The 41,172-nt window shown below is 60.9% G+C and carries 40 protein-coding genes, 3 tRNA genes, 2 rRNA genes and 1 pseudogene (1 of these 46 only partly in view); 24 read left to right on the top strand and 22 right to left on the bottom strand.

The window, feature by feature from the left end; all coding sequences use genetic code 11:
* Positions 1-69 precede the first annotated feature (69 nt).
* Positions 70-330 carry a 30S ribosomal protein S20 gene (gene rpsT, locus ACRANW_RS15010; protein WP_479432546.1) on the bottom strand — a complete coding sequence of 87 codons (261 nt, stop codon included), beginning with the start codon at positions 328-330 and terminating at the stop codon, positions 70-72.
* Positions 331-480: 150 nt separating this feature from the next.
* Positions 481-1,296, bottom strand: coding sequence for a bifunctional DNA-formamidopyrimidine glycosylase/DNA-(apurinic or apyrimidinic site) lyase (mutM, locus tag ACRANW_RS15005; RefSeq protein ID WP_479432545.1), 816 nt, complete (start codon positions 1,294-1,296; stop codon positions 481-483).
* A gap of 71 nt (positions 1,297-1,367) precedes the next feature.
* Between mutM and ACRANW_RS15000 the strand changes: the two genes are divergently transcribed.
* From ACRANW_RS15000 to dut, 4 genes are all read left to right on the top strand, one after another.
* A complete protein-coding gene (locus ACRANW_RS15000; RefSeq protein ID WP_479432544.1) occupies positions 1,368-2,123 on the top strand; it encodes a class I SAM-dependent methyltransferase in 756 nt (251 codons plus the stop codon).
* Positions 2,124-2,127: 4 nt separating this feature from the next.
* A complete protein-coding gene (gene ubiB / locus ACRANW_RS14995) occupies positions 2,128-3,684 on the top strand; it encodes a 2-polyprenylphenol 6-hydroxylase (RefSeq protein ID WP_479432543.1) in 1,557 nt (518 codons plus the stop codon).
* A 149-nt stretch (positions 3,685-3,833) separates the two neighbouring features.
* Positions 3,834-5,540, top strand: coding sequence for a bifunctional phosphopantothenoylcysteine decarboxylase/phosphopantothenate synthase (locus ACRANW_RS14990; RefSeq protein WP_479432542.1), 1,707 nt, complete (start codon positions 3,834-3,836; stop codon positions 5,538-5,540).
* Positions 5,537-5,989: a dUTP diphosphatase gene (dut, locus tag ACRANW_RS14985; RefSeq protein ID WP_479432541.1), complete on the top strand. Its 453-nt coding sequence runs from the start codon at positions 5,537-5,539 to the stop codon at positions 5,987-5,989. Before ACRANW_RS14990 ends, dut begins: the two co-directional genes overlap by 4 nt.
* A 95-nt stretch (positions 5,990-6,084) precedes the next feature.
* Here the strand turns inward: dut and ACRANW_RS14980 are convergent, their stop codons facing one another.
* The 6 genes and pseudogenes from ACRANW_RS14980 to ACRANW_RS14955 form a co-directional block, all read right to left on the bottom strand.
* Positions 6,085-6,720, bottom strand: a complete 636-nt coding sequence (locus ACRANW_RS14980) for a DUF4136 domain-containing protein (protein WP_479432540.1) — start codon at positions 6,718-6,720, stop codon at positions 6,085-6,087.
* A 179-nt stretch (positions 6,721-6,899) separates the two neighbouring features.
* Positions 6,900-7,919, bottom strand: a complete 1,020-nt coding sequence (gene trpS, locus ACRANW_RS14975) for a tryptophan--tRNA ligase (protein WP_479432539.1) — start codon at positions 7,917-7,919, stop codon at positions 6,900-6,902.
* 22 nt (positions 7,920-7,941) lie between these two features.
* On the bottom strand, positions 7,942-9,513 hold the full coding sequence (gene murJ, locus ACRANW_RS14970; RefSeq protein WP_479432538.1) for a murein biosynthesis integral membrane protein MurJ: 1,572 nt from the start codon (positions 9,511-9,513) through the stop codon (positions 7,942-7,944).
* Positions 9,514-9,541: 28 nt separating this feature from the next.
* On the bottom strand, positions 9,542-10,087 hold the full coding sequence (gene secB, locus ACRANW_RS14965; protein WP_479432537.1) for a protein-export chaperone SecB: 546 nt from the start codon (positions 10,085-10,087) through the stop codon (positions 9,542-9,544).
* A gap of 187 nt (positions 10,088-10,274) precedes the next feature.
* A pseudogene (locus ACRANW_RS14960) lies at positions 10,275-11,054 on the bottom strand (IS5 family transposase).
* 215 nt (positions 11,055-11,269) lie between these two features.
* Entirely contained in the window at positions 11,270-11,698 is a 429-nt protein-coding gene (locus tag ACRANW_RS14955; protein WP_479432536.1) for a hypothetical protein, read from the bottom strand.
* 431 nt (positions 11,699-12,129) lie between these two features.
* Between ACRANW_RS14955 and ACRANW_RS14950 the strand changes: the two genes are divergently transcribed.
* The 4 genes from ACRANW_RS14950 to ACRANW_RS14935 all read left to right on the top strand — a co-directional run bounded on the left by ACRANW_RS14950 (position 12,130) and on the right by ACRANW_RS14935 (position 17,532).
* A complete protein-coding gene (locus ACRANW_RS14950; protein ID WP_479432535.1) occupies positions 12,130-12,852 on the top strand; it encodes a polysaccharide biosynthesis/export family protein in 723 nt (240 codons plus the stop codon).
* Between the two features lie 12 nt (positions 12,853-12,864).
* Positions 12,865-15,069, top strand: coding sequence for a GumC family protein (locus ACRANW_RS14945; RefSeq protein ID WP_479432534.1), 2,205 nt, complete (start codon positions 12,865-12,867; stop codon positions 15,067-15,069).
* A 349-nt stretch (positions 15,070-15,418) separates the two neighbouring features.
* A complete protein-coding gene (locus ACRANW_RS14940) occupies positions 15,419-16,564 on the top strand; it encodes a glycosyltransferase family 2 protein (protein ID WP_479432533.1) in 1,146 nt (381 codons plus the stop codon).
* A gap of 83 nt (positions 16,565-16,647) precedes the next feature.
* On the top strand, positions 16,648-17,532 hold the full coding sequence (locus tag ACRANW_RS14935; RefSeq protein ID WP_479432532.1) for a glycosyltransferase: 885 nt from the start codon (positions 16,648-16,650) through the stop codon (positions 17,530-17,532).
* A gap of 22 nt (positions 17,533-17,554) precedes the next feature.
* Here the strand turns inward: ACRANW_RS14935 and ACRANW_RS14930 are convergent, their stop codons facing one another.
* Both ACRANW_RS14930 and ACRANW_RS14925 read right to left on the bottom strand, forming a co-directional pair.
* A complete protein-coding gene (locus tag ACRANW_RS14930) occupies positions 17,555-18,145 on the bottom strand; it encodes an acyltransferase (RefSeq protein ID WP_479432531.1) in 591 nt (196 codons plus the stop codon).
* 92 nt (positions 18,146-18,237) lie between these two features.
* Positions 18,238-18,328: transfer RNA gene (locus tag ACRANW_RS14925), tRNA-Ser, on the bottom strand.
* Positions 18,329-18,600: 272 nt separating this feature from the next.
* Here ACRANW_RS14925 and ACRANW_RS14920 point away from each other — a divergent pair.
* Together ACRANW_RS14920 and ACRANW_RS14915 are read left to right on the top strand one after the other, a co-directional pair.
* Complete coding sequence (locus tag ACRANW_RS14920) at positions 18,601-19,419, top strand: DUF1134 domain-containing protein (RefSeq protein WP_479433966.1); 819 nt, start codon at positions 18,601-18,603, stop codon at positions 19,417-19,419.
* 60 nt (positions 19,420-19,479) lie between these two features.
* Entirely contained in the window at positions 19,480-20,655 is a 1,176-nt protein-coding gene (locus ACRANW_RS14915) for an amino acid aminotransferase (protein WP_479433965.1), read from the top strand.
* 57 nt (positions 20,656-20,712) lie between these two features.
* Here ACRANW_RS14915 and ACRANW_RS14910 read toward each other — a convergent pair whose 3' ends face one another.
* Positions 20,713-21,723, bottom strand: coding sequence for a sensor histidine kinase (locus ACRANW_RS14910; protein ID WP_479432530.1), 1,011 nt, complete (start codon positions 21,721-21,723; stop codon positions 20,713-20,715).
* A gap of 278 nt (positions 21,724-22,001) precedes the next feature.
* Here ACRANW_RS14910 and ACRANW_RS14905 point away from each other — a divergent pair, with 278 nt between their 5' ends.
* Complete coding sequence (locus ACRANW_RS14905; protein ID WP_479432529.1) at positions 22,002-22,427, top strand: BLUF domain-containing protein; 426 nt, start codon at positions 22,002-22,004, stop codon at positions 22,425-22,427.
* A gap of 13 nt (positions 22,428-22,440) precedes the next feature.
* On the opposite strand, the gene ACRANW_RS14900 is transcribed toward ACRANW_RS14905, so the two are convergent.
* Genes ACRANW_RS14900 through ACRANW_RS14875 form a run of 6 tightly spaced genes read right to left on the bottom strand, consistent with a single transcriptional unit; the run spans position 22,441 to position 26,387 of the window.
* Complete coding sequence (locus tag ACRANW_RS14900; RefSeq protein WP_479432528.1) at positions 22,441-23,064, bottom strand: riboflavin synthase; 624 nt, start codon at positions 23,062-23,064, stop codon at positions 22,441-22,443.
* A gap of 17 nt (positions 23,065-23,081) precedes the next feature.
* The gene (ribD, locus tag ACRANW_RS14895) at positions 23,082-24,035 is read right to left on the bottom strand and encodes a bifunctional diaminohydroxyphosphoribosylaminopyrimidine deaminase/5-amino-6-(5-phosphoribosylamino)uracil reductase RibD (protein WP_479432527.1); all 954 of its coding nucleotides are present in this window, start codon (positions 24,033-24,035) and stop codon (positions 23,082-23,084) included.
* Between the two features lie 32 nt (positions 24,036-24,067).
* The gene (locus ACRANW_RS14890) at positions 24,068-24,529 is read right to left on the bottom strand and encodes a hypothetical protein (protein WP_479432526.1); all 462 of its coding nucleotides are present in this window, start codon (positions 24,527-24,529) and stop codon (positions 24,068-24,070) included.
* Between the two features lie 45 nt (positions 24,530-24,574).
* On the bottom strand, positions 24,575-25,309 hold the full coding sequence (locus tag ACRANW_RS14885) for a M48 family metallopeptidase (RefSeq protein ID WP_479432525.1): 735 nt from the start codon (positions 25,307-25,309) through the stop codon (positions 24,575-24,577).
* Positions 25,306-25,794, bottom strand: coding sequence for a YcgN family cysteine cluster protein (locus tag ACRANW_RS14880; protein WP_479432524.1), 489 nt, complete (start codon positions 25,792-25,794; stop codon positions 25,306-25,308). The genes ACRANW_RS14885 and ACRANW_RS14880 overlap by 4 nt, the downstream gene beginning before the upstream one ends.
* Complete coding sequence (locus ACRANW_RS14875; RefSeq protein ID WP_479432523.1) at positions 25,782-26,387, bottom strand: SCO family protein; 606 nt, start codon at positions 26,385-26,387, stop codon at positions 25,782-25,784. Before ACRANW_RS14875 ends, ACRANW_RS14880 begins: the two co-directional genes overlap by 13 nt.
* 107 nt (positions 26,388-26,494) lie before the next feature.
* On the opposite strand from ACRANW_RS14875, the gene ACRANW_RS14870 reads away from it, so the two are divergent.
* From ACRANW_RS14870 to ACRANW_RS14850, 5 genes are all read left to right on the top strand, one after another.
* Entirely contained in the window at positions 26,495-27,136 is a 642-nt protein-coding gene (locus ACRANW_RS14870; protein WP_479432522.1) for an ankyrin repeat domain-containing protein, read from the top strand.
* A gap of 1 nt (position 27,137) precedes the next feature.
* A complete protein-coding gene (locus tag ACRANW_RS14865; protein ID WP_479432521.1) occupies positions 27,138-27,809 on the top strand; it encodes a COQ9 family protein in 672 nt (223 codons plus the stop codon).
* A gap of 132 nt (positions 27,810-27,941) precedes the next feature.
* Entirely contained in the window at positions 27,942-28,508 is a 567-nt protein-coding gene (gene ssb / locus ACRANW_RS14860; RefSeq protein ID WP_479432520.1) for a single-stranded DNA-binding protein, read from the top strand.
* Positions 28,509-28,654: 146 nt separating this feature from the next.
* Entirely contained in the window at positions 28,655-29,050 is a 396-nt protein-coding gene (locus ACRANW_RS14855) for a hypothetical protein (RefSeq protein ID WP_479432519.1), read from the top strand.
* A complete protein-coding gene (locus ACRANW_RS14850) occupies positions 29,047-29,259 on the top strand; it encodes a helix-turn-helix transcriptional regulator (RefSeq protein ID WP_479432518.1) in 213 nt (70 codons plus the stop codon). Before ACRANW_RS14855 ends, ACRANW_RS14850 begins: the two co-directional genes overlap by 4 nt.
* 4 nt (positions 29,260-29,263) lie before the next feature.
* On the opposite strand, the gene ACRANW_RS14845 is transcribed toward ACRANW_RS14850, so the two are convergent.
* A complete protein-coding gene (locus ACRANW_RS14845) occupies positions 29,264-29,797 on the bottom strand; it encodes a YceD family protein (RefSeq protein WP_479432517.1) in 534 nt (177 codons plus the stop codon).
* Positions 29,794-30,321: a ubiquinol-cytochrome C chaperone family protein gene (locus ACRANW_RS14840; RefSeq protein ID WP_479432516.1), complete on the bottom strand. Its 528-nt coding sequence runs from the start codon at positions 30,319-30,321 to the stop codon at positions 29,794-29,796. The genes ACRANW_RS14845 and ACRANW_RS14840 overlap by 4 nt, the downstream gene beginning before the upstream one ends.
* Positions 30,322-30,586: 265 nt before the next feature.
* Between ACRANW_RS14840 and ACRANW_RS14835 the strand changes: the two genes are divergently transcribed.
* The 4 genes from ACRANW_RS14835 to ACRANW_RS14820 all read left to right on the top strand — a co-directional run bounded on the left by ACRANW_RS14835 (position 30,587) and on the right by ACRANW_RS14820 (position 33,394).
* Complete coding sequence (locus ACRANW_RS14835) at positions 30,587-31,066, top strand: outer membrane protein assembly factor BamE (protein WP_479433964.1); 480 nt, start codon at positions 30,587-30,589, stop codon at positions 31,064-31,066.
* A 69-nt stretch (positions 31,067-31,135) separates the two neighbouring features.
* Complete coding sequence (hslV, locus tag ACRANW_RS14830) at positions 31,136-31,693, top strand: ATP-dependent protease subunit HslV (RefSeq protein WP_479432515.1); 558 nt, start codon at positions 31,136-31,138, stop codon at positions 31,691-31,693.
* A 25-nt stretch (positions 31,694-31,718) separates the two neighbouring features.
* Positions 31,719-33,020 (top strand): ATP-dependent protease ATPase subunit HslU, encoded by a 1,302-nt coding sequence (gene hslU / locus ACRANW_RS14825; protein ID WP_479432514.1) that lies wholly within the window; start codon positions 31,719-31,721, stop codon positions 33,018-33,020.
* Entirely contained in the window at positions 33,020-33,394 is a 375-nt protein-coding gene (locus tag ACRANW_RS14820) for an ACT domain-containing protein (protein ID WP_479432513.1), read from the top strand. The genes hslU and ACRANW_RS14820 overlap by 1 nt, the downstream gene beginning before the upstream one ends.
* A 155-nt stretch (positions 33,395-33,549) precedes the next feature.
* Here the strand turns inward: ACRANW_RS14820 and ACRANW_RS14815 are convergent, their stop codons facing one another.
* Positions 33,550-35,490: a S9 family peptidase gene (locus tag ACRANW_RS14815; RefSeq protein WP_479432512.1), complete on the bottom strand. Its 1,941-nt coding sequence runs from the start codon at positions 35,488-35,490 to the stop codon at positions 33,550-33,552.
* Positions 35,491-35,593: 103 nt separating this feature from the next.
* Positions 35,594-37,462 carry an ABCB family ABC transporter ATP-binding protein/permease gene (locus tag ACRANW_RS14810; protein WP_479432511.1) on the bottom strand — a complete coding sequence of 623 codons (1,869 nt, stop codon included), beginning with the start codon at positions 37,460-37,462 and terminating at the stop codon, positions 35,594-35,596.
* Between the two features lie 663 nt (positions 37,463-38,125).
* Between ACRANW_RS14810 and ACRANW_RS14805 the strand changes: the two genes are divergently transcribed.
* The 3 genes from ACRANW_RS14805 to ACRANW_RS14795 all read left to right on the top strand — a co-directional run bounded on the left by ACRANW_RS14805 (position 38,126) and on the right by ACRANW_RS14795 (position 39,979).
* Positions 38,126-39,612, top strand: a 16S ribosomal RNA gene (locus ACRANW_RS14805).
* A 204-nt stretch (positions 39,613-39,816) separates the two neighbouring features.
* Positions 39,817-39,893: transfer RNA gene (locus ACRANW_RS14800), tRNA-Ile, on the top strand.
* 10 nt (positions 39,894-39,903) lie between these two features.
* A tRNA-Ala gene (locus tag ACRANW_RS14795) sits at positions 39,904-39,979 on the top strand.
* A 108-nt stretch (positions 39,980-40,087) separates the two neighbouring features.
* On the opposite strand, the gene ACRANW_RS14790 is transcribed toward ACRANW_RS14795, so the two are convergent.
* The gene (locus ACRANW_RS14790; RefSeq protein ID WP_479432510.1) at positions 40,088-40,279 is read right to left on the bottom strand and encodes a hypothetical protein; all 192 of its coding nucleotides are present in this window, start codon (positions 40,277-40,279) and stop codon (positions 40,088-40,090) included.
* Positions 40,280-40,315: 36 nt separating this feature from the next.
* On the opposite strand from ACRANW_RS14790, the gene ACRANW_RS14785 reads away from it, so the two are divergent.
* A 23S ribosomal RNA gene (locus tag ACRANW_RS14785) occupies positions 40,316-41,172 on the top strand (it continues 1,935 nt past the right edge of the window).
* Together the 16S and 23S rRNA genes with 2 tRNA genes alongside form the textbook arrangement of a ribosomal RNA operon.

Raw genomic sequence — 41,172 nt, 5'->3', positions numbered from 1 at the left:
CTGGAAACCCCTGCCTCGATTATCCGGATTATCCGCAAAACGCGGCCCGGCATTGCGTGGCGATTCGGCTTAAAGCGTTGAGACCCGGCGGGTAAGGCGCGACAGTTTACGCGCTACGGTGTTCTTGTGCATCACACCGCGCGCCACGCCGCGGGCCAGTTCCGGCTGGGCTGCCTTGAGCGCTGCGGCTGCGGCATCCTTGTCGCCCGCTTCACAGGCCGATTCGACCTTCTTGATGAAGCTGCGGATGCGGCTCATGCGGGCACCGTTAATTTCGGCGCGGGCGGTGTTGCGACGGATGCGCTTCTTGGCTTGCGGCGTATTGGCCATAATTCGTGTCTGTCTCGCGTTTGCTTCGGGCTGCTTGCGGCAGCCGGGAAAGGGATGACGGTTTGCTCGAAAACGGACGAGCGGACACAAGGCCCTACCGCCGGAAAGCAGCGCGCATAGAAGGGACAGCGCGCAAGGTCAATGATTCCCTCACTTCTGGCAGACCGGGCAATACCATGTGCTGCGGCCACCCTGAGCGATCCGGGTGATCGTGCCACCATCATCGCGGCGGCAGGGCTCGCCCGTTCGGCCATAGACATCGAAGGAACTGGCGAAATAGCCCAATTCGCCGTCGGGCCGGGCGTAATCACGTAAGGTAGAACCACCATCGCGGATCGAGGCTTCGAGCACATCGCGGATCGCCGGCACCAATCGGGCGAGCTGTGGCCCCGTAACCTTGCCGGCCTGTTTCGTGGGACGGATACCGGAACGCCACAGTGCTTCGCATACATAGATGTTGCCCAGACCCGCTACGATCCTCTGGTCGAGCAGGGTGAGCTTGATCGATTGCGTCTTGCCCTTCAATGCCGCCTTCAAATGTGCAGCGCTCAGTCCTGGGCCCAGAGGCTCAGGCCCAAGCGCAGCAAATTGGGGCCAGGTGTCCAGCGCGTGCGTTTCCACCAGATCGACCGAGCCAAAGCGGCGCGGATCGCACAGCGCAAAGCGATGCTGCGCGGTTTCCAGCACAAGGTGATCGTGGGGTTCGGCCGTTTCCGGGTCGATCCGCCAACGCCCGCTCATGCCGAGATGGAAAATCATCGTCGCCCCGCGGTCGAGTTGCATCAGGCCATACTTGGCCCGGCGCGACAGCGCCGTCACCGTCGCTCCGGTCATCACCTGAACGAGATCTGCCGGGAACGGGCGCCGCAAATCGGCCCGGTTCAGCGCCACGCGCACGATCCGCTCCCCTTCGAGGAACTTTGCAAGACCGCGAACGGTTGTCTCAACTTCAGGTAACTCAGGCATTGCAAACTTCGCACATGGGAAGCCCTGTAACACTCTTTGCGCCCGGCTCAATTGCCTCTAGGGAACCGCCCATGACACAGAGCACCGATGAAACCGTCTCCTTCGGCTACACCGAGGTCACGCCGGCAGAAAAAACCCGCAAGGTGGGCGAGGTTTTCTCCAGCGTCGCCCGCAAATACGACATCATGAACGATGCAATGTCGGGCGGGATGCACCGGCTGTGGAAGGACCGCTTCGTCAAGCGGGTGAAGCCGCAGGCGGGCGAGCAGATACTCGACATGGCGGGAGGCACGGGTGACATCGCCTTCCGCATGGCCGCCCGAGGCGCGCACATCACGGTGGCTGACATCAATCAAGACATGCTGGATGTGGGCGCCGAACGCGCGCTGGAGCGCGGCGCGGACGCAGCTGAGGGCAGCCTGGTCTTTACCTGCCAAAACGCCGAAACCGTAAGCTTCGCGTCCAACACCTTCGATGCCTACACGATCGCTTTTGGTATCCGCAACGTCACGCATATCGACCGCGCGCTCGCCGAGGCGCTGCGCGTGCTGCGGCCGGGTGGCCGGTTCTTCTGTCTGGAGTTCTCGACTGTCGAATGGTCGGGGTTGAAAGAAGTCTACGACATTTACTCCGAACACCTGCTGCCGCGCATGGGCCAGGCGATTGCGGGGGACGCGGATTCCTATCGTTATCTGGCCGAATCGATCCGCAAGTTTCCGCCAATGCCCGCGTTCGAACAGATGATCCGCGCAGCAGGCTTTGCCAACACCAAGGTTGAACCGATCATGGGCGGGCTTGTCGCGATCCATTCGGGGTGGAAGATCTAGCCGCGTGGCATTCTCCGCTGTTCACCTGCTTCGCCTTGCCCGATGGGGCGTAACGCTGGCCCGCCGCCGGGCGCTGGTCGGGATCGAGAATGATCCCAATGCGCCCGCCGCCGTGCGCCAGTTGGTGCGCCTTGCGCGGCTCGCCACGTTGACGGGAAAGAACGGGCCGCGCGATTATGCCGGAGCGTTCCGCGCCATTGGCCCGGCAGCGATCAAGCTGGGACAAAGTCTTGCCACGCGGCCCGATTTGGTGGGCGACGAAGCGGCGAACAACCTTCTCAGCCTGCAAGACAGCCTGCCGCCGGTGCCATTTGTGCAGATCAAGGCTGCGATTGAATCAAGCTTCGGCCAGCCGATCGAAAAGCTGTTTGCCGAGATTGACCCCGATCCGGTCGGTGCGGCCAGCATTGCGCAGGTTCACAAGGGCATCACGACCGAAGGCCGTACTGTCGCGATCAAGGTGCTGCGCCCCGGCATCCGCGAAAAGTTCGCGCGCGACATTACGACCTATGAATGGGCGGCGGCGCATGTCGAGGCGATGGGGGGTGAAGCCAGCCGGTTGCGTCCGCGCCTGACCATTGCGAACTTCAAGCGGTGGACCAATTCCGAGCTCGATCTGCGGCGCGAGGCGGCATCAGCCAGTGAACTGGCCGAGCAGATGGCGGGCGTTCCGGGCTACCGCATCCCCGGCATCGATTGGGACCGCACCAACGGGCGGGTGATGACGATCGAGTGGATCGACGGGGTCAAGATCAGCCGAGTCGATGAACTGGTCCGGCGAGGGCATGACCTTCCGGCGATTTCTGACCGGCTGGTTACCTGCTTCTTGACCCAGGCGATCAGCGCCGGATTTTTCCATGCCGACATGCACCAGGGCAACCTGTTCGTGGAGGATGACGGCACCATTGTCGCGATCGATTTCGGAATCATGGGCCGCATTGACCTGCGCGCACGCCAATGGCTGGCCGAGATCCTTTATGGTCTGACCACCGGCAACTACCAACGCGTTGCCGAGATCCATTTCGAAGCGCAATATGTGCCAAGCTACCATTCGGTCGGCGAATTCGCCACGGCGTTGCGGGCGGTGGGTGAGCCGATGCGCGGCAAGCCGGTTAAGGAACTCAGCGTCGGCCAGATGCTCGACGGGCTGTTCGCGATCACCCGCGATTTCGACATGCAGACCCAGCCGCACCTGCTTCTGCTTCAGAAGACGATGGTGATGGTCGAAGGGATCGCCACACAGCTCAATCCCGATATCAACATGTGGGACACCGCCGCGCCCTATGTGCGCAGTTGGATCCGGGACGAGTTGGGGCCCGAAGCGGCCCTGGCCGAACGGATCAAGCAGGATACCGAAACGCTGTTCCGCCTGCCCGGCCTGATCCGGCGATTGGAAGAAAAGTATCCGCCCAAGGGCGGCGCACCGGAAACCCCGCCGCTGCCGCCGATCGCGCTGATCACAGACAAGCGCGACGGTAGCAGCCGGCTTGGTTACGTGGTGGCCGTGTTGGCGGGCGCGGGCGGCGTTTGGGGCGCAATGGCGCTGGGCTGGATCGGTTGAATTTTCCGACGGATTTCGAGGCCCGCGGCGTCACGTTTATTTGCGGCCGCTGCGGGCATCCATCAAGGCAAACTTAACCAACCTTTGCGAAGGGTCTCGCTTGCATTAAAGCAGGCATTCGACAGCGCGGCGCGAGAGGCGAGAGTTCAATGAGCACACCCCAGGCGAATGCGAGCAGACACCCTCGCATCCTGCTGGTCGTGGGCGGCGGGATCGCGGCCTACAAGGCCTGTGAGCTTGTGCGCCTGATCCGCAAGGGCGGGGGCGAGGTGACTTGTGTGGTCACGAAGGGCGGGCAGCAATTTGTTACTCCGCTGTCACTTGCCGCGCTGAGCGAAAATCAGGTTTATACCAATTTGTTCGACCTCAGGAACGAGGCCGAAATGGGCCATATCCAATTGAGCAGGGAGGCTGATCTGGTGGTGGTGTGCCCGGCCAGTGCCGATCTGCTTGCCAAGATGGCGACCGGCATCGCGGATGATCTGGCCACCACGCTGATCCTTGCCACCGACAAGCCGGTGATGGCGGTGCCCGCCATGAATGTGCGGATGTGGGACCATGACGCCACCCAGCGCAATATCGCGCTTCTGAAGGCCGCCGGCGTGAATGTGCTCCATCCCGACGAGGGTCCGATGGCGTGCGGGGAATTCGGCTATGGCCGGCTGCCCGAACCCGAAGCGATCTGGCACGCTATTGCCGCGCATTTCGGCATGGATGTGCCCGAGCCGCAATTGCTGGAAGCGCCTGCGCGCCGTTTGGCACCGCCGCTGATCGCGGTCGAAGCGCTTGAGCCTGAAGAGGAAGATGATGACGGCAGCGCCATCATGCCCGCAGGCGGTTTGAGCGGATTCTTCTCGCGTATCATCCCGCGTTCCACTGCCAAGCGCACGCATGACGAGATCGAGGCCGAATACGAGGATTTGCCGGTGCCTGAGCCCGAGGCCGAGGACTTCCCCATGTCCGAGGAGCCTGCGCCAGACTTCGCGCCGGATTTTGGCGGACCCTTGCTGGCGAAAAAGGGAAAGGCCAACGCTGCCCCACCAGTGGACGCAGGCGCCATCAATCACGAGGTCGACGCGCGCAAATCCCGGCCCGAAATGCTGGCACCCCAGGTGTTTGCGCAACAGGTGCCTGATGACATCGAAGCCGATCTTGGCGAAGTGATCGAAGGCACCGCGTTCGGCGTGCCGGCAGCGCACCGGCCGCTCGCCGGACGGCACGTGTTGATCACGGCGGGGCCGACCTGGGAAGCGATCGATCCGGTCCGCTATATCGCCAACCGGTCCAGCGGGAAGCAGGGCTTTGCCATTGCTGCAGCGGCGGCGGCGCTGGGCGCGCGGGTGACCTTGGTGGCAGGCCCGGTGGCGCTGAAGACACCGGCAGGCGTCAAGCGCATCGATGTGGAAAGCGCACGCGACATGGCCGAAGCGGTCAAACGCGCGCTGCCCGCTGACGTCGCGGTGATGGTCGCCGCGGTCGCGGATTGGCGGCCAAAGGACTATCGCGGTGAGAAGATCAAGAAGCGCGGCGATGCACCGCCGGCGCTGATGCTGGTCGAGAACCCCGATATCCTCAGCAATGTTGCGAGCAACCCCAATCGTCCCGCACTGGTGATCGGCTTTGCCGCTGAAACGGACAACATGCTCGAAAACGCCAAGCAGAAGCGCAAACGCAAGAGTGCGGACTGGATCGTCGCCAATGATGTTTCGGGTGACGTTATGGGCGGGGATCGCAACCGCGTGACCATCGTGAGCGGTGACGGTATCGAAATGCTTGATGACATGCCCAAAAGCGCGGTGGCGATGGCTTTGGCCGAGCGGATTGCAGCGGTCTTCCGGGCGGAGGCGGCGGAATGAGCATTTCGGTGGAGGTCAAGCGCCTGCCGCATGGCGCAGAGCTGCCGTTGCCCGCCTATGCCACGGCAGGGGCCGCCGGAATGGATGTTGTCAGCGCCGAGGATGTCTCCATCGCGGCGGGTGCGCGCTATGCCGTGGCGACGGGCCTTGCAGTGGCAATTCCTGAAGGCTTCGAGATTCAGGTGCGCCCGCGTTCGGGTCTTGCGCTCAAACACGGCATTACGGTTCCCAACACACCCGGCACGATCGACAGCGATTATCGCGGCGAATTGAAGGTGATTCTGATCAACCTCGGCGCGGAGCCCTTCGCGGTTCAGCGCGGTGACCGCGTGGCGCAACTGGTGCTGGCACCCGTGGTGCAGGCGGCATGGGATGAGGTTGCCGAACTGGACGCGACTGAGCGGGGTGCAGGTAGCTTCGGTTCGACCGGGGGCCACGCCAAGCTCTGAGAGCAAGAATTGCGGGCAACAAAAAAGGCGGCGCGATCCCCTGCGCCGCCTTCTCTTTTCCCGTCCAAGGGTGTCTTGCCCTTGGCTCTACACCATCAATTGGTCTGGCGCACGGTCTTTTCATCGTCACGGATGGTGATCCGCAAGGTCTCGCCTGAATTCCCCGGAAAATCGGTAAATATCGCATCCACCAGATTGGGCACGAGGCGCGGCAAATTGTTCGAGCGCGACACCGCTTCGGCCTTCCCTTCAAACAAGCGCTGGCCATCGGCCGCGCGGTCGATCTTCAGATCGATGCCGCTGGTGTAGATCGTGTAGCTACGAACATTCGGACCGCCGAAGAACGGATCGTTGAAGCCTAGACCCCAACCCGCGCCGCGCCAGCCGCCCCACGGACCCCACGGGCCAAACGCGCCGAAGCCGCCGCCAAAGCCGCCACCGTTGAAATCGGTACGGATGCGTTCGCGTCCATCGTCAATGCGGTAATCGAAGCGCACCAACAAATCTGCGCCTTCGGGTGTTGCCGCGCTAGCGTAGCCTAATTGCTGCATCTCGGCCGCGACCGAATTTGCATAGGTGGCAAATTCAAGTCCGCCTGCGAGCCTGGGATCTTCCGGCACAATCGCGAAAGATTGGCCCTGCGGCGCCGGGAGCGGAACGGCAAAGCGCGATACATCCGCCTTGAACGGGGTGGCGCAAGCCGAAAGGCCGATGACGAGCGCGATAGGCATAGCGAGCCTGCGCAAAGACTTTACTGAAGACATAGGAGACAACATGACACAACCCTTGTCTGATTTCCACTGCCATCACGGCAATGGTGTTTACCTGCGTTGGTATAACGCTTCGGCATGAACGCCGATTGAATATACGCCGCTCGGTCGGGCTTGGTTTTCTCAAATCCTTCGGAAAATCAGTGACGGACCAGCCCCAGCGCGCGATAAGCGGTGTCGAGCGTTGGCTTGCCGCGCATCCGTGCCTTGGCCGCGCCACGGGCGAGAATCGCGTCCAACGCCTCGCTATCGTCCTTCAGCGCCACAAACCGATCCCGGATCGGACCAAGCTTGGCGACCAGCAGATCAGCCAGCGCCGGCTTGAAGCCGCCGAAGCCCTGGCCCCCAAATTCGCGCAGCACATCGGCTGCCGATTGCCCGGACAATGCGGCGTAGATGCCCACAAGATTGCGCGCCTCGGGCCGGCCGGCCAGCCCGGCCTCCTCGGACGGCAGCGGCTCGGGATCGGTCTTTGCCTTCTTGATCTTCTGCGCCATCGTGTCGGCATCGTCGGACAGATTGATGCGGCTCATGTCGCTGGGGTCGGATTTCGACATCTTGGCCGATCCATCACGCAGGGACATGATGCGCGCAGCCTCGGCCGGGATGATCGGTTGAGGCAAGGTGAAGACCGGCGTCTCTTCTGTACCGAAGTCGTTGTTGAATTTTTGTGCGATATCCCGCGCCAGTTCCAGATGCTGCTTCTGATCCTCGCCCACGGGCACATGGGTGGCCTGATACAGCAGCACGTCTGCGGCTTGCAGCACGGGGTAGGTGAACAGTGCGACCGATTGGCCTTCGCGGTTCTTGCCGGCCTTGTCTTTCCACTGCGTCATCCGATTCAGCCAGCCCATGCGCGCCGTGCCGTTGAGCAGCCATTGCAACTCGGTATGCAGCGGCACCTGCGCTTGGTTGAACAGGATCGCCTTGTCCGGATTGAGCCCGCAGGCCACCAGCGTCGCCACCAGTTCAAGGGTGGAAGATCGCAAGTCGGCCGGATCATGCGGCATCGAAAGCGCATGAAGATCGGCGATGAAGATCAGGCATTCGCCCCCCTTGGCGTGGGCATCGTCCTGCAACTTTACATAGTTGCGGATCGCTCCGAGGTAATTGCCAAGATGGGGCTTGCCCGTGGGCTGGATGCCGGAAACGACGCGCATGATGGTCCTGCCTGAAGAAAGTTTAGCTTTGACGGCGCATTAGGCGCTGGATCGTCGCCTTGTCGAGAACTCCGAGCAGCACGCTCGCTCCGCCATAGGTGATGAGGCTTACCGCCATAATGGCGGCAATGGCTAGTAACCGGTCAATCAGCGGCCCATCGAGCCATGGGGTGATGACGATCATCAGCGCCGCAAGAGCAGCGCCCATGATGCCCGAAGCAACCGCGATCCGTGCGACTCGCCCGACCACACGAGCGGGTAGCCGGAAAAGCCCCCGCCGCGCCAGAATGCCGCCGAGCAGCACAATATTGACCCACGCGCCGATTGCGCCCGCCAGTGCTAACCCGACCACGCCGAGGCCGAGACCGAATATGAAAGTCGCATTGAGGCTGACTGTCACCACCAGCGAGGCCGCAGCGGTGTAAACCGGCGTGCGGGTATCTTTGCGCGCAAAGAAATTGGGGGTGAGCACCTTCACCAACACATAGGCAGGCAGGCCGATGACCAGCGCCGACGTGACCATGCCGGTGATGCGTGCGTCCTCTGCGGTGAAGGCCTGTCCTTCCATGAACGCCTTGACGAAAGCGGACCCGGTGAAAAACAGCGCCACCGCGCAAGGCAGGGTCAGCAGCATGGCAAGCTCGATCGCATTGGCTTGCAGGCGCACCGCCTCATCGTCCTGCGACTTGGCGATGTAGCGCGACAGAGCGGGCAGGATCGCCGTGCCCAGTGCAATCCCGATGACACCAAGGGGCAATTGGTTCCAGCGGTCGGCATAGGCCATGTAGCTGATCGAACCGTCGGGCAGGTAACGATAAAACGCGAGGTCGATGAAGCGGCTGATTTGGTACACGCCCGCGCCGAATACAGCGGGCACGATGAGGACGCCCATTTCCTTGACCCGTGCGGTGATCTTTGGAGCCGTGCGGGGGATGCGATACCCGGCACGGCGCATGAACCAGTAAAGCCATGCCAATTGCAGCAGGCCGCTCACGGACACAGCAATCGCCAGGCCCACGCCGGTGGCGGCGCGGGTCGCTTCGCCGCCCGGCTGGAGCGCGCCCCAGATCAGCGCCGTCAGCAGGCAAATGTTGAGCAGGATCGGCGCAGCGGCCGCCGCGGCAAAGCGCGAAAGCGAGTTCAAGATTGCAGCGACCAGTGTCGCGAGGCTCATGAACATCAGATAAGGAAAAGCGATCCGCCCCATCGTTACCGCAAGATCATACGTCGCCGCGTCGCCGCGCAACTTGTCGTTGGCAAAGGCCCAAAGCACCCACGGCATAGCCAGCATCATCAGCGCGCCAAAGACGACCAGGATCGGCAGCAACACGGCCAAAACCTCGCCGGCGAAGCGCCGGGCCGCGTGCTCGTCCTCGGCCATGTGCCGGTTGAACAGCGGGATGAAGGCGCTGGCAAAAGCGCCTTCGGCAAACAGGCGACGGAAGAGGTTGGGCAGCTGGAACGCCAGCTGCCAAGCGTCCGCCACACCGCCTGCGCCCAGCACGCGGGCGAGCAGAATGTCCCGAGCAAAGCCGAACAGCCGGCTCACCAGCGTCAGACCGCCGATGGTCCCGACATTCTTAAGGAGGCTCATCGGCGGGAACCCTTACCCGGAGCGCGGATCAGGCGTTGCCCGTGACCGGGTCAATCGGCTTGCCGCCCGACGCTTCTTCGGCACGGCGCGACGCGAGTTGCTGCGCATAGAGCCCGTTGAAGTCGACCGGATCGACCATCAGCGGCGGGAACCCGGCATCGCGCACGGCATCTGCCACGACACGGCGGGCAAACGGAAACAACAGGCGCGGAGCTTCGGCATAAAGGAAGGCATGGGCCTGTTCCTCTGCCACGTTGCGCATCCCAATGAGGCCACAATAGGCCAGATCGACAATATACATCGTGCCGCGCTGAGAGGTTGCGGTCAGCGTCAGCTTTAGCGTCACTTCGTGCACGTCCGTGCCGATCACTTCGGTGCCGATGTTGAATTGCACGTCGATCTGCGGCGGTTCAGCCAATTGAAAAACGTCCGGCGCGCTCGGGTTTTCGACCGAGAGATCCTTCACATATTGCGTGATGATCCCGATCGCCGGCGATGTGTCAGCACCATTGGGCTGTGGCCCGTTCGCGCCAGTGGTGTCGAGATTGGTGAGGACGCCTTCTTCGTCGGCCATGGTGTCGCTTGTCTTTCAAAAGTGTCGTTGGAAAATGAGTGACGTACAGTGCACCTGGCGCACGGTCTTTGCACCCGGTTCGCTTGGGCGTGCGCCTAGCAGGGGCGTGGCAAGCCCGCAACTGCGGGTGTATTGTCCTAAATGAGGCACTCCGCGATAAACCCTTAGGCCGTGTTGACAAAAGACTTCAGCATAGGGGAATGGCGGCAATGTTGAGGAAGCTTGCGAACGATAGGACGGTCTTGTCGTAGCGGGTGGCGATCCGGCGCTGCTGCTTGAGCTTTCCGAACATGCGCTCGACGCGGTTGCGGTCCCGGTAGCGTCGATAGTCGGGATGCTCGGGCACCTTGCGGTTCGAACGGGGCGGGATGATCGGCAGGATGCCCCGGACCAGCAAGGTCTCCCGGAAGCGATCACCGTCGTATCCCTTGTCCGCCAGCAGCGCTTTGGGTGCAGCGACCGGGATCTCCATCAGCGGTTCGGCTGCGGTGTGATCGGAGGCCTCGCCGCCGGTCAGGATGAAGCCGAGAGGCAATCCCTGATAGTGTGCTTCGCACGCCTACGGCTCCGCAGCGGGCGTGGATTTTGTTTGTAAAGCCGCCGCGTGATCGACCAAGTGCATTCGCACAAGCCCCCCTTTTCCGCCCGCTGCCGAGACGTGGCCGCGAACGCTGGTGCTGTCGATCATGTGCTGCCAGTCGTCGGTCAGACCAAGATCAACCAGCGTTTGCAGCAGCGCATCCCAGACGCCTTGTTCGGCCCAGCGCCGAAACCGGACATAGACCGAGTTCCACTTGCGGTAGCGCTCGTGCATGTCGCGCCAAGGGCAGCCGACCCGCAGCACGTGGAGCATACCATTGAGAAAGCGCCGATTATCCCCGGCGGGACGCGCCCAGCGTCCCCGCTCAGGCGGCAGCAGCGGCCCGATCAGTTCCCACTCCGCATCCGACAAGTCTCCGCGACCCATGACTGCTCCTCAAAAAGCAGTCGTGGAAGCGAAGCTGTGCAAAGCACAATCAGAACAAAGCGGATTTGGGAATGCCTTTTGTCAACACGGCCTGGTCACACGCGCGGCGGTGCAGAGGGTCCAGAGGCAACGCGGTTAGGCTGAGTTGGCCTAGGTAACGATTTCTAGAGCGTTAGCACCGCCGACAACTGTCTGGCGGTCGTGGCAGACCCATTTTAGGGCCGCGCTCGGACCACTTTAATATACTGTATCGCGCCGGCAAGGACGACAGTACTAGCCCCCAGATCAATGATCCAGTTGAGCTTGAGCGGGCCAAAAAGCAGCCCATCTACGGCGTGAAACGAAGTCAGGCGGAGGGCTACCAGAAACAGCATCGCCAGCGCCGCCAACACGCAAATCGCCTGAATGATGTTGCGCCGGCCGCGTAAACCGCGCGCCCGTGTGAAGAGATACCAGGAGGCTGCCGCGACAGCGACGCAGATCATTGCTGCGGCCAACGGTGCCTGGAGGACGCGGCGCTCCCGGTAGCTGCCTGATTCCCTCAACGAGGAACGCAGCAGGTCCCGCAAAAGCTCCTCAACCGCAAACACACGCAAAATGGCGAGAGCCGCGAAAAACGCGGCCAAAAGCAACCAGGTACGCATGTGAGCGGGCGGTTGGCGCAAACGTGCTGCGGTCGCAGCCGCGACGAGGCAAGCGAGCAAAACCACGCCATAAACCCCGCTCGCGCTCAGGCTCAGAACTGAGGGCGCGGGCGGCATTGCATTCCTCTTTCTGATCGACAGTCGCTCGCCATCTGCAAGAATTTCCCGTCAAGAGGTGAAGGCGACCGCAGAATAATCATGTGACCTCTCGGGTAATAGGGCATTAAAAAATTGCATCAAGACTGGCCGAACGCATCTGCACGAGGTGCGCACAAACGGGCTTCTGGGGGCTGGAGTGCCAGCGCAGCTCCGGCTCTAAATGTGACGGAATGGCCAAGAAAGGCGATGAAACGTGCGCCCGCTCGGGGAGCATTTGTGTTGCACTGCGAAATTCCTATGGCTAAGTGAAACCGCCTATTTAGGAGGGCTCCATGACAGCTATCAAATCCCGCGCCCATATTAATGCCCCGGTGCTTGGGTTGGCGTTGGCGTCGCTTGCGGGATGCGCTTCAACCCCCGATCCAATTATCGGCGCGAGCGTTTCCCAGCCGCGGGTAGAGCTTGGTCAGGAGAACTATACCGATCAGCGCCCGACGACTTATATGCTGCGGCCTTCTGACAGTATTTCAATCAGCGTCTTTCGTGAGCCCGAGTTTTCGATCGAGTCCGTCCGCATCGGCGTTGAAGGCAGTGTTTCGCTGCCCATGATCGGCTCAATCCCGGCGGCAGGAATGACTGCCAAGCAGTTCGAGCAAGATGTGACACGTCGGCTCGCAGCAGTAGGCCTTAAGTCTCCGATGGTGAGCGTCAATATCGCGGAATATGCTTCGCATTTGGTGACTGTTGAAGGCGCGGTGGAGGAGCCGGGGGTTTTTACCTTTCAGCCTGGTGCCCGCCTTTCGTCGGCGATTGCCATGGCGAAGGGTCCTGTGCGGACAGCCAACCTCAATCAGGTTGCCGTGTTCCGCGAAAGTCCGCAGGGTATCATGGTCGCCAAATTTGACTACGCCCAGATGAAGCAGGGTACTATGCTTGATCCGGTACTCCAGCCCAATGATCGCGTCATTATTGGCGTAGATGGCAGATCGGTGTTTTATGACGATCTGCTCAAGGCCCTCCCGGCTTTCGGCATATTTGCCGTAGCAGGGCGTTAGGTAATAAAAATTATGAACGACAAATCGATTGTTCAAGCTCCTGGCCCCAGAGGACAGGGGACTTGGCTCGACAGTTATATGCCTGAACCTCAGTTCGGCATGGCTCCGCCACGCCAAACTTTCTTCAATTTTGCGGCCTTGCGGGGGATCATATACCGCCAGCGCTGGCTGGTGGGCGCGGTCATCGTATTGGCGCTCCTTGCAGGTGTCATCGTAACACTTCTCGCTCAGCCGATGTATCAAGCCGACGCAAAGCTTGGCGTGAAGCCAACCGGGCAATACATCGTTGAAGGGCAAGACACCGATCCAGGCTTCAACCCCGTACAAATCTATGACTACCTTGCCACCCAGGTTGAAATTATCAAAAGCCGCAATCTGGCGGCTTCCATCGTTGAACAAGGCAACCTTGCAAACCGCGCTGATCTGCTTGGCAGTGATATCGACAGCCAACGCGCGCCGGGTATGTCCGATGAGCAGTGGCTCCAGGCGAAGAAGGACATGGCGACATCGATCCTGGTATCATCTGTCGTTTCGGAGGTGCCCAAGAATAACTGGGTGTTGACCATCAGCTTCCAGTCCGAGAGCCCGACCTTGGCTGCCGAAATGGCCAATGCTTATGCAGACGCCTTCATGAGGACAGGATCAAACACTTCGGCTGAGGGCAATGCCTATGCCGCCGATTATCTGAAGCAACAGATCGAAGAAACGCGCACTCGCTTGGCTGACGCTGAAAAGGTTGCCAATAGCTATGCTCGCAACAGCCGCATCTTAATCGAGCCAGCCACGGCTGTGGAAGGCACGACACCATCCACTCTGACTGCCAGCAACCTTGCTAACATAAACGCCCGCGTATCGAGCGCGCGGGCGGCGCGGATTGAATTAGAGCAGCGGTGGCGAACAATACAAAACCTGCCAGCATCGCAGCTGCCTGAAGTACAAGGCAATCCCGCATTGCAAGCCGCCTTGACCGAGCGTTCGGGGAAGACGGCGCAACTGGTCGAGCTGCGTCAGCGCTACAATGATGATTTTCCGCAAATCCAGACCCTGCTGGCGCAGGTGAGGCTGATTGACGCGCAGATCGAACGCAACAGCAGCGATGTTAAGGCGACCGTGCGCAATGCGTTTCTGGTGGCACAAAGACAGGAACAAGCTCTCGAAAATGAGTTGGCTTCGCTCACTGGCGACAGATTGGTGGAGCAGGACCAGCAGGTAGAGCTGAGCGTGTTGGAGCGAGAGGCTCAGGCACTGCGTGACCAGCTCAAATCGCTGCTCGATCGATATAACCAGATCAACAGTGCCGCTAACATTGATTCCGGCACCATCACGAAAATCGATTCGGCAATCGTTCCCACCGAGCCGTTCGAGCCCAATCTTGTGAAGAATTTGGGCATTGCCATTGTGCTCGGCATTGCGGCAGCCGCTGGTTTGGCTGTGCTGCGTGAAACCTTGGACGATCGCATCCGCTCGCTAGACGAAGTCGAAGAGAAGCTTGGACTGCCACTGCTTGGCCACACACCTCACGTTGAGGGGCGAGACCTCGAAGCGTTGGGCACTGATCGGTTTAGTGCGCTCATGGAAGCTTATTCCTCCATCCGCGCTGCAATCGACTTCACGATCCCGCGCAATCGGAATGTCATCCAGCTAACGAGTAGTGAGGCTAGTGAAGGAAAAAGCACCACATCCGTCATTCTAGCCGAGCTATTTGCCGGCCTTGGGCGAAAGACGCTACTTATTGATGGCGATCTGCGCCGTCCTTCGGTCGCTGGCCTGCTGGAAATCGAACGACCAAAGGTTGGCCTCGTCGAAGTGCTTTTGGGCCACGTTACGCTGGAAGCTGCTGTGGTCAAAGGTGTCCACGAAAACCTGGAAATCCTGCCCGTGGGCGAAATCCCGCCCAACCCTACCGAGATTCTTTCCTCACCCGAATTGCGTGATTTTATCGAGCGGGTCCGCGGAGAATATTCGTTGGTTATCTTTGATTCCTGCCCGGTCATGGGCCTCGCCGATGCCCCAATTCTCGCCAGTCTCGTTGATGGAACTGTTTTTGTGCTGGAAGCGAACCGCCTTCCCTTCGGACAGGCGCGGTCGGCCATCCGTCGCATTGGAATGGCGGGCGGCAACCTGATCGGCGTTGTCCTGACCAAGTATCGCGCGCTCGAAGCGGGTCAATCCTACAATTACCAATACGGATATTACGAATACGGGCGGGATAAGTAGCGCCTCTGGCTTAACGGATCCCACCCCGATTGCGGCACATGTTGGTCTGACTTTGTTTGGCGAACCTCACAATCGGAAAACAGGCAATGCGCTCGGACAGGAACAGATTGAGAAAGATGGGCGATGCGAGCTCCGTCACGGTCATCGCATCAACGCGGAACGACGTAACGCGTGTTGCGAGTTTCATTAAGACGGCCCAGAGAGGCTTACTCAAGTTCCCGACCCAGCACCACTTCGCCGGTTCTAGCGGTTTCAGGGATGTCTTGGACGCGCCTTTACCATCCTTTGGATTGGCCGCCAGAGACTGCGACAACGGCGATCCTGATGGGTCCCGGCGCCAGCTTCATCAATGGCAACTCTGCAGCCGTCTGCTCGCCACCCAAACGTTGCGCAACGCATCATTGTACTTATCGCTTCTCTTTTTGGTAATTTTCGCTCCATCCCCGCGCAGCAAACTGGCACAATGACAAATCTACCACCCGTCCACATGGTCACACAAACGGAGGGGGAGGCTTCATTAGGCAACTCAAAGTCAATGGAACCATCCCCTACGTCGCCCACTCTCAGCATTCTGATTGTTGCTTACAACTCGGCTGCGGTGATCATCGCCTGCATCGCTTCGATCCCGAAGGCCTGTGCCCGGCATGATTTCGAGGTGCTGCTGATCGACAATGGTGACGGTTCCACCGAAGCGCTCGTGGCTGCCACTTTCCCGGATGTCAAAATCGTGGCGAGTCAGGGTAATATCGGCTTTGCTGGCGCCAACAACCTGCTGGCTGCGGAAGCCTGCGGCCGGTTTGTCTTGCTCCTCAACCCTGATGTGGTGCTGGAGGCGAACGCAGTCGATTACCTGATCGAAGCGGCGGCGACGGCTGATCCGTCGACAGCCGCCTGGGGCGGCGTGACTCTGGACAGCGCAGGAAATCCAGACAACGGAAACACCGTTCACATCCCATCCCTGCGGGAAATGGCAAGCCGTACGTTAGGCCGTTCGATTGCCGCCGGGCACGGCCACCTCGGCATTGACACCGATGCCGAGGTGGCCGTGCTCAGCGGCAGCTTCGTCATGTTCCAGCGACAGGCGTGGGATGAGGTCGAAGGCCTTGACGCGCGATACTTCCTGTATTGCGAAGAAGTTGATCTGTTTTACCGCCTGTCACAACGCGGTTATCGGTTCTGGCGTATTGCCAAGTCCCGCGCCTTTCACGACATCGGGCATGGCCAGCCTATTTCACCAGTGCGGATGCTTTATCGGGCGGCCGGAAATATGCAGTTTGCCCGCCTGCATTGGAACGGGACACGACAGGTGCTTGCATTCGTTCTCACGTGGCTTGGTGCCTGGCAACGGGTCATGGCTGGTCGGCTGCTCGGGCGGTGGTTGCCGCATGTTCGGGCCGCTGGAGCAAGCCACCGCGATATCGCCATGCGCCCGAACTATTGGCGCTATGGATACGATCCCGACCGGGGACTGCTCGCTAAACTCGGCAAGAATTAAGCGAGCGCACTGCTGTCCTGATGCCAATATAAGTCTGATCGAAGCCAGAGGGCATTTCTGGTGACTCTTTGGAGAGACGTCCCATGACTGAGACCGACCCGTCGGCATTCACGGTGATCATCCCGGCCCACAACGAAGAGGCGGTGATTGCGCGCTGCCTCAACGCCTTGTTGGCCGATGTCCCGGACGACAGCATGATGCAGGTCATCGTCGCCGCCAATGGCTGCAATGATGACACCGTGGCGATCGCCCGCAAGACCGCCCCCGGCGCGGTGGTGCTCGATTTGCCGGTTGGGTCGAAAACTGCGGCCATGAATGCGGCCAATCAAGCGGCGCTCCATTTTCCGCGCATCTATCTCGATGCTGACGTCCAGTGCTCTTATGGCTCGCTGCTGGCTGTGGCGCAGGTTCTGCGTGAGCCGGGTGTGATGGCGGCCGCGCCGGCGCTGCGCATGGATCTGTCGCGCTCCAACGGGCTGGTGCGGGCCTATTACCGGATGTGGCTGACCCAGCCTTATGTCAAACGGGCGCTGGTTGGCTCTGGCTGCTTTGGCCTCTCTCTGGCGGCATATGAGCGGATCGGCGATTTTCCGCCGATCACGGGAGACGATATCTGGGTCTATTCACGCTTTACCGAGGCCGAACGCCGCAATATCGCCAGCGATGCCGAAGGCCGCCCCGTGTGGTTTCTGGTTTCACCGCCGCGCCGGGCGGTCGATCAGATCCGGGTCGAGACGCGTCGGCGCCTTGGCAATGAACAGATCCTGCGCGATTACCCCAATCCCCACTACGCCGGATCGAACAATGCCGGCGACCTGCGCGATGCGTTGCACGGCGGGGCTTCGGTGTTCGATGTGCTTATCTACGTTGCAATCAAGGCGCTGATCCGTCTGCGGGTGCAGCGTACCAGACGCGCACGCAAGGACATCGTGTGGGAGCGCGATCTGGCCGCGCGGGAGGCGTCATAACAATTGAGCGAGCCGCGGTGAATCACCGGTTCGTTTCTTCGCCGCTTACCCCGATTTTGCGCTGGCTCACAATTCGAGCCGGTGAACCGGCGATAATGCTCATCGGAGCAAATTCGCCGCGCACCACTGCCCCGGCGGCCACGATGCAGCCGTCGCCGAGGCGGGTGCCCGGGAGCACCAGGGCGCGCGTTGCCAGCCACACATCATTGCCGATCACGATATCGCCTTCGGCCATGGGCTGGTCGGTCACAGGACTGCCGAGATCGTAGCGATAGGTTGCAGCCGTCAGCATCACCTCGGGCCCGAACAGCACATCATCACCAATGACAATGCGACCATCGCGTGGCCCTGCCCACAGGTGGCAGCGCGAACCGATCCGCACCCGGTGCCCGATCTCGATCCGTTCAGGGTTATGAAAGACAGTATCAGGGCTGACATTGCGCGCGCCTGCGAACCGGACAGTGCGCATCGGGCTAACATGCGAATAATTGTAATAGTTCACAATTTTGACAAGGTGTAGCCATGCGCGTGGATCCAACAGCGAGGCAATCAAGCGCACACCGCGCGCGGTCCGGTTGAGCTTCTTCTTGCGGGGCAAGGTGGGGGTCGTCACTGAACAGCGCCTCCAATACTGCAGCAGGCCCTCGCTTAGTAAAGGGCTTGCTAGGCCCTTTGGCTGGGTTTGGACCGGCTTGGAAAGGCCGGTGGCGGAGACGGAGGGATTCGAACCCTCGGTACCCGGATAGAGTACGGTTCCTTAGCAGGGAACTGGTTTCAGCCACTCACCCACGTCTCCGGACCACAGCATCGCTGCGAACGCGGCGCTATAGTCGGCCCTTGCATCAGCGGCAAGGTGGCATTCACAAAAAAGCATCGTGATCGCCTGACAGGCAGATCCGGCGGGCAAGCGGCTGGTTCGGCACGCGTTCAGCCTTGCGGGCCTAGCCCGTCACGGCTCGTCGCAAATCCGATTCGCCCCGGCGACGAGCAGTTGCGCGGATCGGAGGAAGCGATTCTCGTGCTTGCGTGATAATCCGGGGCTGACACGCCGCTGCGAAAGGCTGCATGATGAGCATGATGAACGCCCGCCTCCCCGATCTGGGTCGCCGTATCGCCGGGTTGGCGATGGGCGCGCTTGCCGCGCTTGCGCTCACCGCGCCGGCGGCCGCGCAGGATCTTGAAACCTTTGACCCTGACGCCGCTTACAGCCAGCCAAACAGCGCTGGCGGGGTTGATGGCGATTTAGAGGCGCCGCAGCGGCAACCTGTCCCGGTGCAACCGGCGCAGACCAATGGCACGTTCAGCTCTGAGTTCGATACCTATCCTGCACCGCAGAGCAATCCAGCCACCCCGCTGCCGGACCAGGGCGTTGCCCCCGTTACCACCGCCGCACAGAACAGTGGCCAGACCTATGGCGAGGACGATCTGATCGGCGCGGCCGAGGGCGTGTTTGGCAAAGGCGCCGAAGGACTTGCCAAGCTGATTGAAGACTTGCTGAAGCAACAGGGTGAGCCCAACGGCTACATCGTTGGGCGCGAAGCGGGCGGGGCATTCATCGTAGGCGCACGCTATGGGTCGGGCACATTGCATCACAAGGTCGAAGGCGCGCGCCAGGTTTACTGGACGGGGCCTTCGGTGGGCTTTGATGTGGGCGCCAATGCAGCCAACACCTTCGTGCTGGTCTACAATCTGTATGACACCGAAGAACTCTACAAGCGTTTCCCGGCAGGTGAAGGCCAAGCTTATTTTGTCGGGGGCCTGACGGCGAGCTATCTGCGTCGCGGCGACGTGGTGCTGATCCCGATCCGGGTTGGTGCCGGCCTCAGGCTTGGCATCAATGCAGGCTACATTAAGTTCTCCAATGAACAGAAATGGTCGCCTTTCTGATCCGGTAGAGCGCGATCCCGGTTGCGATGACGCGTGTTGCGCGCCATGGCGCTGGGCATGATGCTTGATCGACTCAGCCCGCAGGCGCCCGACGCCCTTCTCGCCCTGATACGTCTCCACGCAGCTGACGCGCGCGATGACAAGATTGACCTTGGCGTTGGCGTCTATCGCACCGAAGATGGCGCCACGCCGGTGTTCGCCGCGATCAAGGCGGCTGAGCAGGTTCTGGTCGATAAACAGGATTCCAAGTCCTACCTTGGCCCTGAAGGCGACGTGGGTTTCGTCAATGCGTTGATGCCCTACATTTTCGGCCGCGATGCCACGATGGGCGGTCGCATTACCGGGATGCAGACGCCGGGCGGAACGGGCGCGGTGCGCCTCGCGCTGGCGCTGGCATTCAAGGCCGGTGTTCGCCGTGTTCACATGGGCGTGCCCAGCTGGCCCAACCATGCGCAAATCCTGGCCGATCTCGGCATGGAGCTGGCACCTTTCGACCACGCCAACCCCGATGGCACAGCCAACCTTGATGCCGTGCTGGCCGCCATCAACGGTGCGGGCGATGATGAGGCCGTGCTGCTTCATGCTTGCTGCCACAACCCGACGGGTATCGATTACACTGCTGGACACTGGGCGCAGATCGCCGAAGCCTTTGCAACCAGTGGCACCTTCCCGATCATCGACGCCGCTTATCAGGGCCTTGGTCAGGGGCTTGAGGAAGACGCTGCCGGGATGCGCAGCGTTTTGACCGCTGTGCCCGAAGCCTTCATCGCCTACAGCTGCGACAAGAATTTCGGCCAGTATCGTGACCGGGTGGGCGCATTTTATGTGCTCGCCACGGAACAGAGCACGCTGGATACCGCCTTTTCCAATGCCAATGCGCTGGCCCGTGCGGCGTGGTCCATGCCGCCCGATCATGGCGGCGCGGCGGTGCGGATCATCTTGCGCGATCCCGACATGACCAAGCAATGGTTGGCCGAGCTTGACGATATGCGCGCCCGGATGCGCAAGGTGCGTGATGCGCTGGCCAAGGCCGGCACAGCGGGCCGGATCGACCTGACGCCGCTGGGCACGCAAAATGGCCTGTTTGCGATGCTTCCCGTCACAAAGGACGAGGTCGCTGCGCTGCGCGAGGACCATGGTATCTACATGGCCGCATCGGGCCGGATCAATATTGCCGGGCTGACCACCGGCAACCTGCCCAAGTTCATCGCCGCGCTCTCGGCTGTGGCAATCTAGCATTTGGTATGGCCCTCCCACCAGCCGATGCTGGAGGGCGGGCGCAGCGGTTGCAAGCTAGAGGGTGAGGCGCCCGGGATTGATCTTCATCGTTACAACAAGCCCGGTTTCCACCCAGTCATATTCGATGGAACCCTGTAAACTGTCGACGATGCTCTGTTCGATCAGCTTCGTGCCATATCCCGGCTCGTGAATTGGCGGCTTGACCTTCGGCCCGCCACTTTCTGTCCAGACGATCGTCACCGCTTCATCGCGCGCCGTGCTGGACACATCGAGCGTGCCATTGTCCACCGACAGCGCGCCATATTTGAGCGAGTTGGTCGCCAGTTCATGGACGATCAGCGCAAAGATGGTCGTGGCAGCATCGCCGACCCGCATGCGCGGCACGGAGACCCGAATGCGACCGCTGAACGCGCCAAGATCATCATAGGGCGCCAGCAAAACCGATAACAGATCGCCAAGCAACGATGACGGCGCCTTTGTCTGACCAGGAACAGGCCGGACCAGATCATGCGCGCGGCCCAGCGCGGCCAATCGCCGGGTCAGTTCGGATGCCATCTGGCTTGTGTTTTTGGTGGAAAGCGCCGTGATGTGGGCAAGGCCTGACGCGATGGCCAACATGTTCTTGACCCGGTGGCTCATTTCGCCTGCCAGCAATTCACGCCCTTCCTCTGCCTGTTTGCGACCAGTTACATCAAGGAAGATGCCGAACATCACGTCCCGCACGATCCCCTCATCATCGCCCTGACCGCGGCCGGAAATCCAACGCAGTTCGTCGCCCACCATGATGCGAAAATCGATTTCATACGGCCCGATGATCGCGCGGGTCGCATTGAAGGCAGCGCGCACACGGTCACGGTCGGCAGGGTGGATGTGGGCCGACAGATCTTCGAAACTGACTTCCGTGTCTCTGGGGATGCCCCACAGATCATAGGCGTGGTCGTCCATCGCGAGCGCATCGGTTTCGACATTCCAGGACCACAGCGTCACGCCGGCGGCTTGGATCGCACGCACCAGATTGTCGGGCTGCCAGAGCAGGGGTTTGAGTGTTTCAGCTTTGGTCGTCACAAGGTGGTACTCAAGGCGTCATCCACTTTTCTGTTTTCCCGTCTTCCTGCGTTATCAACCTAGGTAGCAATCAGCAAGGAAGGGGCGCCAAAGGGCCATAATGAAGCGATTGGGATTGCGTGCCGATGCGCCGACCCCCTCACAATGTGCTGCATGCGCCCGTCTTCATCGAACGGCTTTGCCCAGTTCTTGGTGAACCTTTGCAAAACACAGTCATCCACTGACACTTACGCAACAGACATCTATCGCTCGCGTCCAGTTTGTCGTAGCATGCCTTGATGATGACCACTGCAGATTCAACAATCGACAAGCGCCTGATTTATCGCTCGCAGCCCTTCGGCTTCGATACAGCCATGCTGGCTGGCATCTTGTCGTCTGCGCGGCGTAACAATCCGCAGCTTGGCATCACCGGCGCGCTTGTTTGTCGACATGATCTCTACCTCCAGATGATCGAAGGCCCAGCGGACTCCATCGACACGCTGTTTGCCCGGATCGTCGAAGATGACCGCCATTTCGACGTGCAACTGCTTCTGACCGAGCCTATGGGCGAGCGGTTGTTTCCCAATTGGGCGATGCTGGATGATACCGCGCCGTCGCAATTCTGGACGGCGAACGAAGTCGCGGCCGGCGTGCTGGAATCGTCAACCCCCGAAGAATTGCGCGCGCCGTTCCTGCGGCTGAGCGCGGCCCATCCGGGCAACTGATCGCCGCTCCCGTTTACCGGGCTGCGACGAGTGTTTGCATCCGCTTGAGATAGCGCGCCAGCACATCAATCTCGAGATTGACGCGGTCGCCTTCGGCTAGCGCGCCCAGCGTAGTCACCGATGCGGTGTGCGGAATGATATTGAGCAGGAAATCGCACGTACCGTCGGGCCGATCGCGCACGTCGTTGACGGTCAACGAGACGCCGTTGACGGTGATCGAGCCTTTCTCCGCGATAAAGGGGGACATCTCGGCCCGCGCCCGGATAGCGATCTGCCAGCTGCCGCCGTCCTGCGTCACCTTGACCACCTCACCAACCGAATCGACATGGCCGGTAACGATGTGACCGCCCAGTTCATCGCCCAGCCGCAAGCTGGGTTCGATATTGAGCTGCGCGCCCGCGTTCCACATGCCCGGAACGGTGCGACTGACGCTTTCGCCCGACAGATCGACATCGAACCAGGCATCACCCGGCGAGCCGCCGCGTTCGACCACGGTGAGGCACACGCCCGAACACGCAATCGAAGCGCCGATGGCGATGCGCGCAGGGTCAAGCGGGGCGGTGATGCGCAGGCGCAGGTCGCCGCGCTGTTCGGCGGCGGCGATGGTGCCGATGGCGGTGACGATGCCGGTGAACATGGGTGGCGGGTTCCTCTCTAGTCTCGGCAGCGCAGATAGGCAGTGAATTGGTCGCTGCCAAGCTGGCAGCGTTCGCTGATGTGCCAGCGCCCGTGCGCGTCCGACAGGCTGGCAAGACCCAGCGCGCCAAGGCTGCGGCGGCCGTCACCGATCAGGATCGGCGCGGTGTAAAGGTGCAGTTCGTCGACCAGATCGGCAGCGATAAAGGCCGCCGCCGTTTCCGCGCCGCCTTCGACATAAAGGTAGAGCACGCCATCGAGGCTGGCGATGGCGTGGGGTGAAGCAATGGCGGTGACATCGGCGGCGGGCGCTTGCCCCTTGGTGAGCACGACCCGCTGCGGGGAACGCACCTCCAGCCCGGGCAGACGCACATCGAGCCGGGGATTGTCCGCCCGCCACGTCGCGCCGCCCACCAGGATCGCGTCATGCCGCGCACGGTGGGCATGGACATGCGCACGCGCCGTCTCGCCGGTGATCCACTGGCTGGTACCATCGGCAAGCGCGATGGAGCCATCCAATGAAGTCGCCAGCTTTAGCGTCACCCACGGTCGGCCAAGGCGCTGGCGCGTCAGAAATCCGGCGAGGCTTGCGGCCGAGGCAGCATCATCCAGCAGCTGCGTTTCGATCCCGGCGGCTTGCAAGCGCGCAAGACCCGCGCCTGCGGTGCGCGGATCGGGATCGTGCTGCCCGATGACAACGCGCGCCGGAGGAGCGTTAGCAAGCAGGTCCGCGCAAGCCGGGCCACGCTGCGATGTGTGCGCGCATGGCTCTAGCGTCACATACAGCGTCGCTTGCGCCAGCGCCTGCGGGGAAAGGCCGGACAATGCCGTGGCCTCGGCATGGGGGCGACCCCCGGCTTGGGTCCAGCCGCGCGCAATCACTTGGCCCTGCGCGACGACAAGCGCGCCAACGCCGGGGTTGGGGCGCGATAGCGGGCGCGCACGTGCGCCCAGCCGCGCAGCGGCGGCCATCCATTCGTGGTCGCCCGGGCACAGGTTGTCGGTTATTGCGGGACGCTTTCATCGGTGCCCTGCGCGACGCGTGCGGCTATCGCCTCGCGCTCTTTTGCGGCAGCGGCTTCCTCGGCCGCACGTTCGGCTGCCGCCTTGCGCTCGATCTCCTTGACATCCATGCCCGCCGCTTCGCCAAGCGCCTTGTATATGTTGCGCTTGGCTTCGGCGATCCGCGCTTCTTCGGCGGCGCGCAGCTCCTTGATTTCCTGATTGGCGCGGTTTTCTGCCGCGATCTGGGCATCAGTGCGGGTTTCATCCAGCGTGGTGATATATTCGATCGTAGGCCGCTCCGGCTGGCCGTAAGATGTGCTGTTCATTCCCCAATACAGCATCCCTGCAACAGGCAGCATCGATAGCCCCAAAATGGGCCAGCGATAGGGCTGGGGGCGGCGCAGCTGTTGCCAAAGATCGGCGAAGCCATTGACGGGGTTGAAGCGTGATTTGGAAAGCATGACAGCAATATAGAGTGCGCGGGCGCGATCGCCAAATGCTTCGCGTCAGCCAAAGCTCACATAAAGCCCGCGGCCGTGCTCCTTCAGCCAGCGATCGGCAGCGCCAATTTCGCCTTCAAAGATGCGGGCAAGCAGCGCGTGGAAGGCGGGGCTGTGATCGAAGTGGACAAGATGCGCGACTTCGTGCGCCACCACCGAACGGCGCACGAAATCGGGCGCCTGCACCAGCCGCCAATTGATGCGGATGCGGCTTTTGTCCGAGCATGATCCCCAGCGGCGCTGAGCACGGGTCAGGCTGATCGGGACGGGATCGAGCCCCGCAGCCGCGCAGTAATCGTGCATGTCTGCTTCGGCGAGGCGCAGGGCCTCCGCTTCGAGCCAGCGCCGAATGCGCCCTTCCAGGCCCGTCTCCGGCCCGCCAATCCGCAACGCCGCGTCGGCCAGCGCCGGGCGGCGCGGCGCCGCCGCGTCCCACGCGACTTTCAGCGTTGCACCGCGATAGCGCACCTCGCCATCGGGCGCTGGCACGGCGCGGGCGGGAAGCTTTGCCAATTGATCGGCAAGCCAGGCTTTGCGGGCATGGGCAAAGGCAATCGCTTCGCGTGCCTGCGCCCAGGCGGGCAGACTGATGCGCACTTCGCTGCCGTCCGGCGCAAGCCGCAAGGTCAGCCGGCGGGCGTTTTGCAGCCGCCGCAGCACAATCGGCAGGCGTTGTCCGCCGAGGTCGATGTCGGTTTCAAGCGCCCGGCTGCTGGCCATGCCCTGCAGCCAGTCGATCACGCGCTGTCCTCGGGCAAAGCGGCTTCGCGTTCGGGCCAATCGCGCGACGTAGGCCATTGCACGATATGATGCTCCATCGGCCCCGCGTCGATTTCGCTGACCACCCGCTCCACTACCGACACCCCGGCGCGGCGCACGGTATCACGGTCGCCCGACAGCAGATAATGCCAGCCCGGCAGCGGCTGATCGTCGGCGCGCAGACGGTAGGCGCAGGTTGCTGGCAACCAACTGACCTGCTCGACGATCCGGAGGGTCAACCGCAGGCAATCGGGGACGAAGGCCTTGCGGTTGCGGTAATCGCTGCACTGGGCGGTGCGCGTGTCCAGCAGGCGGCAGGCGATATTGGTGTCGAAGATCTCGCCGGTGTCCTCATCCTCGATCTTGTGCAGGCAGCAGCGGCCACAGCCGTCGCACAGCGCTTCCCATTCGGGCCGGGTCAACGCGCGCAGTGGCAGCTCCCAGAAGCGGTCTCTCACTTCACCCATCGGTCCAGTTCCGCTGCGACAGCATCGGCGCCCTGATCGACTGGCAGTGTCGCCAGCGGCTCGCCTTCGGGGCCGAACAGATAGACGATGTTCGAATGGTCGACGAGATAGCCGCCGCCTTCCATCTCTTCGCCCTTGGCGAAGAAGATCTTGAAGGTTTTGGCGGTGGCGGCGATCTGTTCGGGTGTGCCGGTCAGGCCGATGATGTCAGGTGAGAAGGCGGTGGCGAATTCGCCGACCACCTTCTGCGTATCGCGTTCAGGGTCAATGGTGATGAAGATCGGCTGGATCTTTGCCGCCGTGGCGGGATCGCTGGCCTTCAGAATCTTCAGCCCTTGCGCCACGCGCTGCATGTCGGTCGGGCAGATGTCGGGGCAATAGGCATAGCCGAAATAGACGATGCGGTACTTGCCCGCAAAATCGTCCCAACGTACGGTTTCGCCCATGCTGTTGCTCAGCGCGAAATCACCACCGATGGATGCGCCCGCCAGCGGGGGGTCTTCGACCGGCGCGGCAGCGCTGCACCCGGCAAGTGCGAACGCGCCTGCGATCAGCAGAGCCATAAATGGGGAAGGGTTGTTGTTGCGGTTCATGCTCTGCTAACTGATCAAGGGTGATGGGGCGTCGGGGGCGACTTCGGTCTTGCCCTGTGTCCCGGCACACACCAGATGTGTGACAGGAAATGCGAAAGGATCAAACCGTGGCCGTCGATGTTTTGCGCAAGTTAGGGCCTCGTGCGAGGATTGCCAGTGCCATCCTGCCGCTTCTTGCGCTGGGGCTGGCCGCGCCGGCGGTCGCGCAGTTCCAATCGGAAGGCTACAAGTTTCTCGAAGCGGTCAAGGATCGCGAAGGCGACGAAGCGACCGAGATGCTCAGCAAGCCCGGTACGCAAATCGTCAATTCGCGCGACATCACCAGCGGCGATACCGGTTTGCACATCGTGGTGGCGCGCAGTGATGCGCTGTGGATCCGCTTTCTGCTGCAGCGCGGCGCCGATCCGAACATCCGCAACAAGAGGGGCATTTCTCCGCTCCAGCTGGCGACCGCGATGGGCTTTACCGAAGGGGTCGAAGCGCTGATCAATGGCGGGGCAAGCGTCAACGTGTCTGATCAGACCGGGGAAACACCGCTGATTGCCGCTGTGCATTCGCGCAACGTGGCGATGGTACGGCTGCTGCTGGAAAAAGGCGCAGACCCGGACCGTAACGACAATTCGGGCCGCTCGGCGCGGGACTACATGGCCTTGATGAACGGCAATACGATGATGGAACAGGAATTCGCCAACGCTGATACGAAGCGCACAGCGGCGGGAACCAAGCGTGATTACGGGCCTTCTTTCTGACATGACCATAACGACCGATTTTGCCGACCTGACGCTTGATGAACTGCGCATCGCGCTTGCGCCCGATATTGCTGCGTCTGCGATTTTTGATGGCTGGAACGAAACCGCGCTGCTCGCCGCAGCCGAAATGGCCGGATGCGATGTTGACGTGGCCCGGCTCGCCTTTCCGGGCGCCAAGCCGATGGACATGGTCGAAGCGTGGATTGCCAGCGTCGATCAGGCGATGGAGGCGGAATGGCCAGCAGAGCGCCTCGCCACCATGAAAATCCGCGCTCGGATCCGAGCACTGGTCGGCTTCCGGCTGGAAGCGGTCGCGCACATCGACGAAGCGGTGCGCCGCGCACTGGCCGTGATGGCGCAGCCGCAGAACGTGCGCCGATCGCTGAAACTGGGCTGGGGTTTGGCCGACATCATGTGGCGGCTGGCAGGCGACACCGCCACTGATTACAATCATTACACCAAACGCGCGATCCTGGCGGGCATCTATTCGGCCACGCTGGCGGTATTCGTGAACGACGAAAGCGAAGGCAAGGCAGAGACCTACGCCTTCCTTGACCGGCGGTTAGACGGCGTGATGAAGTTTGAAAAGGTCAAGGCGCAGCTCACGGGCAAGGACCGTGAATTGCCAAGCCTGACGCGGTTTCTGGGGCGACTGCGTTACCCGGCCCGGTAACTAGGCACGCGCAGCGGTGGGTAAAGGCCAAGGCGTTGGTGCACCCGCGCGCAAGCTGGCCTATTGCCCGACTCGGATTCGCAGGCCATCGTGCGCCAGCGGCATCAAGACATTGACGGGAAGGGTATTTCGATGGCGGGTTCGCTCAACAAGGTCATGCTGATTGGCAATCTCGGGGCTGATCCCGAAATCCGCAGCTTTCAGAACGGCGGCAAGGTTGCAAACCTGCGGATCGCCACGTCCGAACAGTGGAAAGACAAGAACACCGGCGAGCGCAAGGAAAAGACCGAATGGCACACGGTCGCGATCTTTTCTGAAGGGCTGGTCAGCGTGGTCGAACGCTACCTCAAGAAGGGCAGCAAAGTATTCGTCGAAGGCAAGCTCCAGACGCGCAAGTGGCAGGATCAGAACGGGCAAGACCGGTACAGCACCGAAATCGTGATTCAGGGCCTCGGCGGCACGCTCACCATGCTTGATGGCGCATCGGGCGGCGGTATGGGCGGCGGTGGCGGCAGCGGCGGTGGCGGTATGGGCAGCCGGTCGGGTGGCTTTGGCGGCGGCGGTGGCAATGCCGGTGGTGGGAGCAACTGGGATCAAGGCGGCGGCGCGTCGGGCGGATCGGGCGGCAACTTCAGCGGCGGGCCCTCCGGCGGCGCAGGCGGCGGCTATGACGATCTGGACGACGATATTCCGTTTTGATCCCGCCATAAATCGGCATGATCACAGGCAAGCCCCGCAAGCAGTTGCGGGGTTTTTGCGTTGGGCTGATGTAAAAAGTTTTTGACATTTGCGACGAAATGTAAAAACCTCTGGACATCGATCTTGTGAACACGGAGCTTCGGGCCATGTCATACCGAACGAAATATTGGTTGCTCTGCGCGCTGGCCTTTGGCGCGGCAGCGCTGGCGGGGGTCATCATTGGAAAAACCGTTCCTGCGGCTGAGGCTAGCCCCGATGCCGCGCTGCTGTTCCCGCTATTACTCGGGGCGGGCGCATTGGTCATGGCTGCGGGCTGGCTGTGGTGGCGCAAGACCGATGATCTGCAACAGCACGGACAACTCGTCAGCTGGTATTGGGGCGGCACCTGCGGCGCGCTCGCCATGCTGATCTATCTGGCGGTGTTTTTTGGCCGCCACAGCGATATGAGCCTTGGCGCGATCTATTTGTTTGTGTCCCAATTTGCCGGATTCGTGGGCGTCTCGCTGGTGTGGCGCCTGCGCGGCCGAGGGCAATCAGAGTGAAGAACTGCCTTCGCGACCTGCGTAAGGCGCAAGGTCTCAATCAGGCCGACTTGGCCGATCGGCTGGAAATCTCGCGCCAGACGGTGATCGCGATCGAGGCCGACAAATATGATCCCTCGCTGCCGATGGCCTATCGCATGGCGGCCTTTTTCGAAGTGCCGGTTGAGGAGCTGTTCGCAAACCCATGGAAGGCGGGCGAGAACAAGTGACCACTCAATCCCTTTTGAGCCCTGACAGCAGTGCGGCTAGGGGCCCGTCCTGCTCGCCTTCCGCCACAATTCCCGCAGCGGCCCGTGCAGCGTCCGCGTTCGGGCCTTCCGCGTAGGGATCGATAGCAAGGCCCAGCGTTTGTGCGACGGCTTCGCCAAGATCGAACATGTCGCCGTTGTAGGCGATCTCGTCGCAATCATCGGCTTCGAGTTCGATTTCGTCTCCTTCGGCCACAGGGCGCACGGTTTCTTCGACAAATCTGAGGTCGACCGGCTCGTCGATGGTGACGGGGAAGGGCTCGCCGCTGATGGCACACGGTTGCAGGACCGCAGCCCTGAGCCGCCCGGTCACACGGATCGCGCGCGGTTTTTGTCCGAGCGCAATTTCGGCCCGCACGCTTTCAACTGCGTCCAATCCGAACCGTGAGGCAAGGGCAGCACGCTCGGCCGCGGTGGCTTCGATCACTACCGCTTCACCCGACAGCGGGCGCGCCTTGACCATGCGGGTAAGCTCTGACGGAGGCAGGGGGGCGTTCACCAGATTGCGTTCGCTTTCAGCATTTCTTCGTCAGAAAAACGTCCCAGCCGTTCAAACAGTTTCATCACCCGGCTGGCCACGGCACGGGCGCTTTCGCCTTCGTCAGCGCCTTCGACGAAGGTCACATTGCGCTGGATCGCGCCGATCAGCTTTTCCATGTCGCCCGCGTTCAGCGCGCTGCGATAGGCACCGAGGCGTCCGCCCAGCACGCTCATCAGCTTGCCGATACGCTTGCCCACAACCACATCATTAACGCCGAATTCGCGCAACTGGCCGTCCATGTCCTCGACGAACAATTCGGCCAGCAACGCGCTTTCTGTCCGCATTTCCGAGGCTTCGATCCGGACAATTACAGTGCTCAGAACCGCGGTAATCATGTCAAACCGCCCGGCAATCGAATCCGCCACGTTGCATTCGGCATAATAGGCCGAATCGCGCGCCAATTCGATCACGCGGTGCCACAAGGGGCGCACATTTTCGCGCGGGTCAGGTTCGGTACCGAGCAGGCGGGAGAGGAAGGACATGAAAATAGGCCTTTCAGGCAATTGTCTCGTGACGAAAATGTATGATCGCACACCGTTCGTCTTACGCCAACGCACGAAGCGCGGATGCGTTCAACCGCTGTTCAAGCGGGTTGTCTCACCGATGCGTCATATGGTGCGTTGCAAGCTTGCGCCTAGCCCCTTAAAGCACCTGCCCCAAGGGACAAATGCGCGAGTGTGCGCGAATGCAGGACGGGATTGAGACGCTTTGGCGCAGATAAACGCGAATGTGAAATGGGCCAGCGCGATGAATGTGAGCTGGCGCAAGCTCCGAAGCGCGGTGCTGCTGGCAGGCGTGGCGGCGATGCTGCCGGCGTGTTCGGCAATCCGCGAATCACGGGGCTACATTGTCGATCCGCTGCTCAGCAACGCGATTCAGCCACAAATCGACAACCAGCAATCGGTGGAAGGCACCCTTGGGCGTCCGACGTTCATGAGCCAGTACGGCACCCCGACGTGGTATTATGTGTCCAGCATTACAGGTCAGCGCCCCTTCAGCCGTCCGCGCATTCAGGACCATACCGTGCTTTCCGTGACCTTTGACGAAGCCGGGCGTGTGGCAGAGGTCAAGCGCAGCGGCATGGAAAACGTCGTGTTCCTCGATCCGAACGGTAACAAGACCCCAACGCTCGGGCGTGAACGTGGCTTCCTGGAAGACCTGTTCGGCAACATCGGGCAGGTTGGCGGCGGTGGCCTGCCGGGTGGTGGTGGACCGGGCGGCCCATAATCGCCTGACCCCCATAATCGCCTGGCCAGCGCGCTTGATCCTGAGGGAAGGCGCGCCATATTCCCCTGCATGACAAGCGAACACGCCAGCCACGGCCTGATCCAGTGGCACGGAACCACCATTATCGGCGTCCGCCGCGCAGGCACCACCGTGATCGCCGGCGACGGTCAGGTATCGATGGGCAACACAGTGATGAAGCCCAATGCCCGCAAGGTGCGGCGGCTGGGCGACGGTAGCGTGATTGCTGGTTTTGCTGGCGCAACCGCGGATGCCTTCACTCTGTTTGAGCGGCTTGAAAAGAAGCTTGAGCAATATCAGGGCCAACTGATGCGGGCGAGCGTGGAGCTGGCCAAAGATTGGCGCACCGACAAGTTTTTGCGCAACCTTGAAGCGCTGATGATTGTCGCTGATCACGATACGCTGCTGGTGCTGACCGGCAATGGCGACGTGCTGGAGCCGATGGGCGAAATCGCCGCGATCGGATCAGGTGGCAATTTTGCGCTCGCCGCCGCCCGTGCAATTGCCGACTACGAGGCCGACGCCGAAACCATCGCCCGCAAGGCCATGGCGGTCGCCGCGGAGATCTGTGTCTTCACCAACGGCAACCTGACGGTCGAGACCGTCTGATACCCCTCAATTTCCCTGGAACATCATGACTGAAAACCTGACTCCCAAGGCGATTGTCGCCGCGCTCGACGAACACATCATCGGCCAGGCCGATGCCAAGCGCGCGGTCGCGGTGGCGCTGCGCAATCGGTGGAGGCGCCAGCGGCTGGGCGCGGACCTGCGCGACGAAGTGACGCCCAAGAACATTTTGATGATCGGCCCCACGGGCTGCGGCAAAACCGAAATCAGCCGGCGTCTGGCCAAGCTTGCCGAAGCGCCCTTCATCAAGGTGGAGGCGACCAAGTTCACTGAAGTCGGCTATGTCGGGCGCGATGTTGAACAGATCGCGCGTGACTTGGTCGAAGATGCGATCCGGCTGGAGAAAGAACGCCTTCGGGAAAAGGTCCGCGAAGCGGCATCTGAGGCCGCAATGGATCGGCTGCTGACCGCACTTGTGGGCGACAACGCCTCAGAGGCCACCCGCGCCAGTTTCCGTCAGCGGATTACCCAGAACGCGATGAATGATGTCGAGGTCGAGATCGAAGTGCGCGATACGCCAGCGGCGCCGTTCGACATGGGTAACATGGGCGGACAGATGGGGATGATCGACCTCTCCGACATGATGGGCAAGGCGCTGGGCCGCAAGAACACGCGCCGCCAGAAGCTTCGCGTGCCCGATGCGTGGGACCGGCTGGTCGAGGAGGAAGCCGACAAGCGGCTCGATCAGGACGATGTCGCCCGCGCGGCGCTCCATAATGCCGAAACCAACGGGATCGTGTTTCTCGACGAGATCGACAAGATCGCCGTCAGCGACGTGCGCGGCGGCTCGGTGTCGCGCGAAGGCGTGCAACGCGATCTGCTGCCGCTGATCGAGGGCACTACGGTTGCCACCAAATATGGTCCGATGAAGACGGACCATGTGCTGTTCATCGCCAGCGGCGCGTTCCATGTCGCCAAGCCTTCGGATATGCTGCCCGAATTGCAGGGCCGCTTGCCGATCCGGGTCGAGCTGCGCGCGCTGACGGAAGCCGACTTTGTGCGCATCCTGAGTGAAACGCGCGCCAACCTGGTCGCGCAGTACAAGGCGTTGCTGGGCACGGAACAGGTGACGCTGGAATTTGCCGATGATGCGATCCCCGAGATTGCGCGGATCGCAGCGCAAGTGAATGCGACAGTCGAAAACATCGGGGCGCGGCGGCTTCAGACCGTGATGGAACGGCTGCTGGAAGAGATCAGCTTTGAGGCTGAGGATCATACCGGTGAGACGATCACGATTGATGCTGCCTATGTGAATGCGCGGCTGGCAGGGCTGGCGAGCAATACCGATCTGAGCAAGTATATCCTGTAATGGCAGGCGGCCCGGTCAGTGACCTTGCCGGGATGCTGGCGGGCATGGCCCCGGTACTGGATGGGCAGGCCTGGCGCTTTGTTCTGCTTGAAGGCGAGTCGCCTGCCGATGCATTCGCGCTGATCCGCGAGGGTGAAGGGGTAACCGCAATTGTCCCTCACGAAAGCGGCGATTTTGCCCGCATCACCTTGATGGTGCACTCCGCCTTGACGGGTGTGGGGCTGACTGCGGCGGTGGCGTCTGCGCTGGCCGAGCGGGGCATCGCCTGCAACGTGGTTGCAGGCTTTCACCACGATCACCTGCTCGTGCCATGGCAGCGGCGTGACGAGGCGCTTGCCGTTCTGTCCGAACTCTCTGCCTGCGGCGGGGGATAGAGCGCTTTCCTACCGGGCGCGGTGGTGCCAGTCCGGCCTGTATGAATATGCTCGCCCCGCTCCTGCCGCATGGTGTTGCGCGAGGTTTGGGAGCCATCTTTTTTCCGTTTCTGGCCAGTGTCTCATGTGTCTCCAACAGGGGGAGACGCACAGGCTTACTCGCCCAGCAGATGCTTCTTCCAGAACACCAGTTGCGCCAAGAAGGCGTAGTCAGAATTGGCCTTCTTGGCGAAACCGTGGCCTTCATCGGCGGCGACCAGATGCCACGCCTCGCTTCCATTGGCCCGGATCGCGGCGACCATCTGATCGGCTTCGGATTTGGGCACCCGCGGATCATTCGCGCCGGTGATGACGAACATCGGCTTTTCGATCTCGTTCACGCGGGTCAGCGGACTGATTTCGGTCAGCTTGGCGCGCTGCGCCGGATCACGCTCGTCGCCATACTCCACACGGCGCAGGTCTTGCCGGTAGGGGTTGGTGTTTTCGAGGAAGCTGACGAAATTGCTGATGGCGACAGTGCATTGGGTCGCGCTCAGCTTGTCCTTAAGCTGCACGGCTGCGGCATAGCACATATAGCCGCCGTAAGATCCGCCCGACAGGCCGATGCGCGCTGGGTCGACCGCCGGATCGGCCCGCACGGCATCAATCAGCGCGGCCATGTCGCGCACGGAATCCTCGCGCTTAAAGGGGCCGTTGTCGAGGCTGACGAATGTTTTGCCGTACCCGGTGGATCCGCGCACGTTGGGGTAGAAGATACCGATGCCCAGCCCGTTGAGATGATAGTTATTGCGGCCCATGAAGCCTGCCGTGCTTTGGCCCTCCGGCCCGCCATGGACAGATACGATGAGCGGGCGTTTGCCGGGGAACTTCGCCGGATCGGGCAGATACAGCAGGCCAGACACTTCCAGCCCGTCAAAGCTTGTGGTGGTCACGATCCTGGGTTCGACGTTCGCTTGCGTGTCGAGGCCGCCGGTTTCGCTTTGCGTCCAGCGGGTCAGTTGCATTGTCTTGGGGTCAAGCGACCACACATCGGCCGCGCTCTTGGCGCTGGAAAAGCTGAAACCGATTTCGCCCCACGGCGCGATTTCGATGCCGCCGATCTGGCCGGCGGGGAGGGCATCGACCTTGGTAATCTGGCCGGTGACGACATCAAGAATGCGCAGCCGGTCGGACCCGGCTTCGTTGACTTCGTAGGCGATTGTCTTGCCGTCATCGGAAATGGCGAAACTGTCGACATCCCAGGCCTCCTGCGAGACGGGGCTGAAAGCTCCCGAGGCGGTGTCAAGCCGGCCCAGACGCTGGAAATCCGACCCCTGATCGCTTGTGACCCACAAGACGCCATCGGCAGCAACGGCCAGGCCGCCATAAGCAATTTCGGACGCGGTGTCTCCGAACGGGGTCATGGTTCCGGTCGCAAGATCAAGCCGGTAGAGATCCACGTCCTGCACCGAATTGTATTTGGCAGCGTAGGCCGTGCGCTTGTCGGGCGAAAACGCGGCAATGTACCATCCGTCGCCCTGACTTTCATGGACCATGCGCGCCGTGGACGGATCGCGCGGGTCCATGACGTAGAGATCGGAGTCCACGCCGTTGCGGCGGGTCGAGCTGTAGCCGATCAGCGCGCCATCCTTGCTCCAGGCGTTGATCTGGTTGCGGCTCTTGCCATCGGTCAGCAGTGTCAGGCGGCCGTCCTTCAAGCTGTGGAGCTGGAAATATTCATCTCCGCCGCGATCCTTGCTGACAACGATAATATCGCCCCGGCCCGGCGCATAGGAGCCGCGCACGGGCTCGGCTTCAAAGCTGATCTGGCTGCGGGCACCCAGTGGGGCTTCGACCCGGTGAAGCTGGTTGGTGTTGGCAAAGCGGGTGGCAATCAGCACGGCGCGGGTGTTGGGATCCCACCCGGCAAAGCCTGCGCCGCGCGCTTCGAGATAGGGGCGGGCGCCTGCGGCCATGTCCAAGGGGATCGGCGGCATGTCCTCGGCTGTCAGCGCGGCGGGAATCGGAATGGCAGCGTCCGCAGCGGTTGCAGACTGTGCAGCGGCGGGCGTGGCAGCGGTGGCCAGCAGGAGGGCAAGCAACGAAACATGACGCATGAGCGGATCTCTCTCCAAAGTCTTCCCGCGGACGGGAGCAAGGGAAAGAGACGTAACGGCAGCCTGGCAGCTGGGCAATCCTGCCCGGCGGACGGTTTCGCGTCTATTCGGCCGCCTCTGCATCGACCGCGACATCATCACTGCTGCGCTCGTTCGCCTGCCGCGCCCACATGTCGGCATAAAGTCCGCCGCGCTTCAACAATGTGCCGTGATTGCCGCTTTCCACCAGGCGGCCCTGGTCGAGCACCAGAATGTTGTCGGCGTCCGCAATGGTGGAAAGCCGGTGCGCAATCGCAATTGTCGTGCGGCCCTGCGCAATGCGTTTCAGCGTACCGAGGATCTCCTGTTCGGTGCGGGTGTCCAATGCGCTGGTCGCTTCGTCCAGCAGTAGGATCGGCGGGTTCTTGACCAGCGTTCGGGCAATCGCAACGCGCTGCTTTTCCCCGCCGGAAAGCTTCAATCCGCGTTCCCCCACCATCGTATCGAAGCCATCGGGCAGGCGCTCGATCAGCGGTGTGAGCGCGGCATCACGTGCGGCCTGCATGATCCGGTCATGATCCGCCCCTTCCGCGCCGTAGCCGATGTTGTAGGCAAGGCTTTCGTTAAACAGCACGGTGTCCTGCGGCACGATACCGATCGCGGCGCGCACACTATCCTGAAGTACGGAGGCAATGTCCTCGCCCCCCACCAGCACGCGGCCTTGTTGCGGATCGTAGAAGCGGAACAGCAACCGCCCGATTGTGCTCTTGCCCGCACCCGAAGGCCCGACGATCGCGGTGGTGCTTCCGGCCGGCACCTCGAAACTGAGGCCGTTGAGGATCGTGCGGCCAGGATCATAGCCAAAGGTGACATTCTTAAATGCCACCATCGGCTTGCGGACAATCAGAGCAGGTGCGCCCGGCTTGTCCTTCACTTCGATGTCGGTGTCGATCAGGCGGAACATCTCACCCATGTCGATCAGGCCCTGGCGGATTGTGCGGTACACCCAGCCCAGCACATCCAGCGGGCGGAACAGCTGGATCAGCAGGGAATTGACCAGCACGAGATCGCCCACTGTCAGTGCGCCCGTGCTCCATCCCCAAACGGTGTAGGCCATGGCGGCGCCCACAAGCGCATTGGTGATGACAGATTGCGCCATGTTGAGCAGGCCAACAGAGTTTTCGGACTTCACCGCCGCTTCGGCGTAGGCACGTGCGGCTTGTGAGTAGCGGGCTTCTTCACGGGATTCGGCGCTGAAGTACTTTACTGTCTCGTAATTCAACAAGGAGTCCACCGCGCGGTGCAGCGCTTTGCCGTCAAGATCGTTCATCTCACGCCGCAGCTTGGTGCGCCACTCGGTGATCGCACGGGTCACCCATACATAGGCGACGACAGTCACAGCCGTGGCCGCCACCAGTTCAATGCCGAAATTGATGTAGAAGATGACGCCGACCGCGATCAGTTCAAAAATGGTGGGCGCGATGTTGAACAGCAGGAAATACAGCATCTGATCGATGCTCTTGGTTCCGCGCTCGATGATCTTGGTGACCTCGCCCGTGCGCCGCGCAAGGTGGAAGCGTAAGGACAGGCGGTGGAGGCGGTGGAACACGTCCTCCGCCAGGTGCAACGTCGCAACCTGGCCCACCCGCTCAAAAGCAATATTGCGAAGGTTATCGAAAGCAACCGACGTAAAGCGGCCCAGCGCATAGGCTGCGACGAGCGCTAGGGCCACAGTTGCACCATCGCTCGCAATTGTTCCTGTTGCTGACATGGCGTCAACGGCGCCCTTGTAGGCAAAGGGAAGGGCGAGCGTGACGCCCTTAGCCGCAAGAACCAGGGTCATCGCTACAGCGATGCGGATCCTAAGGCCGGTATTATCCTTGGGCCATAAGTAGGGCAGGAACCGTTTGAGCGTCGCCCAGCTTTCTACGTCGCGCGGAAGGCCGGTCTTGGCGGAGGAGGGATCGGTGGGTGTCGAGGTTTCTGGCGGCATGAGTGGCGATGTGGGCCTGCGGCGTCGCTATCGCAAGGCACGCTACAGCGTTGGCTGAGCCGGGCGTGTCGGGTTGGACGCTTATTGGTCGCAACCAGATCCCATCTGCTTGGGTTTGAGAACAGGCAAAATAGGCCGGCTCTACGCTGACATGGTAGGGCTTCCAACGTTAGCGAGGCTGGGTCCTGTCGCAGGGCTGTACCAGAAAATGGGCGATTTGCGTCATTTGTGGGATTGGTTGAAACAAAATTGCAAAAACGGTCTTGACCGAATCTGTTGGTCGACCTAGATGGGCTTCACCGACGCGGCGCAGACGGTTTTAGCTGTAGTGCCTGGGTTGGTCGCCAACATAAACGGATAGCCGGTTCCTCGGTATAGATCGGGGGTAGCATGGCTGTCCGCTATTACTGTCTGGTGGTTCTTTGACATTGTTGATTTTTGATGAAGGGACATGTGGGCGACGGCGCCCGGTCTGGGGACCTCAAGGCTCCGGGTACCGGTTAATTTAAGCCGATGCCGCGTTTGTTGCGACCACCACGGTTGCGGCAGATGTTAAGCATGTTCATTCGTATCCATTACGTTTGACAGCAGGTATTGGCTCCTTGCAGCTCATGCCGGACTGGTTGGTGGGGATTTATCCTCGCGCTGGTTTGGTGTGTGACACAACTTGAGAGTTTGATCCTGGCTCAGAACGAACGCTGGCGGCATGCCTAACACATGCAAGTCGAACGAACCCTTCGGGGTTAGTGGCGCACGGGTGCGTAACGCGTGGGAACCTGCCTTTTGGTTCGGAATAACAGTGAGAAATTACTGCTAATACCGGATAATGTCTTCGGACCAAAGATTTATCGCCATTAGATGGGCCCGCGTAAGATTAGCTAGTTGGTGGGGTAAAGGCCTACCAAGGCGACGATCTTTAGCTGGTCTGAGAGGATGATCAGCCACACTGGGACTGAGACACGGCCCAGACTCCTACGGGAGGCAGCAGTGGGGAATATTGGACAATGGGCGAAAGCCTGATCCAGCAATGCCGCGTGAGTGATGAAGGCCTTAGGGTTGTAAAGCTCTTTTACCCGAGATGATAATGACAGTATCGGGAGAATAAGCTCCGGCTAACTCCGTGCCAGCAGCCGCGGTAATACGGAGGGAGCTAGCGTTGTTCGGAATTACTGGGCGTAAAGCGCACGTAGGCGGCTTTTTAAGTCAGGGGTGAAATCCCGGGGCTCAACCCCGGAACTGCCCTTGAAACTGGGAAGCTAGAATCTTGGAGAGGCGAGTGGAATTCCGAGTGTAGAGGTGAAATTCGTAGATATTCGGAAGAACACCAGTGGCGAAGGCGACTCGCTGGACAAGTATTGACGCTGAGGTGCGAAAGCGTGGGGAGCAAACAGGATTAGATACCCTGGTAGTCCACGCCGTAAACGATGATAACTAGTTGTTCGGGCTCATAGAGCTTGAGTGACGCAGCTAACGCATTAAGTTATCCGCCTGGGGAGTACGGTCGCAAGATTAAAACTCAAAGGAATTGACGGGGGCCTGCACAAGCGGTGGAGCATGTGGTTTAATTCGAAGCAACGCGCAGAACCTTACCAGCCTTTGACATCCTAGGACGACTTCTGGAGACAGATTTCTTCCCTTCGGGGACCTAGTGACAGGTGCTGCATGGCTGTCGTCAGCTCGTGTCGTGAGATGTTGGGTTAAGTCCCGCAACGAGCGCAACCCTCGTCCTTAGTTGCCATCATTTAGTTGGGCACTTTAAGGAAACTGCCGGTGATAAGCCGGAGGAAGGTGGGGATGACGTCAAGTCCTCATGGCCCTTACAGGCTGGGCTACACACGTGCTACAATGGCATCTACAGTGGGCAGCTACTCCGCAAGGACGCGCTAATCTCCAAAAGATGTCTCAGTTCGGATTGTCCTCTGCAACTCGAGGGCATGAAGGCGGAATCGCTAGTAATCGCGGATCAGCATGCCGCGGTGAATACGTTCCCAGGCCTTGTACACACCGCCCGTCACACCATGGGAGTTGGATTCACTCGAAGGCGTTGAGCTAACCCGCAAGGGAGGCAGGCGACCACAGTGGGTTTAGCGACTGGGGTGAAGTCGTAACAAGGTAGCCGTAGGGGAACCTGCGGCTGGATCACCTCCTTTCTAAGGATATTCACGAAAGCGTCAGGGCTTGTCTCTGGAAGTGCTTCGTGGCTTTCTAAAGAACATTGCCGTCGTCCTCATGTCCTTTCATCAATCGGATACAGCTTGCAGCGCTGATGTGTTTGCGAGCTGTGTGCCTGAGCCGGCTCACGCCCGTTTGCGGCAGCCTTTTCCTTTGGGAATGGCGGCCGGATGCGGTGGTGTGGGCCTGTAGCTCAGTTGGTTAGAGCGCACCCCTGATAAGGGTGAGGTCAGTGGTTCGAATCCACTCAGGCCCACCATTTACCTTAAGGGGCCTTAGCTCAGCTGGGAGAGCACCTGCTTTGCAAGCAGGGGGTCATCGGTTCGATCCCGATAGGCTCCACCAGGTACCCACCTGGTCAGGGACACACTGGCGTCGCGATAAGCCGCTGACGCTCTGATATCCGATAGATGAAACGAAAGCGTATTCCGCCCCGAGTGATCGGTGTGCGGATTAGGCGATCGCCATGTTTTGCATGGGATTGCCGATCTTTGACATTGTGAATGGGTTTTTAAATCGATGCCGTGGCGGTATCGTCGTTTTGGCGCGGGCCTTTGGGTTTGTGGGCAAGGCGGCGCATATCATCACATTAATCAAATTGATTATCTGGCTGAGATAATTTTCTGCATTATCGAGAAGCGGCAAGTTCTATGCAGGCTTGTCGTTGATAGTGTGGATTCTCAAGCGTGAGGTAAGAGCATTTGGTGGATGCCTTGGCATGTACAGGCGAAGAAGGACGTGGCACGCTGCGATAAGCGTCGGGGAGTTGTGAGCAAACTTTGATCCGGCGATTTCCGAATGGGGAAACCCACCTTCACCATTTCTTCCAGTTGGCTTTCGGGCTGTCTGGGCGAGGTGGATAAGGTATCACCGAGCTGAATAAAATAGGCTTGGTGAAGCGAACCCGGGGAACTGAAACATCTCAGTACCTGGAGGAAAAGACATCAACAGAGATTCCCGTAGTAGTGGCGAGCGAACCGGGACCAGGCCAGTGCCTTCTTTTCAACTAGCAGAACACTCTGGAAAGTGTGGCCGTAGCGGGTGACAGCCCCGTATGCGAAAGTGATGAAGAAGGACTAGAGTAGGGCGGGACACGTGAAATCCTGTCTGAACATGGGGGGACCACCCTCCAAGCCTAAATACTCGTACATGACCGATAGCGAACACAGTACCGTGAGGGAAAGGTGAAAAGCACCCCGATTAGGGGAGTGAAACAGTACCTGAAACCGAATGCTTACAAGCAGTTGGAGCCTCTTTAGGGGGTGACAGCGTACCTCTTGCATAATGGGTCAGTGACTTAATCTAGCATGCGAGCTTAAGCCGTTAGGTGTAGGCGAAGCGAAAGCGAGTCTGAATAGGGCGACTGAGTATGTTGGATTAGACCCGAAACCCGGCGATCTAGGCATGAGCAGGTTGAAGGTGCGGTAACACGCACTGGAGGACCGAACCGTTTAATGTTGAAAAATTATCGGATGACTTGTGTTTAGGGGTGAAAGGCCAATCAAGCCGGGAAATAGCTGGTTCTCCGCGAAATCTAT

Source organism: Erythrobacter sp. 'gip.4 top 5', assembly GCF_056495765.1.
Note: the sequence above shows the minus strand (reverse complement) of the source record. Positions and strands in the feature narration are given on the sequence as shown.

Bases quoted from the DNA above. Each gene is read 5' to 3' on its own strand.
- rpsT (WP_479432546.1), bottom strand. From the start codon at position 330: ATGGCCAATACGCCGCAAGCCAAGAAGCGCATCCGTCGCAACACCGCC.
- mutM (WP_479432545.1), bottom strand. From the start codon at position 1,296: ATGCCTGAGTTACCTGAAGTTGAGACAACCGTTCGCGGTCTTGCAAAG.
- ACRANW_RS15000 (WP_479432544.1), top strand. From the start codon at position 1,368: ATGACACAGAGCACCGATGAAACCGTCTCCTTCGGCTACACCGAGGTC.
- ACRANW_RS14990 (WP_479432542.1), top strand. From the start codon at position 3,834: ATGAGCACACCCCAGGCGAATGCGAGCAGACACCCTCGCATCCTGCTG.
- dut (WP_479432541.1), top strand. From the start codon at position 5,537: ATGAGCATTTCGGTGGAGGTCAAGCGCCTGCCGCATGGCGCAGAGCTG.
- ACRANW_RS14980 (WP_479432540.1), bottom strand. From the start codon at position 6,720: ATGCCTATCGCGCTCGTCATCGGCCTTTCGGCTTGCGCCACCCCGTTC.
- trpS (WP_479432539.1), bottom strand. From the start codon at position 7,919: ATGCGCGTCGTTTCCGGCATCCAGCCCACGGGCAAGCCCCATCTTGGC.
- murJ (WP_479432538.1), bottom strand. From the start codon at position 9,513: ATGAGCCTCCTTAAGAATGTCGGGACCATCGGCGGTCTGACGCTGGTG.
- secB (WP_479432537.1), bottom strand. From the start codon at position 10,087: ATGGCCGACGAAGAAGGCGTCCTCACCAATCTCGACACCACTGGCGCG.
- ACRANW_RS14955 (WP_479432536.1), bottom strand. From the start codon at position 11,698: ATGCGTACCTGGTTGCTTTTGGCCGCGTTTTTCGCGGCTCTCGCCATT.
- ACRANW_RS14950 (WP_479432535.1), top strand. From the start codon at position 12,130: ATGACAGCTATCAAATCCCGCGCCCATATTAATGCCCCGGTGCTTGGG.
- ACRANW_RS14945 (WP_479432534.1), top strand. From the start codon at position 12,865: ATGAACGACAAATCGATTGTTCAAGCTCCTGGCCCCAGAGGACAGGGG.
- ACRANW_RS14940 (WP_479432533.1), top strand. From the start codon at position 15,419: ATGGCAACTCTGCAGCCGTCTGCTCGCCACCCAAACGTTGCGCAACGC.
- ACRANW_RS14935 (WP_479432532.1), top strand. From the start codon at position 16,648: ATGACTGAGACCGACCCGTCGGCATTCACGGTGATCATCCCGGCCCAC.
- ACRANW_RS14920 (WP_479433966.1), top strand. From the start codon at position 18,601: ATGAGCATGATGAACGCCCGCCTCCCCGATCTGGGTCGCCGTATCGCC.
- ACRANW_RS14915 (WP_479433965.1), top strand. From the start codon at position 19,480: ATGCTTGATCGACTCAGCCCGCAGGCGCCCGACGCCCTTCTCGCCCTG.
- ACRANW_RS14905 (WP_479432529.1), top strand. From the start codon at position 22,002: ATGATGACCACTGCAGATTCAACAATCGACAAGCGCCTGATTTATCGC.
- ACRANW_RS14900 (WP_479432528.1), bottom strand. From the start codon at position 23,064: ATGTTCACCGGCATCGTCACCGCCATCGGCACCATCGCCGCCGCCGAA.
- ribD (WP_479432527.1), bottom strand. From the start codon at position 24,035: ATGGCCGCCGCTGCGCGGCTGGGCGCACGTGCGCGCCCGCTATCGCGC.
- ACRANW_RS14890 (WP_479432526.1), bottom strand. From the start codon at position 24,529: ATGCTTTCCAAATCACGCTTCAACCCCGTCAATGGCTTCGCCGATCTT.
- ACRANW_RS14880 (WP_479432524.1), bottom strand. From the start codon at position 25,794: ATGGGTGAAGTGAGAGACCGCTTCTGGGAGCTGCCACTGCGCGCGTTG.
- ACRANW_RS14875 (WP_479432523.1), bottom strand. From the start codon at position 26,387: ATGAACCGCAACAACAACCCTTCCCCATTTATGGCTCTGCTGATCGCA.
- ACRANW_RS14865 (WP_479432521.1), top strand. From the start codon at position 27,138: ATGACCATAACGACCGATTTTGCCGACCTGACGCTTGATGAACTGCGC.
- ssb (WP_479432520.1), top strand. From the start codon at position 27,942: ATGGCGGGTTCGCTCAACAAGGTCATGCTGATTGGCAATCTCGGGGCT.
- ACRANW_RS14855 (WP_479432519.1), top strand. From the start codon at position 28,655: ATGTCATACCGAACGAAATATTGGTTGCTCTGCGCGCTGGCCTTTGGC.
- ACRANW_RS14840 (WP_479432516.1), bottom strand. From the start codon at position 30,321: ATGTCCTTCCTCTCCCGCCTGCTCGGTACCGAACCTGACCCGCGCGAA.
- ACRANW_RS14835 (WP_479433964.1), top strand. From the start codon at position 30,587: ATGAATGTGAGCTGGCGCAAGCTCCGAAGCGCGGTGCTGCTGGCAGGC.
- hslV (WP_479432515.1), top strand. From the start codon at position 31,136: ATGACAAGCGAACACGCCAGCCACGGCCTGATCCAGTGGCACGGAACC.
- hslU (WP_479432514.1), top strand. From the start codon at position 31,719: ATGACTGAAAACCTGACTCCCAAGGCGATTGTCGCCGCGCTCGACGAA.
- ACRANW_RS14820 (WP_479432513.1), top strand. From the start codon at position 33,020: ATGGCAGGCGGCCCGGTCAGTGACCTTGCCGGGATGCTGGCGGGCATG.
- ACRANW_RS14815 (WP_479432512.1), bottom strand. From the start codon at position 35,490: ATGCGTCATGTTTCGTTGCTTGCCCTCCTGCTGGCCACCGCTGCCACG.
- ACRANW_RS14810 (WP_479432511.1), bottom strand. From the start codon at position 37,462: ATGCCGCCAGAAACCTCGACACCCACCGATCCCTCCTCCGCCAAGACC.